This window comes from Rhizobium changzhiense (assembly GCF_013087625.1).
GTDB lineage: Bacteria > Pseudomonadota > Alphaproteobacteria > Rhizobiales > Rhizobiaceae > Rhizobium > Rhizobium sophorae.
Genome location: NZ_JABFCQ010000006.1, coordinates 400,418 through 455,619, shown reverse-complemented (window position 1 = coordinate 455,619; position 55,202 = coordinate 400,418). Strand labels below are relative to the sequence as shown.

General features: G+C 61.7%; 59 protein-coding genes (2 of these 59 running past the window's edge). 28 read left to right on the top strand and 31 right to left on the bottom strand.

Translation table 11 applies throughout. The annotated features are described in order from the left end of the window. The 4 genes from G9X68_RS27465 to melA form a co-directional block, all read right to left on the bottom strand. Positions 1-564 carry the 5' portion of an ABC transporter permease gene (locus G9X68_RS27465; protein WP_171605061.1) on the bottom strand. The gene continues 573 nt to the left of window position 1, outside the view, so only the first 564 of its 1,137 coding nucleotides appear in the window; it begins with the start codon at positions 562-564; its stop codon lies off the left edge, out of view. Position 565: 1 nt separating this feature from the next. Then, positions 566-1,573 carry an ABC transporter permease gene (locus tag G9X68_RS27460; protein WP_017957903.1) on the bottom strand — a complete coding sequence of 336 codons (1,008 nt, stop codon included), beginning with the start codon at positions 1,571-1,573 and terminating at the stop codon, positions 566-568. Between the two features lie 177 nt (positions 1,574-1,750). Then, positions 1,751-3,838, bottom strand: coding sequence for an ABC transporter substrate-binding protein (locus G9X68_RS27455; RefSeq protein WP_171605060.1), 2,088 nt, complete (start codon positions 3,836-3,838; stop codon positions 1,751-1,753). A gap of 124 nt (positions 3,839-3,962) precedes the next feature. After that, a complete protein-coding gene (gene melA / locus G9X68_RS27450) occupies positions 3,963-5,429 on the bottom strand; it encodes an alpha-glucosidase/alpha-galactosidase (RefSeq protein WP_171605059.1) in 1,467 nt (488 codons plus the stop codon). 60 nt (positions 5,430-5,489) lie between these two features. Here melA and G9X68_RS27445 point away from each other — a divergent pair, with 60 nt between their 5' ends. Next, on the top strand, positions 5,490-6,515 hold the full coding sequence (locus G9X68_RS27445; RefSeq protein WP_171605058.1) for an AraC family transcriptional regulator: 1,026 nt from the start codon (positions 5,490-5,492) through the stop codon (positions 6,513-6,515). A 19-nt stretch (positions 6,516-6,534) separates the two neighbouring features. Here the strand turns inward: G9X68_RS27445 and G9X68_RS27440 are convergent, their stop codons facing one another. After that, positions 6,535-7,596, bottom strand: coding sequence for a class I SAM-dependent methyltransferase (locus G9X68_RS27440; protein WP_171605057.1), 1,062 nt, complete (start codon positions 7,594-7,596; stop codon positions 6,535-6,537). Between the two features lie 251 nt (positions 7,597-7,847). On the opposite strand from G9X68_RS27440, the gene G9X68_RS27435 reads away from it, so the two are divergent. The 5 genes from G9X68_RS27435 (at position 7,848) to G9X68_RS27410 (ending at position 13,445) form a co-directional block, all read left to right on the top strand. Further along, complete coding sequence (locus G9X68_RS27435) at positions 7,848-8,168, top strand: helix-turn-helix domain-containing protein (RefSeq protein ID WP_129419404.1); 321 nt, start codon at positions 7,848-7,850, stop codon at positions 8,166-8,168. Between the two features lie 3 nt (positions 8,169-8,171). Continuing rightward, on the top strand, positions 8,172-8,432 hold the full coding sequence (locus G9X68_RS27430) for a hypothetical protein (RefSeq protein ID WP_171605056.1): 261 nt from the start codon (positions 8,172-8,174) through the stop codon (positions 8,430-8,432). A gap of 9 nt (positions 8,433-8,441) precedes the next feature. Next, entirely contained in the window at positions 8,442-8,681 is a 240-nt protein-coding gene (locus G9X68_RS27425) for a hypothetical protein (RefSeq protein WP_017957896.1), read from the top strand. Between the two features lie 304 nt (positions 8,682-8,985). Next, the gene (locus tag G9X68_RS27415) at positions 8,986-11,547 is read left to right on the top strand and encodes an FAD-dependent oxidoreductase (RefSeq protein WP_171605054.1); all 2,562 of its coding nucleotides are present in this window, start codon (positions 8,986-8,988) and stop codon (positions 11,545-11,547) included. Between the two features lie 377 nt (positions 11,548-11,924). Further along, positions 11,925-13,445 (top strand): mechanosensitive ion channel family protein, encoded by a 1,521-nt coding sequence (locus G9X68_RS27410; RefSeq protein WP_171605053.1) that lies wholly within the window; start codon positions 11,925-11,927, stop codon positions 13,443-13,445. Positions 13,446-13,518: 73 nt separating this feature from the next. Here the strand turns inward: G9X68_RS27410 and G9X68_RS27405 are convergent, their stop codons facing one another. The 3 genes from G9X68_RS27405 to G9X68_RS27395 form a co-directional block, all read right to left on the bottom strand. Further along, positions 13,519-13,743, bottom strand: coding sequence for a hypothetical protein (locus G9X68_RS27405; protein ID WP_171605052.1), 225 nt, complete (start codon positions 13,741-13,743; stop codon positions 13,519-13,521). Beyond that, a complete protein-coding gene (locus G9X68_RS27400) occupies positions 13,740-14,492 on the bottom strand; it encodes a COG4280 domain-containing protein (RefSeq protein WP_171605051.1) in 753 nt (250 codons plus the stop codon). Before G9X68_RS27400 ends, G9X68_RS27405 begins: the two co-directional genes overlap by 4 nt. Before the next feature lie 207 nt (positions 14,493-14,699). Then, positions 14,700-15,437 carry a phosphatase PAP2 family protein gene (locus tag G9X68_RS27395; RefSeq protein WP_171605050.1) on the bottom strand — a complete coding sequence of 246 codons (738 nt, stop codon included), beginning with the start codon at positions 15,435-15,437 and terminating at the stop codon, positions 14,700-14,702. Between the two features lie 191 nt (positions 15,438-15,628). Here G9X68_RS27395 and G9X68_RS27390 point away from each other — a divergent pair, with 191 nt between their 5' ends. Further along, the gene (locus G9X68_RS27390) at positions 15,629-16,171 is read left to right on the top strand and encodes a hypothetical protein (RefSeq protein ID WP_171605049.1); all 543 of its coding nucleotides are present in this window, start codon (positions 15,629-15,631) and stop codon (positions 16,169-16,171) included. A 6-nt stretch (positions 16,172-16,177) separates the two neighbouring features. Here G9X68_RS27390 and G9X68_RS27385 read toward each other — a convergent pair whose 3' ends face one another. From G9X68_RS27385 to G9X68_RS27365, 5 genes are all read right to left on the bottom strand, one after another. Continuing rightward, a complete protein-coding gene (locus tag G9X68_RS27385) occupies positions 16,178-17,665 on the bottom strand; it encodes an HAL/PAL/TAL family ammonia-lyase (RefSeq protein WP_171605048.1) in 1,488 nt (495 codons plus the stop codon). Further along, on the bottom strand, positions 17,662-18,438 hold the full coding sequence (locus G9X68_RS27380; RefSeq protein ID WP_018448840.1) for an ABC transporter ATP-binding protein: 777 nt from the start codon (positions 18,436-18,438) through the stop codon (positions 17,662-17,664). Before G9X68_RS27380 ends, G9X68_RS27385 begins: the two co-directional genes overlap by 4 nt. A gap of 28 nt (positions 18,439-18,466) precedes the next feature. Further along, on the bottom strand, positions 18,467-19,171 hold the full coding sequence (locus G9X68_RS27375; RefSeq protein WP_097581868.1) for an ABC transporter permease: 705 nt from the start codon (positions 19,169-19,171) through the stop codon (positions 18,467-18,469). A gap of 10 nt (positions 19,172-19,181) precedes the next feature. Continuing rightward, a complete protein-coding gene (locus G9X68_RS27370; protein WP_171605047.1) occupies positions 19,182-19,907 on the bottom strand; it encodes an ABC transporter permease in 726 nt (241 codons plus the stop codon). 218 nt (positions 19,908-20,125) lie between these two features. Next, positions 20,126-20,968: a transporter substrate-binding domain-containing protein gene (locus tag G9X68_RS27365; protein ID WP_171605046.1), complete on the bottom strand. Its 843-nt coding sequence runs from the start codon at positions 20,966-20,968 to the stop codon at positions 20,126-20,128. A 195-nt stretch (positions 20,969-21,163) separates the two neighbouring features. Here G9X68_RS27365 and hutC (G9X68_RS27360) point away from each other — a divergent pair, with 195 nt between their 5' ends. Then, on the top strand, positions 21,164-21,919 hold the full coding sequence (gene hutC / locus G9X68_RS27360; protein WP_097581865.1) for a histidine utilization transcriptional repressor HutC: 756 nt from the start codon (positions 21,164-21,166) through the stop codon (positions 21,917-21,919). Positions 21,920-21,955: 36 nt separating this feature from the next. Here hutC (G9X68_RS27360) and hutC (G9X68_RS27355) read toward each other — a convergent pair whose 3' ends face one another. Then, positions 21,956-22,678 carry a histidine utilization transcriptional repressor HutC gene (gene hutC, locus G9X68_RS27355; RefSeq protein WP_097581864.1) on the bottom strand — a complete coding sequence of 241 codons (723 nt, stop codon included), beginning with the start codon at positions 22,676-22,678 and terminating at the stop codon, positions 21,956-21,958. A gap of 122 nt (positions 22,679-22,800) precedes the next feature. Then, entirely contained in the window at positions 22,801-24,147 is a 1,347-nt protein-coding gene (locus G9X68_RS27350) for a formimidoylglutamate deiminase (RefSeq protein WP_171605045.1), read from the bottom strand. A gap of 122 nt (positions 24,148-24,269) precedes the next feature. Here G9X68_RS27350 and hutI point away from each other — a divergent pair, with 122 nt between their 5' ends. The 6 genes from hutI to G9X68_RS27320 all read left to right on the top strand — a co-directional run bounded on the left by hutI (position 24,270) and on the right by G9X68_RS27320 (position 31,157). Then, the gene (gene hutI, locus G9X68_RS27345) at positions 24,270-25,532 is read left to right on the top strand and encodes an imidazolonepropionase (protein WP_171605044.1); all 1,263 of its coding nucleotides are present in this window, start codon (positions 24,270-24,272) and stop codon (positions 25,530-25,532) included. Next, positions 25,529-27,064, top strand: a complete 1,536-nt coding sequence (gene hutH / locus G9X68_RS27340; protein WP_171605043.1) for a histidine ammonia-lyase — start codon at positions 25,529-25,531, stop codon at positions 27,062-27,064. Before hutI ends, hutH begins: the two co-directional genes overlap by 4 nt. 202 nt (positions 27,065-27,266) lie before the next feature. After that, positions 27,267-28,073 carry an N-formylglutamate deformylase gene (gene hutG / locus G9X68_RS27335; RefSeq protein WP_171605042.1) on the top strand — a complete coding sequence of 269 codons (807 nt, stop codon included), beginning with the start codon at positions 27,267-27,269 and terminating at the stop codon, positions 28,071-28,073. A gap of 24 nt (positions 28,074-28,097) precedes the next feature. Continuing rightward, on the top strand, positions 28,098-29,771 hold the full coding sequence (gene hutU / locus G9X68_RS27330) for a urocanate hydratase (RefSeq protein WP_171605041.1): 1,674 nt from the start codon (positions 28,098-28,100) through the stop codon (positions 29,769-29,771). A gap of 5 nt (positions 29,772-29,776) precedes the next feature. After that, the gene (locus G9X68_RS27325; protein ID WP_171605040.1) at positions 29,777-30,352 is read left to right on the top strand and encodes a HutD/Ves family protein; all 576 of its coding nucleotides are present in this window, start codon (positions 29,777-29,779) and stop codon (positions 30,350-30,352) included. A gap of 175 nt (positions 30,353-30,527) precedes the next feature. Beyond that, positions 30,528-31,157 (top strand): DnaJ domain-containing protein, encoded by a 630-nt coding sequence (locus G9X68_RS27320; protein WP_171605039.1) that lies wholly within the window; start codon positions 30,528-30,530, stop codon positions 31,155-31,157. Positions 31,158-31,178: 21 nt separating this feature from the next. On the opposite strand, the gene G9X68_RS27315 is transcribed toward G9X68_RS27320, so the two are convergent. Beyond that, positions 31,179-31,880, bottom strand: coding sequence for a DUF899 family protein (locus tag G9X68_RS27315; RefSeq protein WP_171605038.1), 702 nt, complete (start codon positions 31,878-31,880; stop codon positions 31,179-31,181). 304 nt (positions 31,881-32,184) lie between these two features. Then, positions 32,185-32,445, bottom strand: coding sequence for a DUF982 domain-containing protein (locus G9X68_RS27310; RefSeq protein ID WP_171605037.1), 261 nt, complete (start codon positions 32,443-32,445; stop codon positions 32,185-32,187). Between the two features lie 517 nt (positions 32,446-32,962). Between G9X68_RS27310 and G9X68_RS27305 the strand changes: the two genes are divergently transcribed. The 3 genes from G9X68_RS27305 to G9X68_RS27295 are packed head-to-tail and all read left to right on the top strand — an operon-like array spanning position 32,963 to position 34,386. Beyond that, positions 32,963-33,307: an ArsR/SmtB family transcription factor gene (locus G9X68_RS27305; protein ID WP_028756051.1), complete on the top strand. Its 345-nt coding sequence runs from the start codon at positions 32,963-32,965 to the stop codon at positions 33,305-33,307. Next, positions 33,288-33,773: an SRPBCC family protein gene (locus tag G9X68_RS27300; protein ID WP_171605036.1), complete on the top strand. Its 486-nt coding sequence runs from the start codon at positions 33,288-33,290 to the stop codon at positions 33,771-33,773. Before G9X68_RS27305 ends, G9X68_RS27300 begins: the two co-directional genes overlap by 20 nt. Next, positions 33,766-34,386 (top strand): glutathione S-transferase family protein, encoded by a 621-nt coding sequence (locus G9X68_RS27295; protein WP_171605035.1) that lies wholly within the window; start codon positions 33,766-33,768, stop codon positions 34,384-34,386. Before G9X68_RS27300 ends, G9X68_RS27295 begins: the two co-directional genes overlap by 8 nt. 332 nt (positions 34,387-34,718) lie before the next feature. Here the strand turns inward: G9X68_RS27295 and G9X68_RS27290 are convergent, their stop codons facing one another. After that, entirely contained in the window at positions 34,719-34,901 is a 183-nt protein-coding gene (locus G9X68_RS27290; protein ID WP_171605034.1) for a hypothetical protein, read from the bottom strand. A gap of 70 nt (positions 34,902-34,971) precedes the next feature. Between G9X68_RS27290 and G9X68_RS27285 the strand changes: the two genes are divergently transcribed. Further along, complete coding sequence (locus G9X68_RS27285) at positions 34,972-35,613, top strand: alpha/beta hydrolase family protein (RefSeq protein ID WP_171605033.1); 642 nt, start codon at positions 34,972-34,974, stop codon at positions 35,611-35,613. 38 nt (positions 35,614-35,651) lie between these two features. Here G9X68_RS27285 and G9X68_RS27280 read toward each other — a convergent pair whose 3' ends face one another. From G9X68_RS27280 to pcaQ, 3 genes are all read right to left on the bottom strand, one after another. Next, a complete protein-coding gene (locus tag G9X68_RS27280) occupies positions 35,652-36,323 on the bottom strand; it encodes an RES domain-containing protein (protein WP_171605032.1) in 672 nt (223 codons plus the stop codon). Further along, on the bottom strand, positions 36,320-36,841 hold the full coding sequence (locus G9X68_RS27275; protein WP_171605031.1) for an antitoxin Xre/MbcA/ParS toxin-binding domain-containing protein: 522 nt from the start codon (positions 36,839-36,841) through the stop codon (positions 36,320-36,322). The genes G9X68_RS27280 and G9X68_RS27275 overlap by 4 nt, the downstream gene beginning before the upstream one ends. Positions 36,842-36,912: 71 nt before the next feature. Then, positions 36,913-37,833, bottom strand: a complete 921-nt coding sequence (pcaQ, locus tag G9X68_RS27270; protein ID WP_171605030.1) for a pca operon transcription factor PcaQ — start codon at positions 37,831-37,833, stop codon at positions 36,913-36,915. 95 nt (positions 37,834-37,928) lie between these two features. Between pcaQ and pcaD the strand changes: the two genes are divergently transcribed. The 6 genes from pcaD to G9X68_RS27240 all read left to right on the top strand — a co-directional run bounded on the left by pcaD (position 37,929) and on the right by G9X68_RS27240 (position 42,590). Then, the gene (pcaD, locus tag G9X68_RS27265; protein WP_171605029.1) at positions 37,929-38,738 is read left to right on the top strand and encodes a 3-oxoadipate enol-lactonase; all 810 of its coding nucleotides are present in this window, start codon (positions 37,929-37,931) and stop codon (positions 38,736-38,738) included. After that, positions 38,735-39,139 carry a 4-carboxymuconolactone decarboxylase gene (pcaC, locus tag G9X68_RS27260; protein WP_065283891.1) on the top strand — a complete coding sequence of 135 codons (405 nt, stop codon included), beginning with the start codon at positions 38,735-38,737 and terminating at the stop codon, positions 39,137-39,139. Before pcaD ends, pcaC begins: the two co-directional genes overlap by 4 nt. Positions 39,140-39,148: 9 nt before the next feature. After that, a complete protein-coding gene (pcaH, locus tag G9X68_RS27255; RefSeq protein ID WP_003553667.1) occupies positions 39,149-39,898 on the top strand; it encodes a protocatechuate 3,4-dioxygenase subunit beta in 750 nt (249 codons plus the stop codon). 2 nt (positions 39,899-39,900) lie between these two features. Next, complete coding sequence (gene pcaG, locus G9X68_RS27250) at positions 39,901-40,512, top strand: protocatechuate 3,4-dioxygenase subunit alpha (RefSeq protein ID WP_171605028.1); 612 nt, start codon at positions 39,901-39,903, stop codon at positions 40,510-40,512. Positions 40,513-40,708: 196 nt separating this feature from the next. Continuing rightward, positions 40,709-41,755, top strand: coding sequence for a 3-carboxy-cis,cis-muconate cycloisomerase (locus G9X68_RS27245; protein WP_171605027.1), 1,047 nt, complete (start codon positions 40,709-40,711; stop codon positions 41,753-41,755). A gap of 67 nt (positions 41,756-41,822) precedes the next feature. Continuing rightward, positions 41,823-42,590, top strand: a complete 768-nt coding sequence (locus G9X68_RS27240) for an SDR family oxidoreductase (RefSeq protein ID WP_065284165.1) — start codon at positions 41,823-41,825, stop codon at positions 42,588-42,590. A 39-nt stretch (positions 42,591-42,629) separates the two neighbouring features. On the opposite strand, the gene G9X68_RS27235 is transcribed toward G9X68_RS27240, so the two are convergent. From G9X68_RS27235 to G9X68_RS27205, 7 genes are all read right to left on the bottom strand, one after another. Beyond that, positions 42,630-43,460 carry a shikimate dehydrogenase family protein gene (locus G9X68_RS27235; RefSeq protein ID WP_171605026.1) on the bottom strand — a complete coding sequence of 277 codons (831 nt, stop codon included), beginning with the start codon at positions 43,458-43,460 and terminating at the stop codon, positions 42,630-42,632. Between the two features lie 4 nt (positions 43,461-43,464). Further along, complete coding sequence (locus G9X68_RS27230) at positions 43,465-44,532, bottom strand: Gfo/Idh/MocA family protein (protein ID WP_171605025.1); 1,068 nt, start codon at positions 44,530-44,532, stop codon at positions 43,465-43,467. A 44-nt stretch (positions 44,533-44,576) separates the two neighbouring features. Further along, entirely contained in the window at positions 44,577-45,341 is a 765-nt protein-coding gene (locus tag G9X68_RS27225) for an amino acid ABC transporter ATP-binding protein (protein WP_280526523.1), read from the bottom strand. Between the two features lie 53 nt (positions 45,342-45,394). Beyond that, complete coding sequence (locus G9X68_RS27220) at positions 45,395-46,036, bottom strand: amino acid ABC transporter permease (RefSeq protein WP_171605023.1); 642 nt, start codon at positions 46,034-46,036, stop codon at positions 45,395-45,397. 10 nt (positions 46,037-46,046) lie between these two features. Further along, positions 46,047-46,715, bottom strand: a complete 669-nt coding sequence (locus tag G9X68_RS27215) for an amino acid ABC transporter permease (protein ID WP_017991876.1) — start codon at positions 46,713-46,715, stop codon at positions 46,047-46,049. Then, complete coding sequence (locus G9X68_RS27210; protein WP_171605022.1) at positions 46,712-47,161, bottom strand: type II 3-dehydroquinate dehydratase; 450 nt, start codon at positions 47,159-47,161, stop codon at positions 46,712-46,714. The genes G9X68_RS27215 and G9X68_RS27210 overlap by 4 nt, the downstream gene beginning before the upstream one ends. Positions 47,162-47,428: 267 nt before the next feature. After that, positions 47,429-48,259, bottom strand: a complete 831-nt coding sequence (locus G9X68_RS27205) for a transporter substrate-binding domain-containing protein (protein WP_129419369.1) — start codon at positions 48,257-48,259, stop codon at positions 47,429-47,431. A 248-nt stretch (positions 48,260-48,507) separates the two neighbouring features. Here G9X68_RS27205 and G9X68_RS27200 point away from each other — a divergent pair, with 248 nt between their 5' ends. Beyond that, positions 48,508-50,403 (top strand): bifunctional sugar phosphate isomerase/epimerase/4-hydroxyphenylpyruvate dioxygenase family protein, encoded by a 1,896-nt coding sequence (locus tag G9X68_RS27200; RefSeq protein WP_171605021.1) that lies wholly within the window; start codon positions 48,508-48,510, stop codon positions 50,401-50,403. Between the two features lie 8 nt (positions 50,404-50,411). On the opposite strand, the gene G9X68_RS27195 is transcribed toward G9X68_RS27200, so the two are convergent. After that, on the bottom strand, positions 50,412-51,086 hold the full coding sequence (locus G9X68_RS27195; protein WP_131605632.1) for a GntR family transcriptional regulator: 675 nt from the start codon (positions 51,084-51,086) through the stop codon (positions 50,412-50,414). A gap of 73 nt (positions 51,087-51,159) precedes the next feature. Continuing rightward, entirely contained in the window at positions 51,160-51,828 is a 669-nt protein-coding gene (locus G9X68_RS27190) for a GntR family transcriptional regulator (protein ID WP_130696256.1), read from the bottom strand. Between the two features lie 497 nt (positions 51,829-52,325). Here G9X68_RS27190 and G9X68_RS27185 point away from each other — a divergent pair, with 497 nt between their 5' ends. The 3 genes from G9X68_RS27185 to G9X68_RS27175 all read left to right on the top strand — a co-directional run bounded on the left by G9X68_RS27185 (position 52,326) and on the right by G9X68_RS27175 (position 54,570). After that, the gene (locus tag G9X68_RS27185) at positions 52,326-53,156 is read left to right on the top strand and encodes an MBL fold metallo-hydrolase (RefSeq protein WP_171605020.1); all 831 of its coding nucleotides are present in this window, start codon (positions 52,326-52,328) and stop codon (positions 53,154-53,156) included. 147 nt (positions 53,157-53,303) lie between these two features. Continuing rightward, positions 53,304-53,678 carry a GFA family protein gene (locus tag G9X68_RS27180; RefSeq protein ID WP_171605019.1) on the top strand — a complete coding sequence of 125 codons (375 nt, stop codon included), beginning with the start codon at positions 53,304-53,306 and terminating at the stop codon, positions 53,676-53,678. A gap of 25 nt (positions 53,679-53,703) precedes the next feature. After that, positions 53,704-54,570: an alpha/beta fold hydrolase gene (locus tag G9X68_RS27175; protein WP_171605018.1), complete on the top strand. Its 867-nt coding sequence runs from the start codon at positions 53,704-53,706 to the stop codon at positions 54,568-54,570. A 124-nt stretch (positions 54,571-54,694) separates the two neighbouring features. Here the strand turns inward: G9X68_RS27175 and G9X68_RS27170 are convergent, their stop codons facing one another. Beyond that, positions 54,695-55,202: the 3' portion of a polysaccharide deacetylase family protein gene (locus G9X68_RS27170; RefSeq protein ID WP_171605017.1), read on the bottom strand. It continues 245 nt past the right edge of the window; 508 of the gene's 753 nt are visible here — the last part of the coding sequence; its start codon lies beyond the right edge, outside the window; it ends in the stop codon at positions 54,695-54,697.

The following is a 55,202-nucleotide window of genomic DNA, read 5'->3' as shown; positions in this document are numbered from 1 at the left end:
GATGGTGACGATGAAGACCACCGTCAGCGCAATCGTCAGCGAGATGCGCGAGCCGATGATGGCACGCGACAGCACGTCGCGGCCGAACTTGTCGGTGCCGAGGAAATGCACCGGCTGGCCGTCGGTCGAGCCGAAGAAGTGCCGGTTGGCCGGGATCAGGCCGAAAAGCCGGTATTCGGCGCCCTTGACGAAGAAGCCGAGCAGCCGCGGGTTGTCGTAGTCGATGCCGACGATCGGCTGGAAGGTGACCGGGTCGAGCTCTTCGGAATCCGACAGCGCATAGACGCGCGGCTGGAAGACGAAATTGCCGTCCTTGTCGTGGAAGCTCATCATCTGCGGCGGCGCGAAGCCGACATCGGTCGCCTTCGGGTCCATCGGCGCAAAGAAATCGGCAAAGATCGCCATCAGGAGCAGCAGCACGACGAGCACGAGCCCTGCCATGCCGGTCCAGGAGCGTCTAAGCCGGCGCCAGACAAGGGCGATATAGCTTTCATGCCCACGCGATGGCTTGGTGATGGAAAGTTCCGTCGTCGGCGGAGGCGGCGCGGAGTCGAAAGCCAACATCTCAGGCTCCTCCATATTGGCGGACACGCGGATCGAGCAGAGCAAGAAGCATGTCGGCGATGATGTTGCCGACGATCAGCGTCGCCGACAGCACCATCATGAAGGTGGCGGTGACATAGACGTCGCCGACCGCCATCGAGCCGACGATCGCCGGGCCGACAGTCGGCAGCGCAAAGATGATGGCGGTTTCGATCTCGCCGGTCAGCATGTAGGGCAACACGACGCCCTGGTACATCACCAGCGGATGCAGCGCGTTCGGCACCGCATGGCGCATCACTACCGCTCCGCCGGAAAGGCCCTTGGCCTTGGCCGTCTCGACATACTGGGCATTCAGCGTATCGAGCAGATTGCCGCGCATCACCCGCATATTGTAGGCGAGCCCGCCGAAGGTAGCGATCGCGACGACCGGCCAGACATGGCTGACGAGATCGACGAATTTCGCCCAGGACCAGGGCGCCCCGCCATATTGCGGCGAGAAGAAACTGCCGATTTCGGTGACGTTAAGCTGGAAGACCAGGAGATAGACGATGATCAGCGCCATCAGGAAGCGCGGCACCGTCATGCCGAGGAAGGAAATTCCCGAAAGCAGGCTGTCGATCCAGCTGTATTGGCGCGTTGCCGCCCAGATGCCGAAACCGATGCCAAGCACCGAGGCGAAGAGGTGGCAGACGAGCGCCAGAAGCAAGGTCCGCGGCAGGCGTTCGCCGACGACGTCGGCCACCGGCTTGTTGTAGAACATGCTGTAACCGAAATCGCCGCGCGTCACGATTCCGCCGATCCAGTTGACGTACTGGACGACCAACGGCTTATCGAGCCCGTGTTCGACGCGGTAAGCCTGCGCCTGCGCTTCGGCCTGCGCATAGGAGGCGCCGCCCTGGTTGATCAGCTGGGAGCGAATGTAATCGGCATAGTCTCCGGGTGGGGCTTGGATGATTGCGAAAGTCACCACGCTCAGGATGAAGAGAATGGGGATCGCAGAGGCTATGCGCACGAGCAGGAATCGTAACATCAGACGGTTCGCTTCTCCTTGCCGCCAGTCGCTCCTTCTCAGCGCGGCCGGCTCGTTGGTCATATCAGGCCGCGCGCGTCACGCGCGGCCCGGAACTCACTTCAGCTGGGAGGGAGCTCTCCAGCGCGTCGCATCACATGCGACGCGCTTTGACTCTTTGTTTCCGGGCGGCATGCATCAGTTTATGGGACCCTTCTCGCCGGGTTTGCCGGGCAGCTGCTGCGGGAACAGCTCGTATTTGCCCTGCTTGTCGGCGGCCACCCACAGGCGTTCGCGGATGATCGAGTCTTCAGCCCAGTTGAACATCATGATCGGCGTGCCCTGCGGCACGTTCGAGAACCGCTTGTTGATGATCAGCGCGCCTGGATATTCCGTCAGGCCCACCGTGTTGACGTGCTCGGTCGAGATCTTCTGGTACTGCTTCATCAGGTCGACGCGCTCCTCGTTGCTCTGGCTCGTCCTGAACTTGTTGACGACGTCGATAAGCTCCTGTTCGAAGGGCATCAGATCGAGCTGGTCATCCTTGCCGGCGCGGTGGTGCCAGCTGGTGCGCGGACCGACAGGGGCGAGCTGTTCGGTGTTCTGCACCACCGACGACAGCTCCGTCGTGTTGCGCTGGATCAGCCAGTCGAAGCGGCCGGCATAATGGGCGTCGTCACGCTTGGCCCCGTCGAGCGCATTGATGACGATCTTTAGGCCTAGCTTCTCCATCTGGCCGACGACACCTTCGGCAAGGCTCTTGTCGGTCGTGTACTGATTGTTGATCAGCATGACGATTTCAACATCCTTGCCGCCTGCCTTGCCGGCCGGGAAGTTCACGATGCCGTTGCCATCCGTATCCTTGAGGCCGGCCTTGGCGAGTTCGGCCTTGGCGCCCTCGAGATCAAAGGGATAGTAGACGGTCGAGTTGCGGTCGTAGAAGCTGGTGCCGGAGGAGAGCCCGCCGGGATAGATCGCGGTGAACGGTCCCTTGACCAGCGAGTCGCCGATCGCCTTGCGGTCGAGCGCCATGGTGACGGCCTTGCGGAAATCTTCGTCGCGGTTCAGCTCGCGGATCGCCTGGCCGCGCTCGTCCGGATTGCCCCAGCCATTGGCGGAAAAATTCATGCGAAGATTGTAGCCGATGAGGCGCGGGCCGAAGGCGAGACGGGCGGGTGCGGTCGTTTCCGCGGCTCGCTTCAGCGAGGCGACGAAGTTTTCCGGCTGCTCGAGGTTCGAGATGTCGGCGGATCCGGCCACGGCTTGAACGTCGCGGTCGGCCCAGGTCGAGAGCTTGTAGTGCAGCTCGTTCAGATAAGGCAGCTGATTGCCCTTCTCGTCGACCTTCCAGTAATAGGGGTTGCGGCGCATGACGATGATGTCGTCGGAGCGATATTCCACCGGCACCCAGCCTCCCATGACCGGCATGTTCATGAACTCCGGCGGGAAGGCGTTCTTGAACTGGTCGTAGGTATTCTTCGAATATTTCGGATGCTTCGGCTTCAGGATATGCGACGGACCCGGGCAGAAGTTCGGGTAGGACATCGTATAGAGATATTGCTTCGGGAAAGCCTCCTTGAAGGTCCATTCGACGGTGTAATCGTCGACCTTCTTCAGCGTCGTTCCGGCGCCGAAGGCTTCCGGCGAGGCGCCGCCGCCAAGCGGCGAGACGTTCGGGTCGATGACTTCGTCTTCCCAGTAGAACATGATGTCGTCGGCATTGAACGGCGCGCCGTCGGACCATTTGGCGCCTTCGATCAGATGCATGGTCAGCTTATGGCCATCTTCAGACCAATCCCAGCTCTTGGCGAGATTCGGCAGCGGCTCGGTGTCGGAGGCCTGCACCTGGAATAGCGGCGCGGTACGCGTCAGGCATTCGGAAAGGCCGATATCGATGCCGCCCCAGCCCTGCGTCTGGCCGGCGCCGTAGTTCCAGCCTTCCGGACGGCCGCCGATGACGTGGCGCATCGTATCGCCGTAGACACCGATGCCGTCCGGCATATTGCCTGTCTTAAAAACCAGCGGCTCCTTCGGCAGGCGATCCTTGACGGGCGGCAGCTTGCCGGTGGAGACGAAATTCTTCGTGACCCAGTCGGGCTCGTGATATTCGGGCAGCGCCTTGAACTCCAGGATGGAGTCGCGCGCCACATACTTGATCTTGCCTTCGGCGGGAAAGTCCGCCGGTGCCGGTGGGATGGTTGGCTCGAAGGCATAGGCATTCAGCGCCGCGGCTGAGACGCTGAGCGCCAGACCGGCCAGGATGCCTGCGTTACGGAAATTCATCATCGTTTCTCCCTCTTGTTCCGGAGCGCGGGGTGCGCGGCTCCTTTTTCCTCGAACGACATGAAAGCGGGCCTGACGCCATGGATTTCCCTCCCGGAAACCCATGACGACCCATCCTTCAAGAAAATCAGACGGCCTGTTTCAGCGCCGCCTTTTCCGCGCGCAGCTCCTCGATCGAGCGAACGTTGCGGCGTGCTGCCCCCGCCCAGTCGCGGGTCTGCACCTTCGATTTCGACAGCCGCTCCTTGGCGGCCGGTACGGCGTCGGCATATTGCGGCAGCCAGCGCGCCTGGGCAACGACCATCTCGTCGACCATCTGCCAGACCTCTTCCGGCGTCGAGACGGCGCCGACCAGCGGATCATGCAGCACGGCAAGCTTCAGAAGGTCGATGTCGCCCGATATCGCCGCATGCACCGACATGCGCTGGACGTTGATCGAGGCGATGCAGGTCGCCGCGCAAGCTTCCGGCAGGGTGACGCCGGAGACCATGTTGATGCCGAAGCGATCGACGAAGCCCGGCGATTCGATGATCGCATCGGACGGCAGGTTGGTGATGACGCCATTGTTCTTGACGTTGAAATGGCCGCGATAGACCCGGTTCGTTTCCAGCGCCTCGAGGATATGGCTTGCATGTTCGTTCGAGCGCTTGGCGGGATCGATCGGCTTTGCGGCGGATTCCAGGAATTGCGGATATTCGGTCTCGAACCAGTTGCGCGTTTCGGTGGAATGGCGGAGATAGCCGCCGGTCTCGCCGTGGATCCAGTCGGACATGTCGATCCAGCGGGTGATTTCATCCGGCCGCTTGCGATACCAGGGCAGGTATTCCGAGAGATGGCCGTTGCTTTCGGTGGAATAGACGCCGAAACGCTTCAGCACGTCGATGCGCAATTTCTCCTGCTGCGAATAGACCGGATGCGCCTCGAAGCCGGCGACCAGTTCGTCCTTGCCGATCTTGCGGCCATTGAGGCGCAGGTCGATGAACCAGGTCTGGTGGTTGATGCCGGAGCAAATATAGTCGAGCTCGCTCAGCGACTTCGCGCCGAGCACCTCGGCGATCTGCTCGGCGCCATGCTGGACGCCGTGGCAGAGACCGACGGTGTCGACCTTGCCGTATTCGATCGCCGCCCAGGTGTTCATCGCCATCGGGTTGGCATAATTCAGGAATTTCGCGCCGGGTTCGGCGACCTCTCTTATATCCTTGCAGAAATCGAGAATGACCGGGATATTGCGCTGGCCATAGAGGATGCCGCCGGCGCAGATCGTATCGCCGACGCATTGGTCGATGCCGTATTTCAGCGGGATTCTGATATCATCGGCATAGGCCTCGAGCCCACCGACCCGGACGCAGCTGATGATGTAGCGCGCGCCTTCCAGCGCCTGGCGCCGGTTGGTGGTCGCCGTCACCTTCGTCGGCAGCCCGTTCGCCTCGACGACGCGGTCGAGGATCGCCTTGATCATTTCCAGATTGTGTTCGCTGATATCGGTCAGTGCAAACTCGATGTCGCGGAACTCCGGCACGCACAAGATGTCGGTGAACAGCTTCTTGGTGAAACCGACGCTGCCCGCACCGATGATAGCGATTTTGAAACTCATGATCTTCACCTCGACCCAATCGAATGCTAAGGAAAAGAAGGCCATGGAGGATCAGGCCACATGCCGACGCATGTGGCTGAAAACGCCGCAAAATCTGCCTTTTTCCTCCCGGCCGCTCTGTCGACCGTGGTCTCTTCCTCTTGTCGAGCGGGATTATGCCCGAAATCGGCAGGGCGACCAGAGAAGGATTATGCTTTCAGGGGTAATTTTGTGCTGCAGGATTTGATCGCCAACGGACAGTCGATGAGGACGGTGTCGCTGCCCCGCGGCCGCCAGCGTTTGCATGCCATGCCGACCAGCGCCGGCTATGAAGTGCGCGAGAACGAGACCTATGACTGGGACGGCCGCCGGCGCGGCCAGACGCCGTTCACCGTGCTGCAGCACACCATCAGCGGCAGCGGCCAGCTGCGCTACCAGCACCGCAACTATCGGCTTCAGGGCGGCGACACGCTGCTCGTCCTGGTGCCGCACAATCATCGCTACTGGCTGGAGAAAGGCGACCGCTGGGAATATTTCTGGATCTCGATGAATGGCGAGGAAACCTTACGCATCCACCAGATGGTGCTGTCGACCGCCGGCCCGGTGCTGAAGCTGCAGCCCTCGACCATCGATCATCTCGCCGATTGCAGCCTGCGCCTCGTCAAGGGCGCGACGTCGCCGGGTGCGGCCTCGGCGATCGCCTATGAAGCGGCGATGGCGCTTTACGACGACGTCTTCGGCTCGCCGGCCTTTGCCGCCGAGCTTAGCCTCATGCAGCCGGTGATCGACCATATCAATGCCAATCTCGAAAAGCCGCTGCCGGTCAGCGAGCTTGCCGGCATCGTCGGCCTCAGTCGCGCCCATTTCTCGCGCAGCTTTGCCGAGAGCGAGGGCATGCCGCCGGCCGAATTCGTGCTGCAGCAACGCCTGCAGCGCGCCGTCAAGCTTCTGACCAAGGCCGACTTCCTGCCGGTCAAGGAAGTCGCCATCATGTGCGGCTTCGAGGACCCCAACTATTTCTCCAAGGTCTTCCGCCGCGTCTACGGCACCAACCCCACCGAATTCCGCACGACCGGCATGTATGCCAGCATCGGCAAGCTGAGATAGCTGGTTATCCCAAGTTGCCTCAGGCCCGGACTTCAAACACCATATTGAACGGCGTTTCCGTGGCGCGACGGAAATGCGTGAATCCGGCGTCGAGTGCGACCTTTCGAAGTTTCATTTCTCCCGCCTGCGCGCCGAGCCCGAGCCCCACCTCCTGGGAGAGCGATGCCGGCGTGCAGATCATCGTCGACGCGCCGTAATAGACGCGGCCGACCGGGTTGAGATTGTCCTTGAGTTGGTCATGGGCAAAAGGCTCGACGATCAGCCACGTGCCGTTCGGCCCAAGCGTTTCCTTGACATGCCGGCCGGCCCCGACCGGATCGCCCATGTCGTGAAGGCAATCGAACATGGCGACCATATCGTAGCCGCGCCCCGGAAATTCCGCCGCCGAACCCTGCTGGAAGGTCACACGGTCGGCAACGCCCGCATCCTTCGCGGCGGCCTTTGCCCTTTCGATCGACGGGCCGTGATAGTCGAAGCCGGTAAAGCGGGACGCGGGATAGGCCTGCGCCATCAGGATGGTCGAGGCACCATGACCGCAGCCGACATCGGCGACACTGGCGCCGGCCTTGAGCTTTGCCTCAACCCCGGCAAGAGCCGGTATCCATTCGGCCACGAGATGGCTGTTGTAGCCCGGGCGAAAGAACCGTTCGGTGCCTCGGAAAAGGCAGGTGCTGTGCTCATGCCAACCAAGCCCCTTGCCGGTACGGAAGGCATCGGCGACCTTTGTCTCGTCCATCCACATGGATTGCACGACCTCGAAGGCGCCGACGAAAAAGGCCGGGCTGTTTTCCTCTGCAAACACCATCGCCTGCTCCGGCGTCAGGCTGAAACGATCGGTCTTTTCATCGTAAGCGACATAGTCGGCAGCCGCCTGGGCGCTCAGCCATTCCCTGAGATAACGCTCCTTTATCCCCGTTTTCACGGCAAGGTCCTGGACACTCATCGGCGTTCCGTCGGCCATCGCCTTATAGATTCCGACCTGGTCGCCAAGCACGACCAAGGCACCTGACATGGCGGCGCCAACGTCGCCAACAAGACGACCGACAAGCGCATCGAGTTTTTGCATATCTGGCTCACGCATTATTACCTCCCGGGCGCCTGATAAAGGTAAGCTAAATTAGTCTTTAATAATATTCAGTCAATCAACCTAGTCGTTCGATAGATGAGCGCGGAGTATTATGGTCGAAAGACTGGAATAGGCGGGGTCCATTCCAGCGCTCACTAACATGCTGTGCCGTCATGCAGCTGCTCTCATCATTGCTTGTATCGAGATTGCGTTTTTAATATAATCTGCCCGAGGCAGAATCACACTTTTGATGCAAGGTTATTGTTTTGTGCCTATCTTCCGCTCAATGCCGCGCTGCTCGTGCCCTTTTGGCATGGTCGCAGGACGATCTGTCATCGGCCTCGAAAGTCGCTAAGGCGACGATTGCTAATTTCGAGGCCGGGAAGCGCTCTCCCTACGAACGGACCCTTCAGGATATGAAACACGCCCTGGAGGGCGCAGGCGTTGTATTCATCCCTGAAAATGGCGGGGGTGCGGGCGTTCGCCTCGCAAAACGCGCCGATGCCTCGATCGACACGAATGAGACCGAGACGGTTCAATATGAAGAATATCTCGAAAACGACGCACCGCCCGGTGCGGGTGGCTGAATGATGGCAAAAAAAGAAAAGCTCGAACACTCCGAACTGGCGGGAGAATTCACCGAGGACGGGATCACCGTGCTCGTCGATATCTTCCGCACATCGGGCAGCAATGAGGACTGGACGATGGAGGTGGTCACGCAAGCGGAGGACCTGATCCGCTGGGACGAGCCATTTCCGACCGACCGGGATGCCTTCGACGAATTCCTGGCCGTCGTCGCCCGCGACGGCATTCGATCGTTTCTCGAAGATGGAGAGCCATCCGTGCATTGAGGGTATCCCGTGAAAAGCATCAATGATCTCGTCGCATCGGCGAAAACCGTCTGCGATCGATACCGGGCCGGGCGGATGGAGCGCGAGACCGTGCGGGAATGGGTTCTCGGACTTGGCGCCTATCCGCCGCCGCATGGTGACCGCGTGCGCGAAGCTGCCGAATGGTTCCGGCTGCACAATCGCGAACCTGTTTCCGAAGACATCGTGCTGGTCGACATCGACCGACTTGCAGCGATTGCAGCGCCGTGATCCCGGGGCGGGCGGACGAGCCAATGCAAACGCCTGCCCATATCCGGTCGTCGCCGCTTTGCCTAACCGTTCGATCCGGGCTGACGCAATTACGCCGGGACTCGGCGGCGTAGGACCAATGACGATCATGAGCCTTATGCATAATAGCCCATCGCAGCTTCCATGCGGAAAGGTCTAGGGGTTCCGCAGCTTCGGCAAATGTGACACCCTTACCAGGCTGACATGGCTCCTGCATCTGACGCGCGAAGCGTAAGTCAAGCGCGGCTAAATAATTCAATTCGTGCGGAAGCAGAAGGAACAGCACGTGGCAGCATTTCCCGAAAAGGCAAAGGTCGTCATCATCGGGCTCGGCGGTATCGTCGGCGCCTCCATCGCGCATCATCTCGTCGAGCGCGGATGGGACGATATCGTCGGCATCGATAAGTCGGGCATACCGACCGATATCGGCTCGACAGCCCATGCCTCGGACTTCTGTTACACCACGAGCCACGACTATCTGTCGGTCTGGACCACGCAATATTCGATCGATTTCTATGAGAAGATGGGCCACTACGCGCGCATCGGCGGTCTCGAAGTGGCGCGCACCGGCGACGATACCTGGATGGAGGAAATCAAGCGCAAGCTTTCCTCGGCACGCGCTTTCGGCACGCGCGCCCATTATGTCAGCCCTTCCGAGATCAAGGAGAAATTCCCGCTGATCGAGGAAGATCAGGTGATGGGCGGCCTTTACGATCCGGATGCCGGCCTCGTCATTCCGCGCTCGCAGACCGTTGCCGGCAAGCTGGTCGATGCCGCCGAAAAGGCAGGCAAGCTCAAGGTGTTCGGCAACACGCCGGCGAAGTCGCTGATCGTCGAAGGCGGCCGCATCAAGGGCGTCGTCACCCATCGCGGCACTATTATGGCCGACCACGTCATCGTCTGTGCCGGCCTCTGGGGGCGCCTGATCGCGGAGATGGTCGGCGAAGACCTGCCGGTCATGCCGGTCGACCACCCGCTTACCTTCTTCGGTCCGTATAACGAGTTTGAAGGCACCGGCAAGGAAATCGGCTTCCCGCTGCTGCGCGACCAGGGCAACTCCGCCTATATGCGCGATACCGGCGACCCGGCGACGACGGAGGGCGGCCAGATCGAGTGGGGCTATTACGAAGCCACCAACCCGCGGATGTGCCATCCGCGCGAGCTCCTTGAAAAACACGAAGCCCGCCTTTCGCCCTCCCAGCGTGATCTCGAGATGGAACAGATCATCGAGCCGCTCGAGCGCGCCATGGAACTGACGCCGATCCTCGGCGAACTCGGCTATAACGAAGGTCACTCCTTCAACGGCCTGCTGCAAGTATCCGCCGGCGGCGGCGCATCCTGCGGCGAGAGCCAGAAGGTGCGCGGTCTCTGGTATTGCGTTGCCATCTGGGTCAAGGACGGCCCGGGCTATGGCAAGCTGATCGCCGACTGGATGACCGATGGCCGCACTGAAATCGATCACAACAGCATCGACTACGCCCGCTTCTATCCGCATCAGTTGACCGAAGAGTTCATCGAGGGCCGCTGCTACGAAGCCGCCCAGAAGATCTACTTCCCGGCCGTTCACACCCGCGAACCCTATGCATCCGGCCGCAACGCCAAACGCTCGCCCTTCTACGAGCGCGAAAAGGAGCTAGGCGGCTACTTCATGGAACTTGGCGGCTGGGAGCGTGCACACGGCTACGCCGCCAACGAGCACCTTCTGGAGAAATACGCCGACCGCGTCCCGCTTCGCGAGAATGAATGGGACAGCCGCCATTTCTGGCGCGTGTCGAATGCCGAGCATCTGGCGATGAGCGAGGATTGCGGCATCGTCAATCTCAGCCACTTCCACATGGTCGATATCGAGGGACCGGACCATGTCGAGCTGATGGAATGGCTGTGCGCCGCCAAGATCGGCGGCGATGCAAACATCGGCAAGGGCATTTACACCCACTTCCTCGACGACGAAGGCATGGTCCGCGCTGACTTCACCGTCTTCCGCATGGCCGACCGCTGCCGTCTCGTCAACGGCGCTGATGCCGGCCCGCGCGACCTACACTATATGAAGCGCGTCGCCGAAGACCGCGGCCTTGACGTGACCATCACCGACGTCTCGGAAAAATTCGTGACGATCGGCATCTGGGGTCCGAACGCGCGCGACACGCTGAAGAAGGCCGTGGCCGATCCGGCCGGCCTCGATCAGGAAAACTTCGCCTTCGCGGCGATCAAGCCGATCGAAATCGCAGGCAAGCCCGTCACGGCCTTCCGCATTTCCTATGTCGGGGAGCAGGGCTGGGAACTGCATATGAAGTACGAAGACGGCCTCGTCGTCTGGGATGCACTGCGCTCGACCGGCGTGATGGCCTTCGGCGTAGAAACCTATGCGAACTCGCGCCGCATGGAAAAGAGCCTACGCCTGCAGAACGCCGACCTCCTGACCCAGTACAACCTGATCGAAGCCGATCTCGCCCGTCCAAAGGTCAAGGAAGCCGATTTCCGCGGCAAGGCAAAACATCTGGAATACAAGGCGCGCGAGCACCAGCCGGCCATGCTCTGCACGCTTGTGATGACCGAGAATACCGACAAATCGGGCGTAAAGCGTTATCCCGTCGGCAACATGCCGGTTGTCGATCCCGCCACGGGAGAGGTCCTGGTCGACGAGCTTGGCCGTCGGTCCTACACGACCTCGGTCGCCTACGGCCCAACGGTCGGAAAGAACATTGCTTTGGCCTATCTGCCCTGGTCGTATTGCCAGGTCGGACGCAGGCTGAATGTCGAGTATTTTGCCGAGACCTATCCGGTGGAGGTTGTCGGCGTCGGGTACAAGCCGATCTATGACCCAGAAAATCTGAAGCCGCGCACCTGAGCACATCGGCCCGAAATCGGAGTCGATTTCCGGAAACGTGCGAGGATTGAAAGTGTTACAGCGCCGCGTGTCTTAAAAGACGCGCGGCGCTGTAAGCGCTCCAGCGCTTGTGACGCCGCAAGGATGGGGCGCCACAGACATGACGTTGATCGTCAGCGCCACGCTGAACGGCGGCTCGGTGGGGGTCGCTGGTGACCCGGATCCGTCACCTGTTCGCTTCCGACGCTCTGGGTGCTGGCACTATTTTACGGTTGCCTCGCAGTCGGATTGGAAGTCAGGATGCGGCGAAGCCATCATCAGAATTCAAGGGGGAGGCATGATGTTGACCGAAAGCCGCTCACACTTTTCGGCATCACGCTCTGGCGAGTGGACAGTCGATGCTTGATAATCCCACATGGTCCGGAGTGCTTACCGATCCTGTCGTCCAAGCCGGGACGTTGGCCGTGGTCGGTGCGATCGTCACGCGCATAGCGCTTCGGCCCTTCCCGAGCTGGAAGCTCGCCGGCCAGGTGTTTTTCTTCGCGGCACTCACCGTCCTGCTGCTTTATCACGACATCGTACCCTACGAAGTCGGGCCGGCGACGGCTTCGACCTTCGAACGCGTCTTCATCGCCCTTGCCAAGGTGGTCTGGTGGATCAATGCCGCCTGGGCGCTAATCGCCTTCGTCCGCGTCTTCCTGATCTTCGAACGCCAACCGCGCGAAGGTCGCCTCGTTCAGGATCTGGTCATCGGCCTGATCTATCTCGGCGCGATCCTCTCGGTGGTCGCTTATGTCTTCAGCTTTCCCGTCGGCACGCTGATCGCCACATCGGGCGTCTTTGCCATCATCCTCGGCCTGGCGATGCAAAGCACCCTGAGCGACGTCTTTTCCGGCATCGCGCTCAACCTCGGCCGTCCCTATACGATCGGCGACTGGATCGTGCTGAATGACGGTATCGAGGGCCGCGTCGTCGAAACCAACTGGCGCTCCACCCATCTGCTGAACGGCTCGAACGACCTCGTCGTCCTGCCCAATAGTTTTCTGGCCAAGGTCGGGCTGACCAACCTCAGCAGTCCCGACCGCAGTCACGGGGCAACGCTGACGGTCCGCGTCGTGCCGACGATCGGGCCATCGGCGATCATCGACGTCATGCGCGCCGTGCTCTTGAGCAGCGGCTCGATCCTGACTGAGCCGAAACCCGGCGTGCAGATCAAATCGCTGACATCAGATGCAGTGGAGCTGGAACTCTCCTTCCGCGTCAAGGATATCGGCCAGACGGGGCCGGCGAAGAACGAGATTTTCGATCTCATCTACCGCCATATCAAGGCTGCCGGCCTCACCTTGGCACGGCCGCTCGACGCCGCTGGCCCACCGCCCGACCAGTTGCAGCCGGAAGAGGTGGTGAAGCCGCACCGGCCGACGCCGCTCAAGCTTCTCGACGCCATCCCGTTGTTTTCCTCGCTGACCGAGGACGAGAAGGAAACGCTGGCTGCCTCCATGACCCGGCGGACCTACAAAAAGGATTCCATCCTCATCGAGCAGGGCGATACGGTCGCATCGCTGATGATCGTGCGCAGCGGCGCCCTCGTCGCGACACGGCAGGAAGGCCATAAGGAAATCGAACTCGGCCGGCTGGCGCCGGGCGATTATTTCGGCGAAAGCGGACTGCTGATCGGCGTCGGCGAAGCCGCCAGCCTGCGGGCGCTGACCTTCGTCGTCGTCTACGAGATCGCCCAGGCAAGCCTGACGCCGCTGCTGCACGACCGGCCCGGCATCGCCGAAGAGCTTGCCGCCACCCTCTTACGCCGTATCGAGACCGGCCAGCACTCTTTCGCGGCCGAAGGCGCCACGTTGCACGGCCGCTCGGTGAGCTCGCTGGTGACGCGCATCCGCCACCTGTTCCAGGTGCCGCAATAGCTGCCCTAAATCAAAGAAATGCATGATGTCGTTCGAAAGCCGCTTCACACTTTTCGGCATCACATGCTCCGGACTATTTCCGCTGAAACTTCCTCCGCGCCGCGCGCGCCACGCTCTCGGCGAGGATCAGCAGGCAGCCGAGGAGAAGCAGGGCGGCGGCGAGCAGCGCGTCGGCATGGGCGAATTTTACCAGCACGCCGACAAGGGCGATCAATAGCAGCGCCGCCAGCGCCAGCGCGCCGTCGTCGATGAACATGCCGAAGAATTCCCTGAACACGAGTTTGAGAATATTCGTCATGCGGCGACCTCGGCATTGGCGTTGAAATACTGCCGCAGCATCCGGACTGCGGCGAAAGAAAAGACGGCGAGCACGGCAAGGATCGCCAGGAGCGAAAGGTCGGCGCCCGGCCACTCGGCGCCGATGCCCTCGCCGACCCAGAATATGCCGAAGGCGCTGAGCAGCAGCCCGACGACGAATTTGAGGCTGTTCTCCGGAACCGCCGAGAGCGGTTTGTGGACGAAGAGGCCGATGATCAGCACCAGCAGGCAAGCCGCGGCGGCCCCAAGGCTGGCATAGCCGATCATGCCATGTCCGGCGCCGGTGGCGATAACGATGAACACCACTTCGATCCCCTCGAGCAGCACGGCCTTGAAGGCCGCAATGCCCGCCAGTAAATTCGCGCGGCGCTCTGAGGATTGGCGCCTCAGACTATCCGTCTCGGCCGCAAAGGCCTTGTCCTCGTCGTGCAGCGCGATGATGCCCGAAGCCCTGAGGATCGCCTTGCGCAACCAGCGCAGGCCGAAGAGAACGAGCAGCGTTCCGATGACGAACTGCATCAGCTCGACCGGAATGAGGTGGAGCAATGGACCGAGCGCCAGCACAAGGATGGCCAGAACGCCGAGCGCCAGACCAGTGCCGATGAAGGCCGGACGCCAGCTTTGCGTGACGCCGACGGCGAGGATGATGGTGAAGGCTTCGACGACCTCGACGAAGGAGCCGAGAAATGCGGCCGTAACCGTCGAGGTGATCGTTGTCAGAGTTGCCATGGTTTTTGTCCATTATACCGACGGAGATCAAGGTCCTGTTGATGCCGCAACACTGTGCAACAGCTGCATGAAGGGGAAAAGGCGTGCGCTGCTAAAGATTGTGCATGAAGGGCATTGAAGCATGAGATTGAAAATCTGGAAGCGGATCGGCCCTGATCGGCATCCCCTATCTCTCCGCCGTCACGCCATGGACGAGACTTGGGAGAGCTATCTGCTGTCGCCGTTTCCAGCCTCGGCGGCACCATCTGGCGCGCGGCTTGGAACGAACCGTTTCGAGATCAGCCAGCAGCCAAGTGCCCAGAGTGCGCCGGCGCACCATCCGGCTAAGACGTCCGTGGGGTAATGGACCCCGAGATAGATTCGGCTCAAACCGACGATGACGGCAAGGAAGACGCCGGCGCCCATCACGAAGATCCGCGTCGAGGGATAACGCTGCGTTCGCGCCACGAGCGCCCCTAGCGTCAAGTAGGTCACCGCCGAGACCATGGCATGTCCGCTGGGAAAGCTGAGATCGCTCACTTCGACCAGATGCGGCACGATATCGGGACGCGGCCGGGCGACAAGGATCTTCAGTGTCGCGCTCGCCAGCCAGCCGGTCAGCACCGAGGAAAAGACGAAGATGGCGATCGGCCAGCGCCGGTCGAACAGAAGATAGATGGTGATCAGAGCCGTCAGCAGCGAGAGGACGGTGATGCCGCCGAGGGCGGTGATATCGTCGACGGCATGCGTCAGCCAGCCGGGGCCGATCGGCACGGCAAGATCGTCCGCACGTCTCAACGCCAGCAGAATCACCTCGTCGAAGCGAAAGGTCTCCCCTTCCAGGACTTCGCTGGTCAGCCGCTGGAGCACGAACAGTCCGCCCGCGATTGACGCGAGCGTAATCAGCGTCAGCGGTTCATAGGCGGTAAGCCTTGTCAGAAAACCTTGTCGTTGAACCTCAGTCATGCCTGCCGTCGAACTCCCGTTTCTCATGTCGGTCCCCGCCAGATTGGCAATGCGAAGCGAGGTTTCAAGACCTTACGGCATTCAAGAGCATTCCCGATTGTGGCCGCCGGCTGATATGGGCGCGCTCGGTAGCAAAAGCTCAACCTTCTTTTGCTATCGCTGGAGCCTATTGCGTTGGAGATGGTTTCGCGATGAAAATTCCGACAGTAATGGTTCTGATGGCAGCCGCGCTGCAGCCGGTCTCAGCCTTCGGCGAGACCGAATGGATCGGTGGCGCGAGACAATGGTCGGTCGGTTTCGCCAATGAGAGCCCGCATCCCTATTGCCGCCTGGTGTGGGACAGCGAGATCGGCAAGACCATGGAATTCCGCCAGAGCGCGACCGAGACGTTCTGGCTGGTCGCAAAGACCACATGGGACATTCCGGCCGGCACCAAGACCGAGGTGACGCTGACCGACCGTGCGGCGACGAAAGTAATCGCGGCCGATTTCTTCGACAAGAACACGCTTCGCCTCTGGGGTCCTGCCAGCAAGGGGAGCGCCGGACTGAAGAAGATCATCAAGAATTCCTTTGCCGGAATGCCTGACGTGCAGATCACCTTTGCCGGTGACGAAGGCGACTGGACGCTGCCGCTCTCGCGGGTGGAGCAGCTCTACCCGACCTTCGTCCTGTGCATCAAACGTCTCGAGGCCGGCGAAAAGCCAAAGCAGAATTCCGAAACCCAGCCGTTTTGAGGCCGATTATAGCGGCGGCGCAGTCTCGCGGATCAGGCTGCGGACAGCCTCGATATCGCCGTTGAGCGGCCGTTCGTCATCATAATGGGAAACATGTTCCCGCACGGCTTGATAGACAAGATTCGTGCCCGCCGCCCGCGCCGCCGTCGCCGCCAGGAAATCATGTGCCTGGGCAGCGGCCATCAGTTCGATCGCCAGGATATATTCGGCATTATCGATGACGGCGAGCAGCTTGCCGGCGGCAGCCGTCGGGTGTGCGAGGAAATCTTCCTGCAGGCCGGAGGTCAGCCCGCCGTCCATGGCCGCGGGTGCGGCAAGGCGACGGTTCTCGTTGCTGAGTGCGGCGGCGGTATACTGGGCAATCATGAAGCCGGAATGGCTGCCGGCATCGCTGGCGAGGAAGGGCGGCAGGCCGCTGACCAGCGGATTGACGAGCCGGTCCATGCGCCGTTCGCTGATCGCACCGATCTGTGCGAGCGCAATCGCCAGGCTATCGGCCGCTTGCCCGAGCGCCGGGGCGACGGCATGGGCTTCGGAGGAGACGATCGGCTGTTCCGGCGTGCCTGAAACAGCCGGATTGTCCGTCACCGAAGCAAGTTCCTGATCGACGACGCGAGCGGAATTGTCGAAGACATCGCGGGCGGCGCCATGCGCATGCGGAACCGAACGAAGGCTGAGCGCATCCTGCGTACGCCGGCCGAAGGCGGCGGCGACAAGGCCGCTGCCCTGGAGCCGGGCGCGCAGCGTCGCTCCGACTTTCTCTATTCCCGCCGATGGGCGCAGCGCCAGCACGGCCGCGTCGAAGGCGGCGATCTGGCAGCCCGCCGCTTCCAACGTAAGCGCTGCGATCGCATCGGCCCAGTCGAGCAGCCGTTCGGCGCGCGAAAGCGCGGCAGCGGTCAGGCCGGTGGCGCAGGCCGTGCCGTTGACAAGGCTCAAGCCCTCCTTGGCGCCGAGCACCAGCGGTTCGAGGCCGATGGCGGCCAGCGCTTCGCGGCCACTCATGCGCCGGCCGCCCAGGTGAGCGCTGCCTTCGCCGATCAGAACAAGCGCAATATGGGCATTGTGGACGAGATAACCGGCAGAGCCCTTGGACGGCACGTCGGGAATGCAATCATGTTCCAGCATGGCCGCAAGATGCTCGACGATCTCGCGTCGCACGCCGGAATGGCCATGGGCGAAATTGGCAATCTCAGCCGCAATGATGGCGCGCACCTCGCGGGCAGCCAGCAATGGCCCGACGCCGCAGGCATGGCTGAGAACGATGCTGCGCGACAACAGGCTCTGCGAGGCACGATCGACCACGGTATCGGCCAGCGCCCCGACGCCGGTATTGACGCCATAGGCGCGCACCCCGGTCTCGACGATGCGCGCAACGATGCGGCTTGCCTGCTCGACGCGCGCTGAGGCGGCAGGCGACAGCGCAAGTGCTTCCCCTGCCCCGACGCGCGCAACATCGCGCCAGGTCAGGACGGCATCGATGGTGATCGTCATTGACCGCTTCCGAAATGACCGATGAACTGGCGGAAAGCGGGTGTCGCGCCGCCGGTAAACATCTCGTCCGGCTTGCCGCTGCTTTCGATCAGCCCTTCGCGCATGAAGACGACGCGGTTCGAGACGTTGCGGGCAAAGCTCATCTCATGGGTGACGACGAGCATAGTCATGCCCTCCTCGGCAAGCGCGCGCATGACGCGCAGCACTTCGCCGACAAGCTCCGGATCGAGCGCCGAAGTCGGCTCGTCGAAGAGCATCACCTTCGGCTTCATCGCCAGCGCGCGGGCGATTGCGGCGCGCTGCTGCTGGCCGCCGGAGAGATGGGCGGGATAGGCGTGGCGCTTATCGGCGATGCCGACCTTTTCGAGCAGCGCTTCAGCCTCGGCGATGCAGTCGGCGCGCGGCCGCTTCAGCACATGGATCGGGCCCTCGATGACGTTCTGCAGGATCGTCATATGGGACCAGAGATTGAAGGACTGGAACACCATGCCGAGTTCGGAGCGGATATGGTCCACCTGCTTCTGGCTGGCCGGCTTGCTCCGCCCGCCCTTGTGAACCATGCGGATCTCCTCGCCGTCGACCCAGATCTCGCCGTCGCTGGCGGTTTCCAGCATGTTGATGCAGCGCAGAAAGGTCGACTTGCCAGAGCCGGAGGCGCCGAGCAGCGAAATCACGTCGCCGTCTTCCGCATCGAGGGAAATGCCGCGCAAGACCTCGTGCGTACCGAAGCTCTTGCGGATATTGCGGACCGATAGTCGGGTTACGCCTGGCATGGGTGCTCCAATCGGGTCAAAAAGCCGCTTACGCCTTCAGCGCCTGCGGGGCCGCGCGGCGGTGTCGGGAGAGCGAATATTCGAGCAGAGCCATGCCCTGCAGGATGATGAAGTTGAGGACGAGATAGATGATCGCCGCGCAGAGAAAGACTTCCATCGTGCGATAGGTCTGCGAAATCAGCCGCTGGGCGACGCCGGTGACCTCCCAGACGGTGACGAGGCTTGCGAGCGCCGTCGACTTCATCATCAGCACGATCTCAGTGGAATAGGCCGGCAGCGCGTGGCGGAAGGCGATCGGCGCCAGGATACGGCGGACCAGCAGGAAGCCGGACATGCCGATCGAGCGCGCCGCTTCGATCTCCTTCGGCGAGACGGCGCGAATGCCGCCACGGAAGATCTCCGCCGTGTAGCCGGCGGTGCAGAGCGCCAGCGACAGCACGGCGCAGACCATCGGCTCACGCAGGAACGGCCAGAGGAAAGAGTAGCGGATGACGCCGAATTGGCCGAGGCCGTAAAACACCAGGAACATCTGAATCAAGAGCGGCGAGCCGCGAAAGACGAAGATATAGCCCTTGGCGAAACCCGAAAGCACTCTGTTGCCGCTGACCCGCATCCAGACGATGACGAGTGCCAGTAGGCCGCCGCAGAGGATCGATAGGGAAAATAGGATGAGCGTCGTCGGTACGGCCTTGAGCAGGGTGACCATGGTCGAGGCAATGAAGGTGAAATCCATCGTCGCCTCCTTACGCCTGACCCATGGCGGATGCAGGCATGCTGCGGTTGGCGCGGCGTTCCGCCCCGTTGAAGATGCGGTCCGAAAGGCTGGTCAGGATCAGATAGAGGCAGCCGCCGGCGATGAAGAACAGGAAATATTGCCGGGTCGAGCCTGCCGCCACCTGGCTGGTGCGCATCAGTTCGGCAAGGCCGGTGACGGAGACCAGCGCCGAATCCTTGAGACTGAGCTGCCACACATTGCCGAGGCCTGGAATGGCGAGGCGAAGCACCTGCGGCATGATGATGCGGCGAAAGCGCAGGCCGCGATGCATGCCGATCGCCGAGGCGGCTTCGAGCTCGCCCTTGGAGATGGCGAGGAAGGCGCCGCGGAACACTTCCGCCTGGTACGAGCCGGAGATAATGCCGACGGCAAGCGCACCCGCGAGGAAGGAAGGCAGACCAAGGAAGCCCTCGTAACCCATCGCCTGGCCGATCGAGGTGACGGCCGAGGAGCCGCCGAAATAGATGAGATAGATGATCAGCAGCTCGGGCACGCCGCGAAACACGGTCGTATAGACGTTGCCGAGCGTGACGAGGACAAGATTGCCGGAGAGTTTTGCCGCCGCGACGATCGCGCCGAGCACCGCGCCGATCGCCAGCGCCGTTGCCGTGACGGCCAGCGTCATCAAGGTGGCGGCAATGAGCAGCGCGCCCCATCCGGTCGAGCCGAAGCCAAGCAGTTCCAAACTTGCCATATCGTCCGTTCCCCGTCCGCGGCAGTGTTTTGTGGATTGACACCAGAGCATGATGCCGAAAAGTGTCAGCGGTTTTCGGACAACATCATGCTCTAACTCTCTTATCTAGAACAGGATTCAGATTTTAGGCCGACCCGGCCTAAAATCATCCTGTTCGAGCACGCAGTCCCCGGCGATAAAGCCGGAGACCCGTGTCCGCGGCCGAAAGGCCGAAACGCTTACTGCTGCGGGCTGACGTCCATCTTGAACCACTTCATCGACAGGGTCTTGACCGTGCCGTCGGCGAGTGCGGACTTGATCGCTACATTAAACTTGTCGCGCAGGTCGGTATCGGCCTTGCGCAGGCCGAGACCTTCACCCTCGCCCCAGATCGAGCCGGCGATCTCTGGGCCGGTGAAGGCGAGCGTGTCGTTGGCGGCCTTGAACGCGTTGGCGAAATAGACGGCGTCATCGAAGCCGAGGTCGATACGGCCGTTCTGCAGGTCGAGGTCACGATCGGCGCCGGTCTTGTATTCCCGGATCTCGGCGATGTCGCCGAAATTGTCATAGACGAACTTGGCGTAGACGGTGGCCGCCTGGATGCCGATCGTCTTGCCCTTGAAGACTTCCTTCAGCGCGTCGATCTCCTTCACGCCGGTCTGGCCGGGCGTCATCTTGATCGTGGCGCCGGTGCCGGCGGCATTCGCCAGCGAGCTGTCCTTGGCGGCGGCGAAGGCGGCGGGCGTGGCGGCATAGGGAATGGTGAAGTCGATGATCTTCTTACGCTCTTCGGTAATCGACAGCGCATCCATGATGACGTCGAACTTGCCGGCGTTGAGCGCCGGGATCATGCCGTCCCAATCGGAGGCGACCAGCGTGCACTCGATCTTGGCGCGCTCGCATAGCACCTTGGCGAGTTCCGGCTCGAAGCCGCCGAGCGTGCCGTCGGCATTGGTGAGGTTCCAGGGCGCATAGGCGCCTTCGAGAGTAATAGTCGCCTTCGTCCAGTCCTTGGAAAAGGCAGGCGCGGCGAAGGCGGAAAAAGCCGCCACGCCACAAAGCAGGATTGCGCTGAATTTCATTTGTGAATTCTCCTCTGGAGTTGAAACAGACCTTGCGGCACCACGACCGATCTTCGCCGGCTTGCCCTTTCTTGTCCTTTTTTCTTAAAGGACCGATTGGGAGGTTGTATATGGTACCATATGAGATATTTTGTGATATGCAAGAGGGAAAGTCGAATTATGTGGCGAATTCCATTCGTGCAAAAGGAATAGGCAATGAAACGTCCCGGCGAGATGAAGCGCGAACTGGCGGAAAATGACAGCACGCCGCTTTATGCCGGCGTCAAGCAGGTGATCCTCGACCGCATCCACAGCGGCGAGTGGCCGCCGAAATACCGCGTGCCCTCGGAAAACGAGCTGGTCGTCGAACTCGGCGTCAGCAAGATGACCGCCAACCGGGCGCTGCGCGAACTCGCCAACGAGGGCGAACTCATCCGCATTCAGGGCGTCGGCTCCTTCGTCGCCGAGCGCAAGGGCTATTCGGCACTGTTCGAAGTCCGCAACATCGCCGAGGAAATCGCCGAACGTGGCCATGTCCATGAGGCCGCTGTCGTCGTTCTCGCCCAGGAAACCGCCTCTCCCGAGGTTGCCGACGCGCTCGAATTGCCGATCGGCGCTGCGGTTTTCCACTCGCTGATCGTCCACAGCGAAAACGGCGTTCCCGTGCAGATCGAGGACCGCTTCGTCCATCCGGAAGCCGCCCCAGAATATCTCGCTCAGGATTTTTCGACGCTGACACCGAACGCCTATCTGACGGCCGCAGCCCCGCTTAGCGGCTCCGAGCACGTCGTCGAGGCGGCAATGCCGCAGGCCTGGGAATGCAAGCTCTTGACCATCATGAAGACCGAGCCGTGCCTGACGATCCGCCGGCGCACATGGTCGGCAAAGCAGGTAGTCTCGACCGCCCGCCTCGTCTATCCCGGCCACCGCTACCGGCTGGAAGCGCGCAGCGGCAAGCTGTTCGAGGAATGAAAACACTGCCCATGTTGTATATGGAACATGGCGGACTTATTGCGACGCCGGTGTAAAACGCGCCACCAATGCGTGACGATCGCCGGGATAGGTGAAGCGCACATGCGTCACTGGGCCGGCATTGCTCCAGGTGCGGCGTTCGACCACGAGGCAGGCGGTATTGCGCGCTATGTCGAGAGCCGCGGCCAGCTCGGCACCAGCTGAGACGGCATGGATCCGGTGTTCGGCCGTGCTCCACGGCACCTGGTTGAGCAGCCAGGGGCCTGGCGCCATCGTCAGGAAATCGGCATCGGCGGCTTCCGGTACGGTCGCAAGACTGATCAGCCGCTCCTCCAGGCAAAAGGGCCGCGCGCCGGCATTGTGGATGCAGACGACCTCGATGACCGAGGACGCCACAGGCAGTTCCAGACGGCGGCTGTCGTCCACCTTGGCCTTGCGGCTCACCTTCTTCGAAACCGCATAGGAATAGGGCAGGTTCAGCGACTGCACCTCGGCCTTGATGTCGTGGATTTCGAGAATGGCCGATTGCGCCTGCGGCTGGGTGACGAAGCTGCCGGATTTCTTGCGGCGTTCGATGAGGCCGGCCTTGGCAAGCTGGGTCAGCACCTTGTTCACCGTCATGCGCGAGCAGTCGTACTGCGTGGCAAGATCAACCTCGAAGGGAATGCGATACCCCGGCGGCCAATCGCCCGAGACGATACGGCCCTCGATGTCGCTGAGGATGCGCTGATGCAGGGTGAGATCCCTGCTTTGGTTCATCGCCACGGTTCCGATTGGTCTCCCGCTATCTCTTTGTTTTTACGCAATCCCGGACGCAAAACCGCTACACACTTTTGCTGGAATTGCTCTAATTCGAATGCCTGGACAGGAAAAGCTCTTTTTCAGGCGGCCAGCAATTCGCCCATGACCGCCAGGAAACGCCGGTCGATAGCATCGCGCCTGAGATGGCGTCCGCCCTCCACTTGCTTGCGGCCATGCGCCCAGACACAATCGACGGCGACGCCGCCTGCAAACACCCAATGATCGAGAATCTGGTCGCCGGAGAGATAGGGAACGGCTTCGGTGTCGAGTGAGACGATATCCGCGGAATGGCCCTCGACGAGCCCGGCCGGCGCTTTGAGTGCGGCACCGCCGCCGGCAAGTGCTTGGCTGAACAGCGAAAGCGCCGTCGAACCGCCGGGTGCTGCGATGACGTTGCGGGCGCGAAGCGCCAGGCGCTGCGAATATTCGAGCTGGCGCAGTTCCTCCGGCACGGAGATCAGCACGTTGGAATCCGAGCCGATGCCGTAACGCCCGCCCTCCTCGAGAAAGAGCGGTGCGGCAAAGGCGCCATCACCGAGATTGGCTTCGGTGATCGGGCAGAGGCCAGCAATCGCGCCGCTTTTCGCCATCCGCCGTGTTTCGTCCTCGGTCATGTGCGTCGCATGGATCAGGCACCACCGCTCATCCACAGGCGCATGATCGAGAAGCCATTGCACCGGCCGCGCGCCGGACCAAGCGATACAGTCCTCGACTTCCTTCACCTGCTCGGCGACATGGATATGGACGGGGCCGTCCGCCGCCATCGGCACGAGCCTTGTGAGCTCGTCGGGTGTTGCAGCGCGCAGGCTGTGCGGCGCCAGCCCGAGCTCGGCGCCGTCGAGCCGGCCGGTCACTGCCCGGCATCCCTCCATCAGCCTTTCGAAGCTTTCGAGCGAATTGATGAAACGCCGCTGGCCGTCGATGGGGGCAGCGCCGCCGAAGCCGGAATGGGCATAAAAGACCGGCAGCAGCGTCAGCCCGATGCCGGTCTCTTCGCTCGCTGCGCCGATGCGTTCGGCAAGCTCGGCGATGTTGGCGTAGGCGCTGCCATCTCTATCATGGTGGAGATAGTGGAACTCGCCGACGCGGGAAAAACCGGCTTCAAGCATCTCTGTATAGAGCTTGGCCGCGACCGCCTCGACATGGTCCGGCGTCATCGCCAGGGCAAACTTGTACATCACCGTGCGCCAGCTCCAGAAGCTGTCATTTGCCGGGCCGCGCACTTCCGCAAGACCGGCCATCGCCCGCTGGAAGGCATGGCTGTGCAGGTTCGCCATGGCAGGAACGAGGAGAGCGTGGCGTTCGTCGCCGGGCTCGGGAGCAGTGCCGATTTCGACCCGCGCGATGCGCCCGGCTTCAAGCGTCAGCCGCACATCCTTCTGCCAGCCTTGCTGCGTCAGCGCCCTGCCTGCGTGAAGTGTGGTCATGACCTTCCCTCTCCTCTTGCCGTGCCGCCGATCTTTCTTTTCCAGAAAAGCGCACAAAATTTCTCTTGTCACCTATCGATTATGTATATACATGTTTTGACATAAGGAAAGGCGCAAAGCTGATGACCGGGAACAATTTTTCAGAGGAAGCCCCATCTGCCGACACCCGTCCGGCGCTGTGGCGCAACGCGCGGCTCGCCACGCTCGCGCCGACAAAATCGGGGCTCGGTATCGTCGAAAAGGGCGCCGTGCTGATCGAAAACGGCCGCATCGCCTTTGCCGGCGCCGAAAGCGAGCTGCCGGCATCGGCCATCGAACATTCCGACATCGTCGATCTCGAAGGCCGCTGGGTAACGCCCGGTCTCGTCGACTGCCACACCCATATCGTTCACGGCGGCAACCGCGCCCGCGAATTTGAGATGCGCCTTGCAGGCGCCACCTATGAGGAGGTCGCACGCGCCGGCGGTGGCATCGTTTCCTCGGTGAAGGCGACCAATGCGCTGTCGGTCGAGGAGCTTGTCGCGCAGGCTCTGCCACGGCTCGACACGCTGCTTGCAGAAGGTGTCACCACGATCGAGATCAAATCCGGCTACGGGTTGAACCGGACCGGTGAAGTCAAGATGCTGCAGAGCGCCCGCCTGCTCGGCCATATCAGACCGGTGCGCGTCGCCACCAGCTATCTCGGCGCCCATGCGACGCCTGTGGAATATAAGGGTCGCAACGGCGATTATCTCGATGATGTTGTCCTGGCCGGTCTCGACGACATGCATGGCCTCGGTCTTGCCGATGCAGTCGACGGCTTCTGCGAGGGCATCGCTTTTTCGACCGCCGAGATCGCCCGCGTCTTCGACAAGGCCAAAGCGCTTGGCCTGCCGGTCAAGCTGCATGCCGAGCAGCTCTCCAATCTCGGCGGCGCCAGGCTCGCCGCATCCTATGGCGCACTTTCAGCCGATCACCTCGAATATCTCGACGAAGATGGCGTTGCGGCGATGGCCGCAGCCGGCACCGTCGCCGTGCTCCTGCCCGGCGCCTTTTACGCCATCCATGAAAAGCAGAAGCCGCCGGTAGAGGCACTGCGGCGGGCAGGCGTGCCGATCGCGATCGCCACCGATTGCAATCCCGGCACCTCGCCGCTCACCTCGATGTTGCTCACCATGAACATGTCGGCCACACTTTTCGGCCTCACCGTCGAGGAGTGCATCGCCGGCGCCACCCGCGAAGGCGCCCGCGCGCTCGGCCTGCTCGACAAGACGGGAACGCTCGAACCCGGCAAATCCGCCGATCTCGCCGTCTGGAATATCGAAAGCCTTGCCGAGCTCGTCTATCGCATGGGCTTCAACCCGCTTCACGCACGCGTCTTCAAGGGCGAAAGGAACGGCCGATGACCATCACGCTCCACCCGGGCTCCGTCTCGCTCAAGGATCTCGAAACCATCTACTGGACCGGTGTGCCGGCAAGGCTCGATCCCGCCTTCGATGCGGGGATCGCCAAGGCCGCTGCCCGCATCGCCGAGATCGCCGCCGGCAATGCGCCGGTCTACGGCATCAATACCGGCTTCGGCAAACTCGCCTCAATCAAGATCGACAGCGCCGATGTGACCACCTTGCAGCGCAATCTCATCCTGTCGCATTGCTGCGGCGTCGGCGCGCCGCTGCCCGACAATATCGTGCGGCTGATCATGGCGCTGAAGCTGGTCTCGCTCGGGCGCGGCGCCTCCGGCGTGCGGCTGGAACTGGTGCGGCTGATCGAAGGCATGCTGGAAAAGGGCGTCATTCCGCTGATCCCGGAAAAGGGCTCGGTCGGCGCCTCCGGCGACCTTGCGCCCCTTGCCCATATGGCGGCGGTGATGATGGGCGAGGCCGAAGCCTTTTTCGCCGGCGAACGGCTCTCAGGCGCTGAAGCCCTCGAAAGAGCTGGCCTCAAACCAGTGGTGCTCGCCGCCAAGGAGGGCCTGGCTCTCATCAACGGCACCCAGACCTCGACGGCGCTGGCACTTGCCGGCCTCTTCCGCGCTCATCGTGCCGCCCAGGCGGCGCTCATCACCGGCGCCATGTCCACCGATGCCGCCATGGGCTCTTCCGCGCCCTTCCATCCGGATATTCACACATTGCGTGGCCATAGGGGCCAGATCGACACGGCAGCGGCGCTTCGCGCGCTGCTCGAAAATTCCATCATTCGCCAGAGCCATATCGAGGGCGATGAGCGCGTGCAGGATCCCTATTGCATTCGCTGCCAGCCGCAGGTCGACGGCGCCTGCCTCGATCTGCTGCGCTCGGTCGCCCGCACCCTTGAGATCGAGGCCAATGCGGTGACCGACAATCCGCTGGTACTCTCGGACAATTCCGTCGTCTCCGGCGGCAATTTCCACGCCGAACCCGTTGCTTTCGCCGCCGATCAGATCGCGCTCGCCATCTGTGAGATCGGCGCGATTTCGCAGCGCCGCATCGCGCTGCTCGTCGATCCGACCCTCTCCTACGGCCTGCCGGCCTTCCTCGCCAAGAAGCCGGGCTTGAACTCCGGCCTGATGATCGCCGAGGTCACCTCGGCGGCGCTGATGTCGGAGAACAAGCAGATGTCGCACCCCGCTTCGGTCGATTCGACGCCGACCTCGGCCAACCAGGAAGACCATGTCTCCATGGCCTGCCACGGCGCCCGCCGCCTGCTCGGCATGACCGAGAACCTGTTCGGCATCATCGGCATCGAGGCGCTGACCGCCGCCCAAGGCGTCGAGCTGCGCGCGCCGCTGTCGACCAGCCCGGAGCTTGGCAAGGCGATCGCCGCAATCCGCAGCAGGGTGCCGAGCCTCGACATCGACCGCTACATGGCAAACGACCTCGCCGCCGCCGCCGAACTGGTGGCGACAGGCGCTCTGAACGCCTCGGTTTCATCAGGCATCTTGCCGGTTTTGGAGGGTTGATCGTGATGGTTCTGCACTTGGTACCCCCCTCTGCCCTGCCGGGCATCTCCCCCACAAGTGGGGAGATCGGCTGGGCGGACCCGCTCGTTCCAGCGTCAATTGTCTGGGCAGATTCCATCCACGAGTCGATCTCCCCCCTTGTGGGGGAGATGTCCGGCAGGACAGAGGGGGGTAACGCCCCAAACGCCGGAGCGCTCTGCCCATGAGCGCGCCCGTCTTCGAAATAACGCGGGGTACCTCCCCCATCATCCTCGGCTTCCCCCATACCGGCACCGAGGTACCGCCCGAGATTGCCGACCGCCTCAACGACAACGGCCGCATCCTCGCCGACACCGACTGGCACATCCACCACCTCTATGATGGCCTGCTCGATAATGTCACAGTCGTGCGCGCCACCTTCCATCGCTACGTCATCGACGCCAACCGCGATCCGGCGGGTGTGAGCCTTTATCCCGGCCAGAACACCACCGGCCTCATTCCCCAGACGGATTTCGACGGCAAGGCGATCTGGAAGGATGGGCAAGGACCTGACGAAGCCGACATCGTGGCGCGGCTGCGGGACTTTCATGCCCCCTATCATGCGGCCCTTGCCGCCGAGATCGAGCGCGTGAGAGCAATCCATGGCGTCGCAATCCTCTACGACTGCCACTCGATCCGCTCCCACATTCCCTTTCTCTTCGAAGGCAAGCTGCCGGATTTCAATATCGGCACCGATATGGGCAAGACGTGCGACAGCGCCATCGAGCAGGCGACGCTGACCGTCGTCGAAACCGCCGAAGGTTACGACGGCGTGCTCAACGGTCGCTTCAAGGGTGGTTGGACGACACGCCACTATGGTCGGCCCGACACTGGTGTGCACGCGATCCAGATGGAGCTCGCACAATCGACGCATCTCCAGGCCGAGGCACCACCCTTTGCCTACGACGCCGCCAAGGCAGACAGACTTCGCGTTCATCTCAAAAACATTCTGGTGCGCATCGAACAGATTGCGCCAGGCCTGAAACGATAACGATCTCTCGACAGGGGAACCGCCATGAACAATCCACGCCACAATATCCGCGAAATCCGCGCACCCCGCGGCAATGATCTCAATGCCAAGAGCTGGATGACCGAAGCGCCGCTGCGCATGCTGATGAACAATCTCGACCCCGATGTCGCCGAAAATCCGAACGAGCTCGTCGTTTATGGCGGCATCGGCCGCGCCGCCCGTACCTGGGAGGATTTCGACCGCATCGTCGCGACGCTGAAGACGCTGACGGAAGAAGAAACGCTGGTCGTCCAATCCGGCAAGCCGGTCGGCGTATTCCGCACCCACAAGGATGCGCCGCGGGTGCTGATCGCCAATTCCAACCTCGTACCGCATTGGGCGACCTGGGATCATTTCAACGAGCTGGATAAGAAGGGCCTTGCCATGTACGGCCAGATGACGGCCGGCTCGTGGATCTATATCGGCACGCAGGGCATCGTGCAGGGTACCTACGAGACCTTCGTCGAGGCCGGCCGCCAGCATTACGGCGGCAATCTAAAGGGCAAATGGATCCTGACCGGCGGCCTCGGCGGCATGGGCGGCGCCCAGCCGCTCGCCGCCGTCATGGCCGGCGCCTGCTGCCTGGCCGTCGAATGCAATCCCGATTCGATCGATTTCCGCCTGCGCACCCGCTATCTCGACGCCAAGGCCGAGACGCTCGACGAAGCGCTTGCGATGATCGACCGCTGGACCAAATCGGGCGAAGCGAAATCCGTCGGCCTGCTCGGCAACGCCGCCGAAATCCTGCCGGAGATGGTCCGCCGCGGCATCCGCCCCGACATCGTCACCGACCAGACCTCGGCGCACGACCCGATCAACGGCTACCTGCCGAAGGGCTGGACGATGGGTGAGTGGAAGGCAAAGCGCGAAAGCGATCCGAAGGCTGTGGAAAAAGCGGCGCGCACCTCGATGCGCGAACATGTCGAAGCGATGATCGCCTTCTGGAATGCCGGTATTCCGACACTCGATTACGGCAACAATATCCGCCAGGTGGCGCTGGACGAAGGCCTCGAAAACGCCTTCGCCTTTCCGGGCTTCGTGCCGGCCTATATCCGCCCGCTGTTTTGCCGCGGCATCGGCCCCTTCCGCTGGGCAGCCCTTTCCGGCGACCCGGAGGATATCTACAAGACCGATGCCAAGGTGAAGGAGTTGCTGCCGGACAACAAGCACCTGCATCATTGGCTCGACATGGCCAGGGAGCGCATCGCCTTCCAGGGCCTGCCGGCACGCATCTGCTGGGTGGGCTTGGGCGACCGTCACAAGCTCGGCCTCGCCTTCAATGAGATGGTGAGAACAGGCGAACTCTCCGCCCCGATCGTCATCGGCCGAGATCACCTCGATTCCGGCTCCGTCGCCTCGCCGAACCGCGAGACCGAAGCGATGAAGGACGGCTCCGACGCCGTCTCCGACTGGCCGCTGCTCAATGCCCTGCTCAACACGGCGTCGGGCGCCACCTGGGTGTCGCTGCATCACGGCGGCGGCGTCGGCATGGGCTTCTCGCAGCATTCCGGCATGGTCATTTGCGCCGATGGCACGGACGATGCCGCAAGACGCCTCGAGCGCGTGCTCTGGAACGACCCGGCGACCGGCGTCATGCGCCACGCCGATGCCGGTTACGAGATCGCCATCGATTGCGCCAAAGAAAAGGGCCTGCGCCTGCCCGGCATTCTCGGGAACTGAGCCTCATGAGGGTTCTGCGCGCCGGCGATCACAAACGCATGCCCTGGAAAAACGGCAAGGGAGAGACGGTGGAAATCGCCGTCTTTCCACCCGGCGCTTCGATCGACGATTTCGACTGGCGCATCAGCATGGCGACCGTCGCGGAGGACGGCCCATTTTCGATCTTTCCCGGCATCGACCGCACGCTGGCGATCCTTGATGGCAACGGCATGGTGCTCGGTGTCGCAGGGAGCACGCCCGTGCTGCTGACAACGGCAAGCGATCCCTTGGCCTTCCCGGCGGATATCGCCGTTGCAGCCAGGCTCCAGGACGGAGCGATCACCGATCTCAACGTCATGACGCGCCGTGACGGGCTCGCCCACACGCTGATCCGGATCGACGTCGATGGCAGCAAGACCGTGCCGCTGCCGCCCTCGACTTGCCTGTTCTTCTGCCATCGCGGCGCACTCTCATTCCGGCGGGACGGCGAGACTTGCGCCCTTGCGGCCGACGATGCGTTGCTGATCGAGGACGCGGCCGAAACTGTGCTGGAAATCGATGGCGAAGCCAAATGTTATCTCGCCTCGATCACCACAGGCTGATCTTCGAACAACGAATTGAAAACATTAAGCAATCGAGGATTTCGCGACGCATTGCCATCAACCATCGCCATCTCGGGCCATGGACGTCATTCCTCGTTTCGGTCTAAACTTCGCCCTTCTGATGCAGAAGAAGACCTAGACTGCCCGCAACGTGCCGGGGAGCAAGGGAGCAGGCGTGACGGATCCATACGATATTCTCGGCGTTGAACGCGATGCGGACGAGGCGCAGCTGAAGGCCGCCTATCGGCGCCTGGCGAAGGTTGCCCACCCCGATTCGGGTGGTGATTCGGACGCCTTTGCCAATCTGCAGAAAGCCTATGGGCTGCTTCTCGATCCGGTCCGGCGCAAGGTCTACGACGATACCGGCTATGACGTCGAATTCGCCGATGCGGCCGAATTGCAGGCGCTCGTGATGATCGAGAAGCTCGTCACCGACGCAGTGCTCGACGAGCGCGCACCCGGAAGTTTCGATCCCGTCGCCGTCATGCAGGACAGCCTTTCCGAAGAACTGCGCAAGGCGCGTTTCAGCAAGAGCGAGCTCGAGCGCCACGCCTCGCGCATCGGCCTGCATCTGGAACGGCTCGAAAAACAGTCCGGCCGCGATGTGCTCGCCCATATGTTCCGCGCCCGCATCGAAGCGATCTCCAAGGCGGTCGCGGAAACCGAGGCGAAGATCAAGGCGACGGAACGCGCCGCCGACATGCTCAGCGGCTATGTCTACGACATCGACTCGCCGCCGCTGCCGGATGCCGCGGTCACCAGCATCGAATGGGTCGAGGCCTCAAGAAACCGCTCCACAGGCTGACGGCGGACGACGCGGCTGATCTTAATAGGACAGCTTCGGATACCAGTCCGGCGCCCGGCCTTCGGGCGTCGCATCGAGCACGGTCCAGAGCGGCATCAGGTCGGGCGCGCCGCGCGGATCCTGACCCGGGTCGGCCGTCGCCTCGCCCATCTCCTCGCTCCAGAAGTGGCGGATGGTGCCGTCGCGCCGCGTGAAGACGTTGAAGGCGGCGCCATCGCTGCCGTCGCTGCCGATCGCACGATAGTCGCGGCTGTAATCGTCCGACATGTCGGAATAGAGCGGCAGGTGGTGCCAGCCGCGTTCCTTCTTGAAGGCGAGCAGCCTTTCGATCGGCGAGCGGGCGACGACGGCAAGGGCGGCGCGCTGCTGGATGTCAGGCACTTCGCCGTCCCAGGCCGACAGCAGCGAGGTGCACATCGGGCACGGACGCTCGCGTTGCGGGCCGAACATATAGCTGTAGACGATCAGCGTGTCCTTGTCGGCGAAGAGCTCGGCAAAGGAGATCGGCCCATCGCTGCCTTCGAAGCGGTATTCTTTCGTCACCTCGCCGCCCGGCGGCAGCGCCCGGCGCTGTTTCGCCACACGCTCGATATGCCGGCGCAATTCGATCTCTTCGGCGAGCAGCGCGTCGCGCGCGATGCGATATGCCTCGCTCTCATTTGGGAAGCGGGCGCCGTTCTTGGCCGCAAGCACGGCGGCGGGTATCAGATGCTGATTATCCATGACGATATCCTCCTTCTATTGCCGCGCGTCTCAGACGCGCAAAGGACGTGCTGAAGCCACGACCGGGTCGCAGCACATCATTACAAGGACGATCGGCTGATGCGAAAATCGACAGAGCCGACGGAAAATATTCGCCCCGCGCTTTGGCCGACTCGGCGGCCGGATCGCCAAAGCCAAGCAGAAGATCGCGCGTTCCGAAATGCGGATCATCGAACCCAGCCGCTCATTGACCTACGCATGCAGCGGAACCAGAGCTGTATCATGAAGGAGCTCGTAAACTCAAATCGCCGTCGGCTGCGAAAACTCAGTGAACGGTGATCACCGGAATGCCAGCTTCGTCGGCGGCACGGATAAGCGCTGCTCGCGCGTCCTGAGCCGGAATTTCCCCATGAATTGCATGCCGACACGCCCTAATCGCTATGAGATATTCTTCTCCGTCGTCGATCGGCCAGCCAACTGTCAGCATCTCGGCAGCCTGGAAAAGGGTCGCGACAAGCTTGTATTTTTCCGACCCACTCACAACGAGCATCAGAGGGGCAAACTCTTCGGATGTGCGCCACTTCATGACATTAGGTCTCCCCACAGTAAACATATTAGTAACCGTGCAAGAACCGTTCCGTGATCTTCGCAGGCGTGCCGAAGCTCGTTTCGGAGACCGCATAATGGAAAGGAGAACATTTCTTAAAGGCCGCTTTGGTCGCCTCAGCATCGCCAGCGTCACCATTGGCACCTGTTGGCAGGGAAACGGTCGCCGGCCTCTTTACCCGCCATGCTGAAACCACCAAAGCCGCCGACATGTTTATATCAGACGCCCGTCCCGGTCTTCTGCCTCCGCAACTCCAACTGCTCCGCGGCGGTATCAGCGAACGCGGCGTGCCTCTGCAACCGGAAACACTTCATCAGCAGAGCGGCAAAAAGAGATCGCGTAGTCGCCTCCTGCTCCGGCATGACAGATGCGGGACTTCCCGCTCTGTTGCCACTGCATGAGTCTCTTTCCCGTAGTTACAACCTACCGCAAGATTGCCTTTGACACGTCGCGATAAACAATATATCTACACGGTTATATAGCCATATGGTGATATATGAAAAGCAGCCTCGATGCGATTTTCTCCGCACTCTCAGACCCAACAAGGAGAGCAATTCTTGGGCGGCTTGCTCACGGCAAGGCGACCGTGGCCGAACTTGCAGATCCCTTCGAGCTGTCTCAGCCTGCCATTTCAAAGCATCTCAAAGTCCTGGAACAGGCCGGATTGATCCGCTCCGGCCGTGAAGCGACTTCGCGTCCCCGCGAACTTGAGCCGGACGCATTGAAGAAAATCTCTGATTGGATTGGCGATTACAGACGCTTCTGGGATCAGAGCTTTGATCGTCTCGATGGCTATTTGTCCAAGGTACAAGGATACGAAGATGACAAATCCGGAGACTGATACTGACAACGCCCGCGATCTGGTTTTTGTACGAAGGTTCGATGCTCCATGCGATCTGGTTTTCAGGGCATGGACCGACCCGAAAGCGTTGGCGCAATGGTGTGGTCCTCACGGTTTCAAGGCGGTGGGCGATCGGCTTGAAGCCTGGCCCGGCGGTAGACACCGCGCCTGTCTGATCGCGCCAGATGGAGAAGAGCATTGGGTCGGCGGAAAATATCTGGAGGTCGAGCCGCCGCATAGGCTTGTCTTCACACATGCCTGGGAGCTCGCAACCGGCGAAAAAAGCCCGGAAACAGTCGTCACCATCACGTTAAAGGAAAGCGACGGAGGAACGGAAATGACGTTTCGGCAAAGTGGATTTGAAAACGCATCATCACTTAAGGGTCATGAAGGTGGTTGGTCGCAAAGCTTCGAGCGACTGGGCGTTTTTCTGGGGGCTGGATCGGAAAGGTCGGATCATGCGTAAGGCGGCGATGAAGCTCTATTATTGCGAGACGCTCAATCCCCGGAAGGCCTGCGCCGCCGCTCGTTATCTGAAAGCCGACGTCGAGTTCGTCAGGGTTGACCTGGCAAACGGAGAGCAGCGCACCGCAGAATTCCTGGCGCTTAACCCGAACGGGAAAGTCCCCGTGCTGCAGGATGATGCCGGAACCTTGTGGGAAGCGAATGCCATCATGTGCAGGCTGTCTGACAGCGCCGAATCGGATTTTTGGCCGCACGACCACAGGCAGATCGACGTCGTCCGGTGGCTGAGCTGGGACGCCAGTCATTTCACCCGGCACGCGGCAGCCCTGTGGTTTGAATACTTGATCAAACCTTTGTTCGGCGGAGAGCCTGACGTCGCCGTGATCGAAGATGCGAAGACGAGCTTCCGACTCCATGCTCGCGTGCTCGACGACCATCTGGCTACCAACAGCGTCGCGGTCGGGAAGACACTGACTGTGGCAGATTTCGCATTGGCCGCTGCACTTCCTTATGCGACTTCTGCTGAGATTCCACTTTCCGAGTTTACGCATATACAGGCGTGGTACGAACGGCTTGAACAACTCGATGCGTGGCGAAACCCTTTCCCGGCGTAACAAGGTGCGGCCGCTGTTCCGTGCTTATTATTTCCGCTCACATTTCTACAAGTTTTGCCGGTAATTCGCTCCACGGGGCCTCGCTTCTCCGCCGCTGGAATCCCTTCCGCCATCAAACGACAAGACGAAAGCGGCGATGTGCGCAAGAGCTGTAAAGCAAAAAGGGCGCTCGACCCTTGCGGGGAGCGCCCTTATCCTGTCGGACAACGAACAGTTCGACGACGTCGATACCGCGCGCATCCATTTTTCAGGCAGGACGGGTATATGGACCCTTTCCACCGGGGTTTCAAGAGGCGGTTCTGCGATTCTACACGACAATTGACCGTAGTCGATCAGGAGGCGACCCCGGTGATCGGATTGACCACAGGTCGTTCGCTTTTGTCTCTGACCCCAGCCGGCTGCACCGCGGGCGGCGCCATCGATTCTGTGTCGGCGGGCTCCGGCTTTTCAGGAACGGCGCCGACATCTTTGGGGCGCCGCTGCTCGGGCTTTACGTTTTGATCATTCGTCGACATTGTCAGTCTCCTTTCCAGGAAAAAGTCACGGCCGTCGACATGGTTCCGGCGATGGGATGGAGGATTACCGATGCTTGACAGGTTTCTGCTGCAGGGGCCCCAGGATGCGCGCTTCACCATCCTTCTTGCGCATGGCGCCGGCGCGCCGATGGATTCGGCATCGATGACATCAGCGGCAAATGCGCTCGCCGGTGTCGGCTTCCGCGTCGCCCGTTTCGAATTCGCCTATATGGCCGCCCGCCGCACCTTAGAAGGTCGCAAGCCGCCGCCACGCGCCGAAACGCTCAATCCCGAATACGAGGCGGCGATTGCCGAGCTCGGCGCCATCGGCCCGCTGATCATCGGCGGCAAGTCGATGGGCGGCCGGGTCGCCAGCATGGTCGCCGACGATCTCCATCGTCAGAGGAAGATCGCCGGCCTGCTTTGCCTCGGCTATCCCTTCCATCCGCCCGGCCAGCCGGAGAAGCTGCGCACCGGCCATCTCACCGGGCTGACGACGCCCGCCCTGATTTGCCAGGGAACACGCGACGAATTCGGCACACGGGACGAGGTGCCGGGCTACGATCTGTCCGACAGGATCGAGATCCTCTGGCTGGAGGACGGCGACCACGACCTCAAGCCGCGCAAGACGATCTCCGGTTTCTCCAGTGCCGATCACCTCGCCACGATGGCGAAAGCGGTGAAGGCATGGGCCGAACGACTGCCGGCTTGAGCATCCCATATCCCCCGGCGCGCCTGCGGTTGCCGTTGTCAAGCTGCAAGCTTCCTGACATCGATGCGCCGCTCGGTAGCGGAAACGGTGATTTCGAAGTGGTCGGCCTGCACCACGCCCTGAATATTGCGCGGCCGGTGTGCGACGATGACCACTCCGCTTCTCAGCCGGACACTGTCATAGAGGATACCGGCGCCGCCGCTCGAGCGCACCTCTTCCCCCAGCACCTGCGACGCCGCATAGCTGGTGCCGTCATAGACATCGGGCCGTATCGTCTGCTCTCCGCGAATGTCGAGGTAATCACCAATCAGAGCGGCCGAATAGCTTCTATAGGTGCGCGCCATCGTCCCGACCCCGCGCGCGACAGTCTCGCGCCGGAGATGATGGCCAACCTCGGCGGCGGCTGTGCGGAGATCGTCGGCGGCATACCAGGCGCCGAGATCGGGGCCGTTGAAGCGCATGCCGCCGGGTGCGACATGCAGGAAGGCCGCCATCACAATGCTGGCATTGGCAACGCCGTAAACCCATTCGTCCCTGGGAAGCCGCTGGATGCGGTCGGCGACAAGACGGTCGTTGGTCCAGCCGACGAGCTCCATCACGGCTTCTAGATCGGCCGCCCTCGTTACCGTCTCAAAAAGCCCGATTGGCGGAAATTGCGACGGGATCAGCCGATACGACGGACGCGGCGCCTCTGCAAAACGATCGCTCACCGGAAGACGATGTCCGTATCTTCGTAGGGCGTGAAGGCTTCGTCGAGCACATTCGGCTGCATGTAGAGACCACCGCGGGCGCCGTCGAGAAACCGGCGGACCGTCATCAACCCGTCCTGGGTCCCATTCGTCACGATATCAAGCGGCGGATGGCCGCCGAAAACCGGCGCCTGATGCGGTGTGCGCAGCCAGGTGACGCCGGCGCGGTCATCGGAAAAAAGCACGCCGAGCGCCTGATGGATGCCGAGCACGGCCGAGATGCGGGTCAGCGTATCGACATCGAGCGTGAAAGCGCCGTGCTCGCGCGCCTGTTTGGCCCAATTGTGGTAGGTCGACCGGGAGGGATAGCCGAGCATCAACAGCCGCTGTTCTTCGTTCAAGCCCCAAAGATCGGCGATCGCCAGGAAGGTCCGCAAGGCCGGTGCGCTCAGCCGCCGGCGGTTTGCCGGGGCGAAGCGTCCGGTTTCCAGCCGCTGCGGCCCCTGGTCTTCCCGATCCCTGCGTCGTGCGTATTGCATAACAGCCTCCTGTCTTGAATTAGACATAGTCCAAATCTGGGCAATCATCAAGCGGATTTAAAGAGCCGGCGTCAGGAAAGCTCGCCTGCCGCCTCCCGGATCGTCTGCATCAGGATGGATTGCTGCAGAGACGGCACGGCATCGGCGCGCATCGTCAATCCGACCGGCCCCTTGGTCTCGCCGGTATCGACCGGCAGAAGCGTCAGCCGCCCGTCGGCGACATCGCCGGCCACGACGCCGTTGGAAATGATCCAGATCGCATCGCTTGCCCTGAGGAAAGCGCGGCCGAAGGAATCCGACACCGTCTCGATGTGGTTCGGCAGGCTGGAGACGCCGTTGGCGATGAGGAAATTTTCGACGACCGGCCGGATGATCGAACCGCGCGTCGGCATCAGCACCGTATAGTTGCCGAAGCCGGCAAACAGCGATTGCCGGCCGTCGAGCAGCGGATGGCCGGCGCGCACGGCAAACACCACCTGCTCGGAATAAAGATGCTCGAAGGAAAAGCCCGCCATCTTCTCGGCGCCGGCCAGACGTCCGACGACGAGGTCGAGATCACCGACGTGAAGCTGCTCCAGGAGCACCGCGTTTTCGCCGGTGACGATCTTCACCCGGCTCCAGGTCTTCTCCTTGAGGAAGAGTTCCATCGCCCGCGGCATGATGCGCGATGACACCGTCGGCAGCGCCCCAATCCGGATCGGCGGCGGCGCATCGGCGAACTGCTCCTGCGAGACGGAATCGAGGCCCTGGCGCAGCGCCGTCAGCGCCGCCCCGGCGTGGCGCAGGAAGACCTCGCCGTAGCGGGTGATCTTGATGCCGCGGCCGTCGCGCTCGAAGACATCGACACCCAGCACCTGTTCCAGTTCGCGGATCGTCTTGGTGACCGCCGGCTGGCTGACATGCAGCAATTCGGCGGCCTTCATGACGCTCTTCTGCCGCGCCACCTCGACAAAGGTTTGCAGATGGCGGAACTTGACCCGGCTGTCGATCATCGCTCGCATAACTCCAGGGTTATCGAAACGCCAATAAATATCATTTTACTTAACCGGATCAACCAGTCAATTTCACCGTTCAGGAGGAGAGTGACGTGCAATTCGCCCGGATAAACGACGTGACGATCCATTATCAGATCATTGGTGCCCCTGCCGACAGGCCGGTGATCGTCTTCGCCAATTCGCTGGGCACGGATTTCCGCATCTGGCGCGACGTCGTGGTGCGGCTTGCCGGCGAATTCGCCATCGTGCTTTACGACAAGCGCGGCCACGGCCTTTCCGATGTCGGCCAGCTCCCCTCATCGATCGACGACCATGCGACGGATCTCGCGGGACTTCTCGATCTGCTGTCGGTCAAGGATGCCGTCATCTGCGGCCTCTCCGTCGGCGGCCTCATCGCCCAGTCGCTCTATCACCGCCGACCGGACCTCGTCCGCGCGCTCATCCTCTGCGACACCGCCCACAAGATCGGCACGGCGGAGAGCTGGAACGCCCGCATCGCCGCGGTCGAGCAAAACGGCATCGGCAGCATCGTGGACGCGGTCATGGAGCGTTGGTTCACGCCCGCCTTCCGCCGGCCCGAGAGCACCGCCTATGCGGGCTATTGCAACATGCTGACGCGCCAGCCCGTCGAGGGTTACCTCGCCGCCTGCGCCGCGATCCGTGATGCCGACTTCACCGAGGTCGCAAAGACGATCACCGTCCCGACGATCTGCATCGTCGGCGATCAGGACGGCTCGACGCCGCCCGATCTCGTGCTTTCGACCGCGAAGCTGATCTCCGGCGCCCGTTACGAAGTGATCCCCAATTGCGCGCACATTCCCTGCGTCGAGCAGCCCGACGCGCTGACGGCGATCATCCGCGCCTTCCTCACATCCATTCCGCCTGGAGAAGTCAGCCCATGAATGAGACTGCGTCCCCTTCCGAGCGCTATCGCCAGGGCATGGCGACCCGCCGCGCCGTGCTCGGCGACGCCCATGTCGACCGCGCCGCCGCCACATCGACGGAGTTCGACCGCCCCTTCCAGGAACTGATCACCGAAGCCGCCTGGGGCCATGTCTGGTCGCGCCCGGCACTGACGAAGCGCGAGCGCTCGATCATCACGATCGCTCTGCTTGCCGCGCTTGGCCAGGACGACGAGGTTGCCATGCATGTGCGCGCCACCGCCAATACGGGGGCGACCCGCGAGGATATCCGCGAGGCGCTGTTGCATGTGGCGATCTATGCCGGCGTTCCCGCCGCCAATCACGCGATCAAGATCGCAAAGCAGGCTTTTGAACAGATGGACGCCGAAAAGGCGGCCTGAGGGAGGAACATGTCCGAACGACCGAACCGCAAGCCCGAGACCGGCGGCTTCTTCGCCCGCGACCGCGCCTGGCATGCGCCGGCGCTGACCCCCGGATACAAGACCTCCGTGCTGCGCGCGCCGCAGCGCGCCCTGCTCTCGCTCGACGGCACGATTTCCGAGACCACCGGTCCGGTCTTCGGCCATTCGATGATCGGCGAACTCGACAACGACCTGATCCTGAACTACGCGCAGCCCGGCGAAAGTGCGATCGGCGAGCGCATCATCGTCCATGGCCGTGTGCTCGACGAGCGCGCCAGGCCGGTTGCCGGCGCCTTGGTCGAGTTCTGGCAGGCCAATGCCGGCGGCCGCTATCGCCACAAGAAGGAAACTTATCTGGCGGCGATCGACCCGAATTTCGGCGGCTGCGGCCGCGCCATCACCGACGAAGACGGCCGCTACCATTTCCGCACCGTCCGCCCCGGCGCCTATCCCTGGCCGAACGGCATCAACGATTGGCGCCCGGCCCATATCCATTTCTCGATCTTCGGACACGGCTTTGCCCAGCGCCTGATCACCCAGATGTATTTCGAGGGCGACCCGATGATCTGGAAATGTCCGATCGTCGGCACCATCCCCGACAAGGCGGCGATCGAGCAACTGATCGCCCCGCTCGACTGGGGCAACACCATTCCGATGGACTCACGCGCCTATAAATTCGATATCGTGCTGCGCGGCCGCCGCTCGACGATGTTCGAAAACAGACCGGAGGGCAACTGACCATGCAGCAGCTCGGCTACCTCAAGGAAACCCCATCGCAGACGGCCGGTCCCTATGTCCATATCGGCCTGACGCCGAATTTTTGCGACATAACGGGCGTCTACGACACCGATCTCGGCATCGAGATGGTCAACGACAAGACACTCGGCGAACGTATCACCGTCACCGGCCGGATCTTCGATGGCGCCGGAGCGCTGGTGCGCGATGCGGTCATCGAGATCTGGCAGGCCGACACCGCCGGGCTCTACAACAGCCCGTCGGAAATGCGCGGCGCCGCCGACCCAAATTTCACCGGCTGGGGCCGCTGCCCGACCCGCGCTGAGGACGGCGTCTATAGCTTCGAGACCGTCAAGCCCGGCCGCGTCCCCTTCAAGGACGGCCGCAGACAAGCCCCGCACATCACCTTCTGGATCGTCGCCCGCGGCATCAATATCGGCCTGCACACGCGCATGTATTTTCCGGAGGAGACGGAGGCCAACGCCGCCGACCCGCTGCTTTCCCGCATCGAACATCGCGAGCGCGTCGCAACAGTGGTCGCCACCCGCGACGGCGCCACCTGTCATTTCGACATCCACCTGCAGGGTCCGAAGGAAACGGTGTTTCTCGATATCTGAGGGTGCGCGGGCGGCTTGTTCGGAGAGCTCCGAGCAAGTAGCCCCCTCACCCTGCCCTCTCCCCGAGGGGAGAGGGGAACAGTGCTGCGCGAGAGTATCTGCCCAGAAGGCGCCGCCGCCCCGAGTCCCTTCTCCCCAGCGGGGAGAAGGTGGCGGCAGCCGGATGAGGGGGCCATCACGACAAACCGAGACGATCATGACCGCATCGCCCTTCGACCACCCCTTCCTTTCCAGCCTGCTCGGCGACGATGAAATCGCGCCCTATTTCTCCGCCGAGGCGGATATACGGGCCATGCTTTCCTTCGAGGCCGCGCTCGCCAAGGCTGAAGCCGCTCACGGCCTCATTCCTGCCGAAGCCGCAAAGCGCATCGCTGACACCTGCGCCGCCTTCTCGCCCGATGTGTCCAGTCTTCGATCGGCAACGGCAAGGGATGGTGTCGTCGTTCCCGACCTCATCGACCAGCTTCGCACCGCTGTCGGCGAGGAAGCGGCAAAAAGCCTGCATTGCGGTGCGACCAGCCAGGATGTCATCGATACCAGCCTGATGATCCGCCTGAAGACCGTCGTCTTCCTGTTTGCCGGAAGGCTATCCGCCATCGCTGCTGAGCTCGATGTGCTCGACGGTCAGTTCGGCCAAAACCGGCTGATGGGCCATACCCGCATGCAGGCGGCGATCCCCATCACCGTCACCGATCGCCTCGATGCCTGGCGTGCGCCGCTCGCAACCTATCGCGACCGCCTGACCGAACAGAGCTTTCCCGTTCAGTTCGGCGGTGCGGCCGGCACGCTGGACAAGCTCGGGTCTCAGGCCGCAGCCATCCGTGCCTCGCTCGCTCAGGAACTCGGCCTCACCGATGCGCCGCAATGGCAGAGCGGGCGTCTGCCGATCGCCGATATCGCCGGCCTATTCGCGTCGATATCGGGCAGTCTCGGCAAGATGGGCCAGGACATCGCGCTGCTTGCCCAGGCCGGCGGCGAGATCGAAATCTCAGGCGGCGGCACTTCGTCGGCAATGGCGCACAAGCAGAACCCCGTTTCCGCCGAAGTCCTCGTCTCGCTGGCCCGTTTCAACGCCACTCTTCTATCGGGCGTCCACCAGTCCCTCGTCCACGAACAGGAACGCTCGGGCGCTGCCTGGACGCTCGAATGGCTGCTGCTGCCGCAAGTGACGATGGCAACCGCCGCCAGCCTGCGACTGGCGAAGGAGCTGACGAGGAAAATCAAGAGGCTTGGAACGGCCTGATCCAGGACCTTTGCATGTAATGCCGGAAACCGGCTATGCAGAGTGCAATGAAATCAGGAGCAGCCTCGTGACCTTTCCCCTATTCGATCTCTCCGGCCGCCGCGCCCTCGTTACCGGCTCCAGCCAGGGCATCGGCCGCGCGTTGGCGGTCGGGCTTGCCGAGCATGGCGCTTCGATCATCATCAACGGCCGCAACGCGCAGAAGGCGGAGGCCGCCGCCGAAGATATCCGTCGCAGCCATCGCCATGCCGTCAGCGCCGCCTTCGACGTCACCGATGCCGAGGCCAGCCGCACCGCCATCGCCTATATCGAGGCGGAGATCGGCCCGATCGACATCCTCGTCAACAATGCCGGCATGCAGTTCCGCACACCGCTGGAGAACTTCCCGGTCGACAAATGGGACGAGATCTTTAAGACCAACGTCTCCAGCCTGTTCTATGTCAGCCAGCCGGTCGCCCAGGCGATGATTGCTCGCGGTCGCGGCAAGATCATCAACATCGCCTCCGTCCAGGCCGAACTCGCCCGTCCCGGCATCGCGCCCTATACCGCGACCAAGGGCGCGGTGAAGAACCTCACGCGCGGCATGGCGACCGACTGGGCGAAATACGGCCTGCAGGTCAATGCGATCGCGCCCGGCTATTTCCGCACCCCGCTCAACCAGGCGCTCGTCGACGATCCGAAGTTTTCTGGCTGGCTGGAAACCCGCACGCCGGCCGGCCGCTGGGGCGAGGTCAAGGAGCTCGTCGGCGCCGCCGTCTTCCTGGCCTCGGATGCCTCCTCCTTCGTCAACGGCCATATGCTGACGGTCGACGGCGGCATCACCGCCTCGCTCTAGAACAGGATGTCGTCCGACAACCGCTCACACTTTTCGACATCATCCGAGTTTGGCGATAGCCCGCAGATTGTCGGCCGTCGTCGTTGGGAATTCGAAGAATTCGAGATAGGCGGGGATCTGTTCGAATAACATGTCCGTCCCAACCTGAAATGCGCAGCCGCGCGCCCGCACGGCCTCGAGAAAAGGGGTTATCTCCTTCGTCATCACGACTTCACCGACGAAGGTCGATGGGGAGATGCGGTCGATATCGATCGGCAGCGGGTCACCCCGTCGCATTCCGAGAGGCGTCGCATTGACGACAATGTCGAAACCTGCCGGATCGGCGGAGCCGACCGTCACTTTAAGCTGCGGATAATATTTCTTCAGCCTCTCCAGCAGCGCGGTCGCGGTCGTCTCGTTGGCGTCGAAGATGGCGAGATGGTCCACGCCCGCCTGTGCCAACGACGCCGCGATCGCCGAGCCGACGCCGCCGGCACCCGCAATGAGCGCACGGGCTCCTTCAACCTTTTTACCCTTGCGCAACACGCCTCGAACGAAGCCCTCGCCATCGAACATGTCACCGATCAGCCTGCCGTCCGAACCGAGACGCACTGCATTGCACGAGCCGGCGACTTTCGCGTTGGTCGATGTTTCGTCGAGCAGCGCCATCGTCGAAATCTTGTGCGGCATGGTGATGAGAGCACCGTGGATATTGGATAGCCGGAACAGAAGTTTCAGAAACGCCGGATAGTCCTCCGGCCTGCAGCCCATCGGCACGACGACGGCATCAATTCCGTTCTTCTCGAAATACGGATTGTAGATCAGCGGGGCCTTGAAGGACTCCGTCGGATAGCCGAGGTGAGCGATGAGCTTGGTCGTCCCGGTGATCATGTGGTCAGACTTTCTGGGGATCGGAAGAGGCGCTGACGTTGGAGAGGTGGATCATCTGCCCCCAGCGCGCCGATCTCTTGATCGCTTCGACGACCCTGAGCGTAGCAAGGCCCTCCCGGCCACTCACCAGAGGCATGGCATCGCCACGAATGACGTCGCAAAAATGTCTGAGCTGAACGCAAAGAGGATCGGCTGCTGCATAAGGCACCCGCTCCTGGGCAAGCTGCTCCAGCCAATCGGGCCTCGAAGGGCTCGTCCAAAGCGTCAGATCTGGAATTCCGAGCGAACCCTTGGTGCCGCCGATCTGGTAGCAGAATTGATCGTAGCGGGGAAAGGCAGGGTTTTCGCCGGTGGTCGTCTCCCAGCTCCAGGGCGCCGCCACGGCATCACTGCCGGTGAGAGTGGCAAGCACCCCACTTTCGAAACGCAGCGTCACGACAGCCGTATCCTCGACGGCATGGTTGCGCACGGCGTGGGATTCCATCGCATGGACGGCTTCGACCTCGCCGAAGAAATATCGGAAGAGGTCGACATCGTGGATCAGATTGATGAAGACCGGGCCGGCGCCCGCTTCGCGCCGCCAGGGGATGTCGAAATACTCGTCGGGCTTGGCGACCCAGAACGTGCCGTGCACCGTGATGATCCGGCCAAGCCTTCCGCCGTCGACGATCTGTTTGACAGCCTGGATCATCGGATTGTGGCGCCTGTGATGGCCGACCAGAAGCGGTATGCCCGTCTTCTCGCCGGCGGCAACCAGTGCCGCTGCAGCATCGACATCGTCGGCGACCGGTTTCTCGATCAGGACAGGGATGCCGGCAGCGACGATCTCCATTCCGTTCTCAACGTGGAGCTGGTTCGGCGTTGCCACGATGATGCCGTGAGGCCAGTCCTCAACGCGGATGTCGGAGAAGCTCCGGTAGCATCGGGCGCCGACATTCTCGGCAAAGTCGCGACCGGCGGCAGAAGGATCGATCACCGCCGAGAGAACGGTTCCGGGCTCGGAAATAATTCGCTCGACGTGGCGCCTGCCGATGAGGCCGGCTCCCATGACTGCAATCTCTAGCGGCTTCATTGCCGGCTCCCATAATTTGCCAGAGGCATCGACCTTGAGAACCCTTACTTCCGCAGGATTTCTCCGAGGAATTTCCTGGTTCGCTCATGCTGTGGGTTCGTGAAGAATTCGGCGGGCGGGGCTTCCTCGACGATCGCGCCGCTGGCCATGAAGATCACGCGATCGGCGACCTGGCGGGCAAAGCCCATTTCGTGCGTGACGCAGATCATCGTCATGCCCTCATCGGCCAGCGCGATCATCGTATCCAGCACCTCCTTGACCATCTCCGGGTCAAGCGCCGACGTCGGTTCGTCGAACAGCATCACTTTCGGCCGCATGCAGAGCGCCCGGGCGATCGCGACACGCTGCTGCTGGCCGCCGGAAAGTTGGACCGGGTATTTGTCGGCCTGCTCCTGGATCTTGACCCGCTCGAGCAGCCCGCGGGCGCGTTCCTCGGCTTCCGCCCTGCCGACGCCGATCGCCTTCATCGGCGCCAACATGCAGTTCTGCAGCACGGTCAGATGCGGAAACAGATTGAACTGCTGGAAGACCATGCCGACCTCGCGGCGGATCGCATCGATGGTCTTGGCCTGGTCGCTCAGAACGATGCCGCCGACCCGGATTTCCCCTTTCTGGTAAGTCTCGAGATGGTTGATACAGCGAATGAGCGTCGACTTGCCGCTGCCGGAAGGGCCACATAGGACGATCCTTTCGCCGCTGCGAACCGTCATGTTGATGTCGTGAAGGGCTTGAAACGAGCCGTACCACTTTTCCACCTGCGCCATGGTGATCATGGGGTCTCCGGCTCGGGCAGGACTGGGACTGGTCATCGGTAGAACTCCATATTGGCGGGCTGGACCGCGTCGAGGACGAGGGATGCGGATCAGCGCGCAGAGGCGGCAAACTTTCGTTCGAGGCGGGCGCCAAGAATCGTCAGTGGGCAGCACATCAGGAAATAGAGAATGCCGACGATGCCGAAGACCGTCAGCGGCTGGAAGATCTGGTTGGAGATGATGTTGCCGGCCCGCGTCAGCTCGGTGAAGCCGACGATCGATGCAAGCGAGGTGCCTTTGATCAGCTGGACGAGGAAACCGATCGTGGCGGGCAGCGAGATGCGCAGCGCCTGCGGCAGGATGACATCCTTCATACGCGACACGTATCGGAGGCTGAGAGCCTTTGCCGCTTCCGTCTGGCCGCGCGGAACCGCTTCGATCGACCCGCGCCAGATCTCGCCGAGATAGGCGCTGGCGTGCAGCGTCAGTCCGATGGCAACGGCTACCCAGGCATCGAGCATCAGCCCCACCAGCGCCAGGCCGTAATAGACGACGAAAAGCTGCATCAGCAGCGGGGTTCCCTGGAAGACGGCGATGTAGCCGGCCGTGACGCGTTCCAGCAGCGGTATGCCCGAGGCACGGGCAAGGGCAACGCCGAGCCCTGCAATGCCGCCGCAGACAAAGCCGACGGCGGATAGGACCACGGTCCATTTCAGGCCGATCAGGAGGAAGACGAATTCTTCGTGACCCATGGAATTCCTCCTACTTGACCGGATATTTGAAGTAGCGCGCCGAAAACAGCGCGAAGATGCGCATCATCAGCCAGGAGATCACGAAATAGAAAACTGTGACGGTGAAGTAGACCTCGAAGCTGCGGAAGCTCTCCGACTCGATGCGCTGGGAAACGGAAGTCAGCTCGTAGGCCGAAATCGCCGATGCAATGCTTGTGGTCAGCGTCAGCAGGACGAACTGGCTGGTCAAAGACGGATAGATCGCCCGCAATGCCGGTTTGAGGATGATCAGCCGGAAAACCTGAGCCTTGTGCAGACCAAGGGCCAGACCCGCCTCCATCTGTCCCTTCGGGATCGACTGGACGCCGCCGCGAATGATCTCGATCGCGTAGGCGCCGCCGTTGATGCCGAGCGCGATAATCGCCGTCGGCGTCGGATCCAGTCTGATGCCCGTGAGCGGAAGCGCAAAATAGATGAAGAAGATCTGCACCAGAAAGGGCGTGTTGCGGATCAATTCGACGAAGGCGATGACCAGCCATCGCGCCGGCTTGAGAGCAGAGTCGCGGAGCGCAACCCCGCCAATTCCGATGATGATCGCCAGCAGCATCCCACAAATGGCAAGCAAGAATGTCCCGAGGCAGCCGAGCAGAAGGCTCGGCAGGCCATCTATGACCGGGGTGAAATCCAACTTGTAGTTCATGCCTTCGCTGCTCCCACCATGCCGGCCATTGCTTCTATGGCGAGTTCATAACCGCGGGGGCCAAAGCCGATCATGATGGCGGTGGCGACGCGCGAGACGAGGGATTTGTGATAGATCTCCTCGCGGGCATGCACGTTGGAAATATGCAGCTCGATCTTCGGCGGATCGAAGGTTTTCAGCGCATCGAGAAGAGCGATCGAGGTGAAGGTATAGCCGGCCGGATTGATGATGATGCCGCAGGCCTCTTTGCGGGCCTGATGCACACTTTCCACCAGCTCGCCCTCGAAATTGGTCTGGCGGAACTCGATGGCAAAGCCGAGACTGTCAGCCTTTGCGAAGCAGTTGTCCCTGATATCGGCCAGCGTCGTCGAACCGTAGATGGCGGGCTCGCGCTCACCGAGCAGGTTCAGGTTTGGTCCGTTGAGCACAAAGATGGTTCTGGTCATGTCGCGCACCTCAGGGCCTTGGGCATGGCGGTTGCGTTGACGGGCATCGGAATGCCCGTCTTGTTTGGTAAGAGCGGAGATCGCCGCCTGCCCCTCATCCGGCTGCCGCCACCTTCTCCCCGCTCGCGGGGCGAAGGGGATAGCCGCAACCTCTCCGTTCCTCTCCCACCTCTCGCAGGGCACGTCCCCTCGCCCCGTTTACGGGGAGAGGGTTAGGGTGAGGGGCAGCCTCGACGTGAACCGGACGGCCGTGAGTAGAGAACGATGTCAGTTCGCCGCGAACGGAATGCCTTCCAGCGTTTCCGGGAATTCCGGCACCGGAACCTTCATCCACTTGTCGTAGACTGCCTTGAGTTCGCCGTTGGCCTTGATCTTGTCGATGAAGGTGTTGAGCGCCGCATTGATTTCCTTTTCGCCGAGACGGGTGCAAGCACCGTTGTAGAGCTTCTGGAATTCAAGCTTGTTTTCGAATTCGCCCGGACGGGCCTTCTCCACCCGGTCCATGTAGAAGATGTTGCCACCAAGCGTCTCGACCTGGCCGGACACGAGGGCCTGGACGCTCGCGGCGTCTCCATCATAGCGGCGGATGGTCGTGCTCGCCGGTGCGTTCTTGGTGACCTGCGTATCCTGGGCAGCTCCCTTGGCGACGCCGACCGTGAACTTGGCCATGTCGTCATTCGTCTTGATCTCAGCCGATTTCGGACCAATCAGAACGATGGCATTGGCAACATAGGGCTTGCTGAACTGCACGGCCTTTGCACGATCCGGCAGCATCGCCATCGTTGCGAAGAGAACGTCGACGCGGCCGGCGGTCAGTGCGGGAATGCGATTATTGACTTCAAGCGGCACGAACTCGACCGAAACACCCAGTTCCTTAGCAAACAGCGTTGCGATGTCGGCATCGAGGCCGTCCTGTTTGCCGCCGCTGGTCACAAAGCCCCAAGGCGGGTTGTCACCCTGAATTCCGACGATGATCTTGCCGCGAGCCTTGATTTCATCAGGCGTGATGGCGGCGGCCGGTTGCGCCAGGGTGACGGCAGCCACCAGGGCCGCGGCTCCGAGCATCGCGTTTCGGCGCGTCAGCATAGATTTGAACATGTGATTCCTCCTCCTTTGGCGGTCACTCGACCGGACAGCCACCTCACCTTGACTGTGAGAGCAATGATTGCCAGAGACGAGCGCTCAAATCAACCGAGTTTTTTAAAATCATATGAGAATTTATAATAAGACACGCTATTTGAATTCCTCACGACATTTGCCATAATAGTAGCGAGCGGTTTTCGGGAACGCATCGTCGTGTTCGGCGCTCGTTATTAATCTCGCACGGATATCGGAAGGGCTTTGACATGAGGACCTCGATTGCGACTGTAACGATCAGCGGCGAACTCCCGGAGAAGCTCGAGGCGATCGCCCGGGCGGGCTTTGACGGCGTCGAGATCTTCGAAAATGACTTCCTCGCCTTCGACGGAAGCCCGGCCGATGTCGGAAAACTCGTCCGCGACCATGGCCTCGAGATCACTCTGTTTCAGCCATTTCGTGATTTCGAGGGCATGCCGGATCCGCTGCGAAGCCGCACATTTGACCGCGCGGAACGGAAATTCGACGTGATGCAGCAGCTGGGAACGGACCTGGTGCTCGTCTGTTCAAACGTCTCGCCGGCAGCCATCGGCGGCATCGACCGGGCAGCGGCGGACTTCCGCGAACTTGGCGAGCGTGCCGCCCGGCGTGGACTGCGGGTGGGCTACGAGGCGCTTGCCTGGGGCCGCCATATCAGCGACCACCGCGACGCCTGGGAGATCGTCCGTCGCGCCGATCATCCGAATGTCGGTCTTATCCTCGACAGCTTCCACACTTTGTCGCGCAAGATCGACGTCAATTCCATCCGCTCGATTCCCAAAGAGAAAATCTTCATCGTCCAGCTTGCCGATGCCCCGCTGATCGACATGGACCTGCTCTACTGGAGCCGCCACTTCCGAAACATGCCGGGTGAAGGCGACCTTCCCGTCACGGCGTTCACCGAAGCCGTCGCGGCAACAGGTTATGACGGCTATTTCTCCCTGGAGATCTTCAACGACCAGTTCAGAGGCGGTTTGTCGCGGGCGATTGCGGCCGACGGCCACCGCTCGCTGCTCTATCTTGGCGACCAGGTACGACGCCATCTCGGCATCGGCAGCATGACCGGAGCGGCGATGCCGGAAAGGCCCTCCGTCAAGGGGGTCGGCTTCGTCGAGTTTGCTACGGACGAACAGGATGAAGTCGAGTTGGTTGCATTGCTGCGCACCCTCGGATTCAAAAAGACGGCAATCCACCGCACGAAAAAGGTCTCACTTTTCGAGCAGGGCGAGATCCGGATCCTCGTCAATGTCGACCAGGCAGGATTCGCCAATGCGGCCTACGCCGTTCACGGCACTTTTGCATATGCCATGGCCCTGGTCGTCGACGATGCCGCCAAGGCGTATGAGCGCGCGCTTGCCTTGGATGCCGAGCCATTCGCCCAGCCTGTCGCGGAGGGTGAACTTGAACTGCCTGCCATTCGGGGTGTGGGGGGCGGAATCGTCTATCTCATCGACGACAAGAGCGCATTGGGTCGCTTCTCCGAAATCGACTTTCAGCCGGTCACCGACGACAGCGACACGCCGCCTGCAGGCCTCTTGCGCATTGATCACGTCGCCCAGACGGTCGGCTACGATGAAATGCTCACCTGGCTTTTGTTCTACACGTCCATTTTCGCGACGCGGAAGACCCCGATGGTCGATATCATCGACCCGGCCGGGGTGGTGCGCAGTCAAGTCGTCGAGAACGACACCGGGGCGCTGCGCATTACCATGAACGGCGCCGAGAATCGCCGCACCCTGGCGGGGCATTTCATCGCCGAGAAATTCGGGGCCGGCATCCAGCACCTGGCGTTTTTGACCGACGACATCTTTGCAACCGCAGAAAGCCTTCGTGTTTGCGGTTTCCGATCACTGCATATTTCGCCGAACTACTACGACGACGTCGAAGCACGCTTCGGCCTCGATCCTGCATTGACCGAGCGGCTGAAGGCGGAGAACATCCTTTATGACCGCGACGAGCATGGCGAATATTTCCAACTCTATAGCGGAACCTATGGAGAGGGTTTCTTTTTCGAGATCGTCGAGCGCCGCGGCTACCGAGGCTACGGCGCCCCGAACGCAATTTTCCGCATCGCCGCTCTGAAGAAACAGATGCGTCCGGAAGGAATTCCGAAAGACGCCTTTTGAGCTATGGTTTAGGCAATCCGGCCGCTCTTGAGCACATGCTCGACGCCGCTTTGAACGTGCCGTCTGACGACGTCGGTCGCGCCAGCGACGTCGCGCTGAATGGACAGCTCAAACAGAAGCCTATGGTCATCGACAACTGGCTTTCCGCGAAAACTCTCGGCCAACATGTGGTAGCGAAGAAAGCGGTCGAAGACCGACGACAATGTCGCCATCAGCGTCGCTGAATTGCAGGCGGAGACGATCGCCTGATGGAACTCCCAGTCGTATCGGACCCAGTCGACCGTCCGCGAGACGTCGCCCGCAAGGAGCTTGCGTTCAGCGGCGGCCAGCCGGTGATGGGCAGCGACGATGCGCCCCTCCCATTCAAGATTTCCCGCAGCGAAGGCAAGGCCGATCGCATGTGTTTCCAGAACGATCCTGAGGTCGGCGAGCTCGAGGAGTTCGCGGCGCGAAGCGGGGCTGACTTCAAAACCACGCTGCCCCTCGGCGACGACGAGGTTTTCCGTGGTCAGGCGGCTCAGGATTTCGCGCAGCGATGAAATGCCGATGGAGTAACGCTCCTTTGCCTGCTCCAGCTTGATCTTGGCACCCGGCGGCAATGTGCCCGATATGATGTCCTCGCGAATCTGCCGGAAGACGACATCGCTTACTGTTTCCGCCGGGTCGTGGACTTGCTTGAGCATGGCTTTTCCTGGTTTCGCCGAAATGCAATTTAGGTCGGGACCTGAAGCTCGAAGAGAAACGTCCGAACCATTTCTATCTCAGCGTCCCTCTCGCCAGCGCATGTTCGACCCCGCCTTGGATATGCAGGACAAGCACCCGCTTGGCCGTCTCTGCGTCACGTCGCAATGCCGCGTCCAAAAGCTGCTGATGTTCATTGGCCGCGACATCGCCTCGATAGGACAAGGCAACCATCTGATATCTGAGATATCTGTCGAAGATCACCGAATGCGTCTCCATCAGCAGTTTCGACCCGCAGGCGGATATCAGGGCTTGATGGAACTCCCAGTCGTAGCGCTTCCAGTCCTCGGCCCGGCTGGTATCACCTGAGGCCATAACCTGTTCCATCCGCGCCAATTTGTAATGCGCCGATACCAGCGGAGCCTCCCACTCAACGTCGCCATGCACGAACGACTGCTCCAGCGCATGTGTTTCCAGGAGAAGCCTCAGCGCCGCTGTCTCCTTGAGGTCTGAAACGGACACTGGGGACACTTCAAAACCTTTCTGCCCCTCCGCAACGACAAGCCCCTCGGAGGACAGCCGGTTCAGCACTTCCCGAAGTGTGCTGATGCTGGTCTCGTAGGACTCTTTCAGGCTTTCCAGCTTCAACTTTTGTCCGGGAGCCAGCCGACCGAAAATGATGTCGGCCCGAATGCGCCTGTAGCTGCTCTCGGCAATGGTCTCGTTGATAACCGGCTGCAACATGGCGAGTCTCTTATATTTCCTATATCGTCGGATATATCGCTTTCTGGCGTTCTCAATCAAGGAAACATTCGCACAATAGGAAGCACAATTTTCTCATATGAAGCTGGTTTTCCCGGAGAACCGGGTCGAGCAGGGTTGACCACAATACATGCGCCACATGTCGTTTGGGCCAGGCTCTTCGGCGCGGCTTTCGTGTTGCTTTAAAACTGGATTTTCGGCTCAACATGGCGGCAATTGTTTTTTCAATCGCGCGCAACCATCTAATAGGCATGACTTACGGGAAAATGTCCCCGCCCTCAGCAGCCTGTTTACCGAAAACCAACCATACCGGGTTGCTTTCCGAACCGAAAGCCGATTGCTTAGGAAAATCTACTTCTTCTTCCGCTAGCGGTTAGGAGAATGAAAGGGGGAACAGGCAAACCCGTGGAATTCTGCTGCTTCGCATCGGGATAAACTATGACTACGATGGCGATGCGGGAAGGCCGGTTTGAAGAACGATGACGACAGAACTGTTTCAGATAAAATTTTGGGGCGTCCGCGGCAGTATTCCCGTGTCGGGCCCCGAGTTCGATCGCTACGGCGGTAACACTTCCTGCATCGAAATTCGCTGCGGAAAACATCGGATGATCTTCGACGCGGGTTCGGGCCTGCGCGAGGCCGGGCTGTCGATGCTCGCCGACGGTGTCAGCGACGTCGACCTGTTCTTCAGCCACTGCCATTACGACCACATCATCGGCCTGCCCTTCTTCAAGGCGATCTATTATCCCTCGATCAACGTCAACATCTGGTCCGGCCATCTCGATGGCAAGATGAGCACGCGGGAAATGGTCGAGCAGTTCATCAGCCCGCCCTGGTTTCCCGTCAAGACCGACATCTGTCAGGCGACAATGAACTTCCGCGATTTCCATGCCGGTCAGGTGCTGACCCCGCACGAGGGCATAGAGATCAAGACCTTCATGCTGAACCATCCGGGCGGCGCTATCGGCTACCGCATCGAATGGCAGGGCCGTTCGATCGCTCTCGTCTATGACATCGAGCATAATCCCGGCAGCTATGATCCGGTCTCGCTGGAGATGATGCGGGACGCCGATCTCGTCGTCTACGACTGCACCTACAATGAAGACGAGATGCAGCGTTTCAAGGGCTTCGGCCATTCGACCTGGCAGCACGGCACCGAGCTTGCGAAAATGGCGGGCAGCAAGCGCTTCGCGCTGTTCCACCACGCCCCCTCCCGCACGGACGAACAACTGGCGGAGATGGAAACGCAGGCGCAGGCCGCCTTCCCCGAATCGTTTGCCGCCCGCGACAATCAGATCGTGGTGATCTAGCAGGCCGCCGAAGGCCGCCTTCATCTTGTCCAGTCGAAGCTCCTCGACAGATCCGTCGAACGGGCATGCCCGCGACGTCTCGACGGAACAGATGCCGGGCCGGACCGTTTTCCCGGCAACGCAAAATCAAAGAAACAGGGATCCGTCATGACCGTGCTTTCCGGAAAGTGTCTCTGCGGGCAGGTGCGCATTTCTGTCCGGGGCGAACCCTTACGCGTTGGAATCTGTCATTGCACGGACTGCAGGCAAGAAAGCGGTTCGGCTTTCACCTTTTACGGGATCTGGCCCGCCGGCCAATTCGAACATTCAGGGCAAACCGCCGAGTTCCAAGGTCGGCATTTCTGCACCGGTTGCGGCTCGCGGCTGTTTTCCGCCGATGACCAGGAGGCGGAAATCAAGCTTGGCATCCTCTCCGAGGCGCCGACGCCTCTGGTGCCGAGCTACGAACTCTGGATCAAACGCCGCGAGCCGTGGCTGCGACCGGTGGAAGGCGCCGAGCAGTATAACGAAAACCGAAAGTGAAGATAGATTTCTGAGGAGCTTCCCGATGGTCACTCTCGTCCGACATCGCTGGATGACGGTTGCAGGCGTCGAGACTTTTTACCGCGAGGCCGGCCGGGAAGATGCGCCGGTCTTGTTGCTGCCGCACGGATATCCCTGCTCATCCTATGAATTTCGCAATCTCATGCCGCGCCTTGCCGACCGTTGGCGCCTGATTGCGCCGGATTTCCCGGGTGCGGGCTACAGCGGTACGCCGGATGATTTCGACTATACCTTCGATGGATACGCCGCCTGGCTGGAGGCTTTCGTCGATGCGATGCATGTCGACCGTTTTGTCCTCTACCTCCACGACTTCGGCTCGCCGATCGGCGCCCGGTTGGCGATCAGGACCCCACAGCGCATCGCGGGGCTGATCATCCAGAATGGTGATATCCCCTATGAAGATGCCCTCGGACCGAAATATGCGGCTATCGAGGCGACGTGGACGCTTCCGAGATCGGAGATGAGGAAGGTGCTGGCGGAGGCGATCAGCGAGGAGACTTTCAAGGAGGAATTCCTCAACGATCTGCCGCCTCCTCTGGCCGATACCATCCCGCCCGATCTCTGGAAGCTGCATTGGTCGCTGATCACGCCGCGGCGCAAGGAAATCGCCATAGATCTAATCGCCGGACTGAAGGAGAACCGGGCCTGGTTTGCGGAACACCGCAAATACCTCAGCGAATACCGGCCGCCGACCTTGATCGTCTGGGGTCCGAACGACCACTACATGCCGGAAAAGTCGGCTCGGGCCTATCTGCGCGATCTGCCGGATGCCGAACTGCATCTGCTCGGCGGCGGCCACTGGCTGCTCGAGACGCATCTCGATGACGTCGTCGCGCTCATCCGCGAGTTCCTCGGGCGAGTGCACGCATGACCGCCGCTTTTGGCGACTGTTCCAGTGCATAACCCCGAAAATCGGAATCGATTTTCGGAAAGGATTATGCGTGGATTCAAAGTGATAGAGCGTCCTTGGCGCGTCTGAAAAGACGCGCGGCGCTCTATGTCTCGAGGAGCGCTGACGCCGGCGACCAGCGGACGGCGGGATGCCGGCCGGTCGTCGCGAACAGGGCCGACAGGAAATCCCATGCGGCCGTATCATGCACCAGGTGGTGGGTGAGCACGCCGACGGGCTCGTCGTTGCCGGCAAACCGGTCGCGAAGCTCGGCCACCAGTTCAGCTACCAATTCCGCCTCGGTCCGTCCGCCGCGGGTGCCGTGCCAGTCGATGATGTCGACATGGGTGTTGAGCAGCTGCACCGGGCCGTCCTGCGTTGCCCGCCCATAGACCGAAAGTGCTGCAAATCCGAGACCGGGCAGCGCCGGGATGAGGGCCGCGTCGATCCGGTTCCACGGCGGCACCAGAACCGGCAGGAAGCGGGCCGGATGCAGCCGCTGCAGCAGCCGGAACCCTTCACCCAACTCGCCGAGCACGACATCTGCCGGCCGGTCGCCGCCGAGTTCCTGCTTCTTTCTCTCCGGCCCCGCATGGTTCGTATGAGACCAGCCA

Bases quoted from the DNA above. Each gene is read 5' to 3' on its own strand.
- G9X68_RS27310 (WP_171605037.1), bottom strand. From the start codon at position 32,445: ATGAAGTGGCGCACATCCGAAGAGTTTGCCCCTCTGATGCTCGTTGTG.
- G9X68_RS27215 (WP_017991876.1), bottom strand. From the start codon at position 46,715: ATGAACTACAAGTTGGATTTCACCCCGGTCATAGATGGCCTGCCGAGC.
- G9X68_RS27440 (WP_171605057.1), bottom strand. From the start codon at position 7,596: ATGCGTGAGCCAGATATGCAAAAACTCGATGCGCTTGTCGGTCGTCTT.
- G9X68_RS27445 (WP_171605058.1), top strand. From the start codon at position 5,490: ATGCCGACGCATGTGGCTGAAAACGCCGCAAAATCTGCCTTTTTCCTC.
- hutC (WP_097581865.1), top strand. From the start codon at position 21,164: ATGAAACGTCCCGGCGAGATGAAGCGCGAACTGGCGGAAAATGACAGC.
- pcaC (WP_065283891.1), top strand. From the start codon at position 38,735: ATGAATGAGACTGCGTCCCCTTCCGAGCGCTATCGCCAGGGCATGGCG.
- G9X68_RS27225 (WP_280526523.1), bottom strand. From the start codon at position 45,341: ATGACCAGTCCCAGTCCTGCCCGAGCCGGAGACCCCATGATCACCATG.
- G9X68_RS27205 (WP_129419369.1), bottom strand. From the start codon at position 48,259: ATGTTCAAATCTATGCTGACGCGCCGAAACGCGATGCTCGGAGCCGCG.
- G9X68_RS27220 (WP_171605023.1), bottom strand. From the start codon at position 46,036: ATGGGTCACGAAGAATTCGTCTTCCTCCTGATCGGCCTGAAATGGACC.
- G9X68_RS27190 (WP_130696256.1), bottom strand. From the start codon at position 51,828: ATGTTGCAGCCGGTTATCAACGAGACCATTGCCGAGAGCAGCTACAGG.
- melA (WP_171605059.1), bottom strand. From the start codon at position 5,429: ATGAGTTTCAAAATCGCTATCATCGGTGCGGGCAGCGTCGGTTTCACC.
- G9X68_RS27325 (WP_171605040.1), top strand. From the start codon at position 29,777: ATGAGGGTTCTGCGCGCCGGCGATCACAAACGCATGCCCTGGAAAAAC.
- hutC (WP_097581864.1), bottom strand. From the start codon at position 22,678: ATGAACCAAAGCAGGGATCTCACCCTGCATCAGCGCATCCTCAGCGAC.
- pcaQ (WP_171605030.1), bottom strand. From the start codon at position 37,833: ATGATCGACAGCCGGGTCAAGTTCCGCCATCTGCAAACCTTTGTCGAG.
- G9X68_RS27245 (WP_171605027.1), top strand. From the start codon at position 40,709: ATGACCGCATCGCCCTTCGACCACCCCTTCCTTTCCAGCCTGCTCGGC.
- hutI (WP_171605044.1), top strand. From the start codon at position 24,270: ATGACCGGGAACAATTTTTCAGAGGAAGCCCCATCTGCCGACACCCGT.
- G9X68_RS27185 (WP_171605020.1), top strand. From the start codon at position 52,326: ATGACGACAGAACTGTTTCAGATAAAATTTTGGGGCGTCCGCGGCAGT.
- G9X68_RS27180 (WP_171605019.1), top strand. From the start codon at position 53,304: ATGACCGTGCTTTCCGGAAAGTGTCTCTGCGGGCAGGTGCGCATTTCT.
- G9X68_RS27400 (WP_171605051.1), bottom strand. From the start codon at position 14,492: ATGGCAACTCTGACAACGATCACCTCGACGGTTACGGCCGCATTTCTC.
- G9X68_RS27235 (WP_171605026.1), bottom strand. From the start codon at position 43,460: ATGATCACCGGGACGACCAAGCTCATCGCTCACCTCGGCTATCCGACG.
- G9X68_RS27370 (WP_171605047.1), bottom strand. From the start codon at position 19,907: ATGGCAAGTTTGGAACTGCTTGGCTTCGGCTCGACCGGATGGGGCGCG.
- G9X68_RS27275 (WP_171605031.1), bottom strand. From the start codon at position 36,841: ATGCAATACGCACGACGCAGGGATCGGGAAGACCAGGGGCCGCAGCGG.
- G9X68_RS27365 (WP_171605046.1), bottom strand. From the start codon at position 20,968: ATGAAATTCAGCGCAATCCTGCTTTGTGGCGTGGCGGCTTTTTCCGCC.
- G9X68_RS27455 (WP_171605060.1), bottom strand. From the start codon at position 3,838: ATGATGAATTTCCGTAACGCAGGCATCCTGGCCGGTCTGGCGCTCAGC.
- G9X68_RS27385 (WP_171605048.1), bottom strand. From the start codon at position 17,665: ATGACGATCACCATCGATGCCGTCCTGACCTGGCGCGATGTTGCGCGC.
- G9X68_RS27380 (WP_018448840.1), bottom strand. From the start codon at position 18,438: ATGCCAGGCGTAACCCGACTATCGGTCCGCAATATCCGCAAGAGCTTC.
- pcaG (WP_171605028.1), top strand. From the start codon at position 39,901: ATGCAGCAGCTCGGCTACCTCAAGGAAACCCCATCGCAGACGGCCGGT.
- G9X68_RS27195 (WP_131605632.1), bottom strand. From the start codon at position 51,086: ATGCTCAAGCAAGTCCACGACCCGGCGGAAACAGTAAGCGATGTCGTC.
- G9X68_RS27430 (WP_171605056.1), top strand. From the start codon at position 8,172: ATGGCAAAAAAAGAAAAGCTCGAACACTCCGAACTGGCGGGAGAATTC.
- G9X68_RS27285 (WP_171605033.1), top strand. From the start codon at position 34,972: ATGCTTGACAGGTTTCTGCTGCAGGGGCCCCAGGATGCGCGCTTCACC.
- G9X68_RS27390 (WP_171605049.1), top strand. From the start codon at position 15,629: ATGAAAATTCCGACAGTAATGGTTCTGATGGCAGCCGCGCTGCAGCCG.
- hutG (WP_171605042.1), top strand. From the start codon at position 27,267: ATGAGCGCGCCCGTCTTCGAAATAACGCGGGGTACCTCCCCCATCATC.
- G9X68_RS27395 (WP_171605050.1), bottom strand. From the start codon at position 15,437: ATGACTGAGGTTCAACGACAAGGTTTTCTGACAAGGCTTACCGCCTAT.
- hutH (WP_171605043.1), top strand. From the start codon at position 25,529: ATGACCATCACGCTCCACCCGGGCTCCGTCTCGCTCAAGGATCTCGAA.
- G9X68_RS27290 (WP_171605034.1), bottom strand. From the start codon at position 34,901: ATGTCGACGAATGATCAAAACGTAAAGCCCGAGCAGCGGCGCCCCAAA.
- pcaH (WP_003553667.1), top strand. From the start codon at position 39,149: ATGTCCGAACGACCGAACCGCAAGCCCGAGACCGGCGGCTTCTTCGCC.
- G9X68_RS27295 (WP_171605035.1), top strand. From the start codon at position 33,766: ATGCGTAAGGCGGCGATGAAGCTCTATTATTGCGAGACGCTCAATCCC.
- G9X68_RS27375 (WP_097581868.1), bottom strand. From the start codon at position 19,171: ATGGATTTCACCTTCATTGCCTCGACCATGGTCACCCTGCTCAAGGCC.
- G9X68_RS27405 (WP_171605052.1), bottom strand. From the start codon at position 13,743: ATGACGAATATTCTCAAACTCGTGTTCAGGGAATTCTTCGGCATGTTC.
- G9X68_RS27210 (WP_171605022.1), bottom strand. From the start codon at position 47,161: ATGACCAGAACCATCTTTGTGCTCAACGGACCAAACCTGAACCTGCTC.
- G9X68_RS27300 (WP_171605036.1), top strand. From the start codon at position 33,288: ATGACAAATCCGGAGACTGATACTGACAACGCCCGCGATCTGGTTTTT.
- G9X68_RS27200 (WP_171605021.1), top strand. From the start codon at position 48,508: ATGAGGACCTCGATTGCGACTGTAACGATCAGCGGCGAACTCCCGGAG.
- G9X68_RS27350 (WP_171605045.1), bottom strand. From the start codon at position 24,147: ATGACCACACTTCACGCAGGCAGGGCGCTGACGCAGCAAGGCTGGCAG.
- G9X68_RS27305 (WP_028756051.1), top strand. From the start codon at position 32,963: ATGAAAAGCAGCCTCGATGCGATTTTCTCCGCACTCTCAGACCCAACA.
- G9X68_RS27230 (WP_171605025.1), bottom strand. From the start codon at position 44,532: ATGAAGCCGCTAGAGATTGCAGTCATGGGAGCCGGCCTCATCGGCAGG.
- G9X68_RS27175 (WP_171605018.1), top strand. From the start codon at position 53,704: ATGGTCACTCTCGTCCGACATCGCTGGATGACGGTTGCAGGCGTCGAG.
- hutU (WP_171605041.1), top strand. From the start codon at position 28,098: ATGAACAATCCACGCCACAATATCCGCGAAATCCGCGCACCCCGCGGC.
- G9X68_RS27460 (WP_017957903.1), bottom strand. From the start codon at position 1,573: ATGTTACGATTCCTGCTCGTGCGCATAGCCTCTGCGATCCCCATTCTC.
- G9X68_RS27410 (WP_171605053.1), top strand. From the start codon at position 11,925: ATGCTTGATAATCCCACATGGTCCGGAGTGCTTACCGATCCTGTCGTC.
- G9X68_RS27315 (WP_171605038.1), bottom strand. From the start codon at position 31,880: ATGGATAATCAGCATCTGATACCCGCCGCCGTGCTTGCGGCCAAGAAC.